The organism is Actinomadura sp. RB99, from assembly GCF_014706005.1.
In the GTDB taxonomy this organism is placed as follows: Bacteria; Actinomycetota; Actinomycetes; order Streptosporangiales; family Streptosporangiaceae; genus Spirillospora.
Map to the genome: position 1 here is coordinate 111,889 of NZ_JABMCA010000013.1, position 52,695 is coordinate 164,583.

Here is a 52,695-nt window from a genome sequence, read left to right on the forward strand (position 1 = left end):
AAACCGTCATCGCCGCGAACGACCGCGGACAAGCCGCGGGCCACGGCGTCCCCCGCCGACGGAGCCGCCGACGCGGCGGCCGCGGCGGCCCGCCCCGTCCAAGGGCCGGCGACGCCGCCGGCGCCCGCCGCTCCGGGAGCCACGCCCTCCGATGTCCAGTCCAGGCCGACGCCGGCCGCGATCCCACCGTCCGCCGCCCGGGTGCGCCGCAGGCTCGCCAGGCTGGGCGCCCAGCGGGGGCCCGCTATGAACCCGGTACTCGAACCGCTCATCAAGACCGTCCGCAACACCCACCCCAAAGCGGACCTGCGGATGATCGAGCGCGCCTACGACGTCGCCGCGCACTACCACCGCGACCAGAAGCGCAAGAGCGGCGACCCGTACATCACCCACCCGCTCGCCGTCGCGACCATCCTCGCCGAGCTCGGCATGAACACCGAGACGCTGTGCGCGGCGCTGCTGCACGACACCGTCGAGGACACCGAGTACACCCTCGACGAGCTGCGCACCGACTTCGGCGACGAGATCGCCGCGCTCGTCGACGGCGTCACCAAGCTCGACAAGGTCAAGTACGGCGAGGCCGCCGAGGCCGAGACCGTCCGCAAGATGGTCGTCGCGATGTCCCGCGACATCCGCGTCCTGGTGATCAAGCTCGGCGACCGGCTGCACAACATGCGGACGCTGCGCTACATGCCGCGGCACAAGCAGGAGAAGAAGGCCCGCGAGACCCTCGAGGTGTTCGCGCCCCTCGCGCACCGCCTCGGGATGAACACGCTGAAGTGGGAGCTGGAGGACCTCGCGTTCGCCACGATGTACCCCAAGCGGTTCGACGAGATCGCCCGGCTGGTGTCCGAGCGCGCCCCGCGCCGCGACGTCTACCTGCAGGAAGTGATCGAGAACGTCTCCACCGACCTGCGCGAGGCCCGGATCAAGGCCACCGTGACCGGCCGGCCGAAGCACTACTACTCGATCTACCAGAAGATGATCGCCCGCGACGTCAGCTTCGACGACATCTACGACCTGGTCGGCATCCGGGTCCTCGTCGACAGCGTCCGCGACTGCTACGCCGCCCTCGGCTCGATCCACGCGCGATGGAACCCGGTCCCCGGCCGGTTCAAGGACTACATCGCGATGCCGAAGTTCAACATGTACCAGTCGCTGCACACCACGGTCATCGGCCCCGAGGGCAAGCCCGTGGAGCTGCAGATCCGCACGTGGGGCATGCACCGGCGCGCGGAGTACGGCGTCGCCGCGCACTGGAAGTACAAGGAGGAGACGGTCGGCGGCCGCAAGGCCGGCGACATGCAGTGGCTCCGCCAGCTGCTCGACTGGCAGAAGGAGACCGCCGACCCGGCCGAGTTCCTGGAGTCGCTCCGCTTCGACCTGTCGGTCTCCGAGGTGTTCGTGTTCACCCCGAAGGGCGACGTCATCGCGCTGCCGCAGGGCGCGACCCCCGTCGACTTCGCGTACGCGATCCACACCGAGGTGGGGCACCGATGTATCGGCGCCCGCGTCAACGGCCGCCTCGTCCCCCTCGAATCCACCCTCGACAACGGCGACACCGTCGAGGTCTTCACCTCCAAGTCGCCGGACGCCGGCCCGAGCCGCGACTGGCTCGGCTTCGTCAAGAGCGCCCGCGCCCGCAACAAGATCAAGCACTGGTTCTCCAAGGAGCGCCGCGACACCGCGATCGAGTCCGGCAAGGACTCCATCGCCCGCGCGATGCGCAAGCAGAACATGCCGCTGCAGCGGATGATGTCCGGTGAGGCGCTGCTCGCCCTCGCCCGCGACATGCGCTACACGGACGTGTCGTCGCTGTACGCGGCGGTCGGTGAGGGCCACGTGTCCGCGCAGACCGTCGTCCAGCGCCTCGTCGACGCCCTCGGCGGCGTGGAGAGCGCCGAGGAGGACCTCGCCGAGATCGCGCTCCCGACCCGCCGCAAGCGGGGTCGTCCCGCGGGCGACCCCGGCGTCGTCGTCGCCGACGACCCCGACGTGTGGGTCCGGCTGTCGCGCTGCTGCACCCCTGTCCCCGGCGACGACATCGTCGGCTTCGTCACCCGCGGCCACGGCGTCTCCGTCCACCGGGCCGACTGCGCGAACGTCGCCGCCCTGAAGGCGCAGCCCGACCGGCTGATCGACGTCAAGTGGTCCCCGGGCGAGGACTCGGTCTTCCTCGTCGCGATCCAGGTCGAGGCTCTCGACCGTCCGCGCCTGCTGTCGGACGTGACGCGCGTCCTGTCCGACCAGCACGTCAACATCCTGTCGGCGTCGGTCACCACCACCCGCGACCGCGTCGCCGTCTCCCGCTTCACCTTCGAGATGGGCGACCCGAAGCACCTCGGCCACGTCCTCAAGGCCGTCCGCTCCATCGACGGCGTCTACGACGTCTACCGCGTCACGAGCGGCGCCACCCGCTGAGAGACCCGAAAGGGGCGGTCACCGCGGAAGCGCGGTGGCCGCCCCTTCGGGGTCCTGTCCCGGTCAGCCCTCGGCGGGGGCGTCCTCCGGGATGACGTCGATGCCGGCCTCCTTGCGCTGCGCCGGCGTGATCGTCGTCGGTGCGGCGGTCAGCGGGTCGAGGCCTGACGCGGCCTTCGGGAAGGCGATCACGTCGCGGATGGTGTCCTGGCCGGCCAGCAGCATGACGGTGCGGTCCCAGCCGAACGCGATGCCGCCGTGCGGGGGCGGGCCGAACTTGAACGCCTCCAGCAGGAAGCCGAACTGCGACTCGGCCTCCTCCTTCGACAGCCCGAGCACGTCGAACACGCGCTGCTGCATCTCGGCGCGGTGGATACGGATGGAGCCGCCGCCGATCTCGTTGCCGTTCAGGACGAGGTCGTAGGCGTCGGCGAGCGCGGAGCCCGGGTCCTCGTGGAAGGTGTCGGCGAACTGCGGCTTCGGCGCGGTGAACGGGTGGTGCACCGACGTCCAGCCGATCTGCTCGCCCTTGTCGTTCTCGACCGGCTCGAAGATCGGCGCGTCGACGACCCAGACGAAGTTCCACGCCGACTCGTCGATCAGGCCGCGGCGGCGGCCGATCTCCAGCCGGGCCGCGCCGAGCAGCTCCTGCGTGGCGTGCCGCTTGCCCGCGCCGAAGAAGATCGCGTCACCGGGGGACGCGCCGGTCTTCGCGGCGAGCCCCTCCTTCTCGGTGTCGGACAGGTTCTTCGCGACGGGCCCGCCGAGCGTGCCGTCCTCCTGGACGAGGACGTACGCGAGGCCGCGGGCGCCGCGGGCCTTCGCCCAGTCCTGCCAGCCGTCCAGCTCCTTGCGGGTCTGGGACCCGCCGCCCGGCATCACGACCGCGCCAACGTACGGGGCCTGGAACACGCGGAACGACGTGCCGGCGAAGTACTCGGTCATGTCGGTCAGCTCGTTGCCGAACCGCAGGTCGGGCTTGTCGGAGCCGTAGCGGGCCATCGCGTCGGCGTAGGTGATGTGGGGGATCGGCCGGGGGATCTCGTACCCGGCGATGTCCTTCCACAGCCGCGCGATGAGGTCCTCGCCGACCTTCAGGACGTCGTCCTGCTCGACGAACGACATCTCGATGTCGATCTGCGTGAACTCCGGCTGCCGGTCGGCGCGGAAGTCCTCGTCGCGGTAGCAGCGGGCGATCTGGTAGTAGCGCTCCAGGCCGCCGACCATGAGCAGCTGCTTGAACAGCTGCGGCGACTGCGGCAGCGCGTACCAGTGGCCGGGCTTGAGCCGGACGGGGACGAGGAAGTCGCGGGCGCCCTCGGGGGTGGAGCGGGTCAGCGTCGGCGTCTCGACGTTGACGAAGCCGTGCTCGCGCATGACCTCGTGGGTGAGGAAGGACGCCTCGGAGCGGATCCGCATCGCCTGCGCGACGGCGTCGCGGCGCAGGTCGAGGTACCGGTACTTGAGCCGGATCTCCTCGTTGACGTTGACGTCGCCCTCGATCGGGAACGGCAGCGGCGCCGACTCCGACAGCACCTCGATGTCGGTGGCGGCGACCTCGATGTCGCCGGTCGGCAGCTCGGGGTTCTCGTTGCCGGCGGGCCGGACCCGCACCTCGCCGACGACCTTCACGCAGAACTCCGAGCGCAGGTCGTGCGCCGCCTCGTCCTCGCGGAAGACGACCTGCGCGGTGCCGGAGGCGTCGCGCAGGTCGATGAACGTGACGCCGCCGTGGTCGCGGCGGCGGCCGACCCAGCCGGCCAGCGTGACCTGCTGCCCGGCGTGCTCCTTGCGGAGCGTGCCCGCCTCGTGGGTGCGGATCATTTCTGAAGCCTTTCCTTCAACGTCGTGGTGAGGTCGGTGAGCGGGACGGCGTTCTGCTCGCCCTCGGCCAGATCCTTGACCTGGGCGACGCCGCCGGTGATATCTCGCTCACCGAGGATCACGGCGTACCGGGCGCCCGACCGGTCGGCGTCCTTCATGGCGCCCTTCAGCTTCTTGCCGCCGAACGACATGTCGGCGGCGATCCCCGCCCGCCGCAGCTCGGCGACCAAGGCGAACAGCCGGCGCTCGGCGGTGTCGCCGAGCGCGACCCCGAACACCTCGCAGCGCGGCTTGGGCGCGAACGCGGCGCCCTCGCCCTCCGCCGACCCGTCCTTCTCCGCCTCGGCGTCCAGCGCGAGGATCGTGCGGTCGAGGCCGAGGCCGAACCCGATGCCGGGCAGCGGCGGGCCGCCGATGTCCTCCGACAGGCCGTCGTAGCGTCCGCCGCCGCCGATGCCGGACTGCGCGCCGAGCAGCGGGTGGTCGAACTCGTAGGTGGTGCGGGTGTAGTAGTCCAGGCCGCGGACGAGGGTGGGGGTGTCCTCCCAGGCGATGCCGAGATCGGCCAGCAGCTCCCGGACCCGGTCGTGGTACGCCTTGCAGTCCGGGCACAGGTGGTCGGCCATCAGCGGCGCGCCCACGAGCTGCGCCTTCACCTGCGGGCGCTTGTCGTCCAGGACGCGCAGCGGGTTGATCTCGACGCGGGCGCGGGTGTCCTCGTCCAGGTCGAGCCCGCGCAGGAAGTCCTGCAGCAGCGCCCGGTAGGCGGGACGGCACTCCTTGCAGCCCAGCGAGTTCAGCAGCAGCCGTACCTGCGTGAGGCCGAGCGAGCGGTACCAGTTCGCGGCGATCGCGATGGTCTCCGCGTCGATCTGCGGGTCCTCGCTGCCGATCGCCTCCAGGTCGAGCTGGTAGAACTGCCGGTACCGGCCCTGCTGCGGGCGCTCGGCGCGGAACGCGGGCCCGCTCGTCCACACCTTCACCGGCAGCGCGCCCTTGTGCAGGTTGTTCTCCAGGACGGCCCGCAGCACCGTCGCGGTGAACTCCGGCCGCAGCGTCAGCGACCGGCCGCCCCGGTCCTCGAAGGTGTACATCTCCTTGGACACCACGTCGGTGGACTCCCCGACGCCCCGCCGGAACAGGTTGGTGTCCTCGAAGACGGCCAGCTCCAGGTAGCCGTAACCGGCCAGCCGCGCCTGCTCGGCGAACGCCTCGCGGATGGCGTAGAAGAGGTCCGCGCGCGGCGGAACGTACTCACTGACCCCCTTCGGGGCCCGGAAACTCGAACTCATGGTCTTTTCGGCTCAGAATCCCTTGTTGGGCCCGCCGGCGGGCTTCAGCTCCGCCAGGAACGGGTTGGTCGCGCGCTCGCGGCCGATTGTGGTCTGCGTGCCGTGCCCGGGCAGGACCGCCGTCTCGTCCGGCATGGACAGGCACACCCGGGACAGGCTCGCGAGGATGTCCTCGTAGGAGCCGCCGGGCAGGTCGGTGCGGCCGATCGACCCGGCGAACAGCAGGTCGCCGGTGAACATCACGTCCGGCAGCTCCTGCGTCTTCGGCGTCCGGAAGGTCACCGACCCGGGCGTGTGGCCGGGCGCGTGGTCGACGGTGAAGCTCAGCCCCGCCAGCTCCAGAACCGCGCCGTCCGCCAGCTCCTTCACGTCGTCCGGCTCCGTCAGCTCCAGGCCCCCGAACAGCTGCTGGCCGGGGCCCAGGGACAGCCCCTTGGCCGGATCGGTGAGCAGGTCGCGGTCGTCCGGATGGATGTAGGCCGGGACGTCCTTGGCGCCGCACACCGGCGCCACCGACCACACGTGGTCGATATGGCCGTGCGTCAGCAGCACCGCGACCGGCTTCAGCCGGTGCTCGCGCAGGATCTCCTCGATCCCGGCCTCGGCGTCCTGGCCCGGATCGACGATGACGCACTCCTCGCCCGCGGCGGGCGCCACGACATAGCAGTTCGCGGCGAACGATCCAGCGGGGAACCCGGCGACGAGCACGGTCGTCCTTCCTTAGAACCATCTCGGGTGGGCTTGTCCGAGCGTACCGGCGCGGCCACGGCCATCGCGAACGAGATAGGCCGATCGCCGTGTCGCGGCACCGTCCCCGGCGGGGGCGGCGGAGCGGCACGGGCCGCCGCGGCTTCCTCCACGTTCGTTCAGGCTGGAGTCCGTCGGGGGCGCGGGTGCCGCTACTATGCGCTGCACGTTCACCTGATCACAGCGGAAGGGCAGGCACGTGGCGGGGAAGGACCGCAAGAAGCAGCTCGCTCGGCAGCGCTACGAGCGGCAGCAGCAGGCGCTGGCGGAAGCGGCCGCCAAGGCCCGCCGCGTCAAGATCATCAGCTCCGCGGTGGCGGTGGCGGTCGTCGTGGTGGGCGGCGCGGCGGTCGTCGTGTACACCGGCAAGGACGACAAGTCCAAGGCCGACGGCCTCCACTGCTCCTACAACGCCGCGGGCCAGCCCGCCGGCAAGGTCAAGGACCTCGGCACGCCGCCGAAGAAGCCCGCCTACAAGGGCACCGTCCAGGCCACGGTGAAGACGAACCAGGGCGACGTCGTGATGGCCCTGGACGCCAAGGCCGCGCCGTGCACCGTGGGATCGTTCGTCCACCTCGCCCAGAAGGGCTTCTACGACGACACCCCGTGCCACCGGCTGACCAGTGGCGGCCTGAACGTCCTGCAGTGCGGCGACCCGTCCGGCAAGGGCACCGGCGGCCCCGGCTACGAGTACGCCAACGAGAACACGGCGAACGCCAAGTACACGGCCGGGACGCTCGCCATGGCGAACTCGGGCCCGGACACCAACGGCAGCCAGTTCTTCCTGGTCTACAAGGACTCGCAGCTCCAGCCCGACTACTCGGTGTTCGGCAAGATCACCAAGGGGCTGGACGTCCTGCAGAAGATCGCCAAGGCGGGCTCCGACCCCGCGGGCGACGGCGCGCCCAAGAAGAAGGTCACGATCCAGGACGTCACGATCGCCCCGGTTTAGGCGATCGGGATACTAAGGTGTGAGGGTCCGGAGGCCGTGAGCCCGATCGGACCTGCGATTCAGGAGGCAAGGGTGTCCAGCGCGACCGATCCCTGGGGCCGGGTGGACGAGGACGGCACCGTCTACGTCAGGACCTCCGACGGCGAACGCGTCGTCGGGTCCTGGCAGGCCGGCGCGCCCGAAGAGGCCCTGGCCTATTTCAAGCGCAAGTACGACGCGCTCGCCACCGAGATCGGCCTGCTCGAACAGCGCGTCCGCACCACCGACCTGCAGCCCGCGCAGGCCCAGCACAGTATCGCCCGGCTGCGCGAGGCCGTCGGCGAGGCGCACGCCGTCGGCGACCTCGACGCGCTCGCCCGCCGGCTCGACGGCCTGACCGAGCAGGTCGGCCGCCGCCGCGAGGAGGTCAAGGCCCAGCGCGAGCAGCACCGGCACGAGGCCCGCGAGATCAAGGAGCGGATCGTCGCCGAGGCGGAGCGGATCGCCGCCGAGGAGACGCACTGGAAGAACGGCGGCGAGCGGCTCCGCCAGCTCGTCGAGGAGTGGAAGGCCGCCGACCGCATCGACCGGCCCACCGAGACCGCGCTGTGGAAGCGGCTCTCCTCGGCCCGCAACGCCTTCACCAAGCGCCGCAAGGTCTACTTCGCGACCCTCGACGACCAGCGCGAGGAGGCCCGCCGGGAGAAGGAGCGCCTCGTCGCCGAGGCCGAGGCGATACAGGACTCGACCGACTGGGGCGAGACCGCCGCCGCCTACCGCGACCTCATGCGCCGCTGGAAGCTCGCCGGCCGCGCCTCCCGCGACGCCGAAGAGGACCTCTGGGCCCGCTTCAAGGGCGCCCAGGACACCTTCTTCCAGGCCCGCAGCGCCGCGTTCGCCGAACGCGACGCCGAGTTCCGCGGCAACGCCGAGGAGAAGGAGAAGATCCTCGCCGAGGCCGAGCGGCTGCTGCCCGTCCGGGACGTCCGGCAGGCCCGGCAGGCGCTGCGCGCGATCCAGGAGCGCTGGGAGGCCGCCGGCATGGTGCCCCGCGACCAGCGCGACCGCCTCGAAGGCCGGCTCCGCAAGATCGAGGAGGCCGTCCGGACCGCCGAGGAATCGGAGTGGCGCCGCACCAACCCCGAGGCCCGCGCCCGCGCCGAGGCCACCGTCAACCAGCTGCGCAGCTCCATCGACCAGCTGGAGAAGCGCCTGGACAAGGCCCGCGCCGCCGGCCGCGACAAGGACGTCAAGGACGCCGAGGAGGCGCTCGGCGCCCGCCGCGCCTGGCTCGAGGAGGCCGAGCGCACGCTCGCCGAGTTCTCTTGATTGCCCAGGGGGGCGACCCCCTGGAACCCCCGTCACGGTTGAGGGGCTGTTTCCCGCTCCGCTAGCGCTCCGCGCGAAACAGCCCCTCAACCGCCGGGCATGCCCGCTGCGCTCGCTGGCGCTCGCTCCGCGTGCCTGCCCGTGGCCGGGGCTGGGGTCTGGTCTTCCGTCGGGTGGTTCAGCCGGGTCTTCTCCGGGGGCGGCCGTTTCAGGTGACCGGGCGGCCGAGGAAGGCCAGGAGGCGGGTCTGCTCGTCGGCGCCCTGGGGGGCGGGGAGCTGCGGCGCCAGGCGGCCGGCCGTGCGCAGGTCGGCGGCGATCGTGTGCGCGGTCGCGAACGCGTGGTGCACCAGGTCCGGGTCCAGCCGGGACGGCTGCCCCGTGGCGCGGGCCAGGTCCCAGGCGTGCACCAGCGGCTCCAGGATGTAGCCCTGCAGGTAGTCGCCCAGCGGCAGCCACCCGAGCGCGCCGACCGGGACCGGGCGGCCCAGCCCCTCCGGGGTCAGCGCGGCGGCGGCCTCCTTGCGTGCCTCCCGCCACGCCGCCATCACGTCCCCGGGCACGAAGCGCGCCGGGTCGGTGCTGACGTCCGGCGCGGGCTCCCCGGTCGCCAGCGACCGGATCAGGTACTGCCCGCCGGTGACGTGCCCGGCGACGTCCCGCGCCGTCCAGCCGTCGCAGGGCGAGGGGGCGTCCCAGCCGTCCCCGGGGACGCCGGCCAGCAGACCTTCGAACAGGTCCAGTGCCCGGTGGTAACCGCTGAGGTTGTGAGCCATGGTGGTCAGTGACCCGCGATCGGACCCCGGTGTCAAGCGCTATCGCGAAGCTCGTCCGGACGCGGCGCCGGACGGCCCGGCGGGCGGCGCGGCCGCACCGCCCGCCGGACCGTCAGGTGGGCGCCGCGCCGCGCTCCCGGAGCATCGCGTTCATCTGCGTGATCTCCGAGAGCTGCCCGGCGACCATCGTCCGGGCCAGCCGCCGCACCTGGTCGCGGCCGGTCCGGTCGAGGACGGCGCGGGCCATGTCCACGCCGCCGCGGTGGTGCGCGATCATCAGCCGGAGGAACCGCACCTCGGCGTCCTTGCCGGACGCCTTGCGGAGCTCGGCGAGCTGCGCGTCGGTGGCCATCCCCGGCATGCGGGCGGCGCCGGGCGCGGTGGCCCGCGGCATGGCCATCCCGGCGTGGCCGGACATCCAGCGCATCGGGCCCGCCGGATCGGTCTTCGGCAGCCCCCACTGGTCGAGCCAGGCCGTCATCATGCCGATCTGCGCCGACTGGGTGTTGATGATGTCGTACGCCAGCAGCCGGACGGCGGGGTCGGACGTCCGGTCCCGGACGATGAACGACATCTCCACGGCCTGCGCGTGGTGGGCGCTCATGTCGCGGGCGAACCCGGCCTCGGGCCCGTCGGTGCCCGGCTCGCCGGACTTCCAGGCCGTCGTCCCGATCAGCGTCGCGGCGGCGAGCAGCACCAGGGCGGCGACGGCGATGGTGACGCGGCGGCCCCGGGACCGGGGGCCGTCGTTCTCGGTGCCGGTCACGGCGTGTCCTTGGCGCCGTCGCAGGCCGCGCCCGGCTCGGGGGTCTGCGGGCCCTTGACGTAGGCGCTCAGGAACCGGTCGACGCGCGCGTCCCCGGCGTCCTGGACCTTCAGCTGATGGCCCCACGCGGTGAGCGCCACCGGCGCGTCCAGCGACGGGTACGGGCTCAGGAACGTGTAGTCGGTGCGCTCGACCTTGGCCTTGAGCGCGTCCAGCTGGGCCGCCGCCAGACCGGGCCGGTAGGTGATCCAGACGGCGCCGTGCTCCAGGGAGTGGACGGCGTTCTCGTTGCGCAGCGGCTGGTCGTAGACGCGGCCGTCGCAGTTCTGCCAGACGGGGTCGTGGTCGCCGCCCATGGGCGGGTTCGCGTCGTACTTCACCGGGTCGCTGGTGTGGTCGCGGGTCAGGCCGTCCTTGACGACCACGCCCTTGATGGACGCGGTGTCGGCCGACGAGGGCCTCGACTGCAGGAAGGCGTAGCCGATGGCGGCGACCGCGATCACGCCGATCACGGTGAAGAAGGCGATGCCGCCCCACGGCACCTCACGTCGCGTCAGGGCGTTCTTCTTGCGGGCGTTCTTGTTCCGGGCGCTCTTGGACACGGAGCGGTCCTCTCAGGGGTCTCTGCGGGCATACGGACATGGCGGCATCGCGCGGGCGCGGGCATGCGCGCCGGGGCGGTGCCGGTGGGCCTTACGGCCGGTCCGTCACAGCCGGAGAACCTGGAGGGACGCCAGGGAAACGGGCGAGAGGAAGCCACCGGGCGGCGGTGCGGGCGCCCGGCCGCCGCGGGCGGGCAGGCGCAGCAGCGCCCGGCGGCCCGTGGCGAGCCCCAGCAGCATCAGGGCGAAGAGCACGGCCAGGCACAGGCACGCGTCCGCCGGAGCCAGCGGGGGCAGCCTCAGCGGCGCGCTGAGGGACGTCACGGAGGGTCCGGGATGTCCCGGTACCCCGTGCACGGGAGCGGTGTGGACGGCGGGCGCCTGCCCGGTGGGGGCGCGGCCGGCCGCCTCGGGCCCGCCGGGCTTCGCCGGGGCGTGGTGCAGCACGGCGGCGACCTCGGCGGGCACGCTCATCCCGTTCTCGATGCACACGCGGTCGGGCAGGCCGTGCCCGAGTCCGTAGCTGAAGACGAGCCCGGCCACGACGAACAGCGCCACGAGCAGGCCCGCCTGCCCATGGCGCCGGCGGTGGGCCGTTCCGGACACCGTCACGCTCCTGATTCCGTCTTCCGGCCGGTAACAACGCGGCGGCGGGACGGAGGGTTCCCGACCCCGTCCCGGTCCCCGGGTGGAGACCGATACGCTCCTGGCATATCAGGCATACCGCGGCGGGTGGCTGGAGGACGAACCCTATGCGGCGACCAGGGGGTACGGAGGCCATTCTGCGACGTGTTCTGACCGGGCGCCGCCTCGCGGCGGCGACCGCCCTGCAGGTCCTGGTGATGGGCGTGGTGATCGGGGCCTACGAGCTGGGCCGCCATTTCGCCGACGGCCGCCCGAGCGACGCGTTCGCGCACGCCCGGTGGCTGTGGGATCTGGAGCGCACGCTCCACCTGCCGGACGAGGCGGCGTTCCAGAAATGGGCGCTCGGCTGGGACGGCTGGGTGCGCGCGGCGAACGAGTACTACGTCCGCGTGCACTTCCCGGCGATCCTGCTGTTCATGGCGTGGATGTGGTTCCGGCACCGGGAGGGCTGGCCGCGCGTCCGCGCCGTGATCGCGATCACGGCGGCCGCGGCCCTGGCGCTGCATTTCGCCTTCCCGCTGGCACCGCCCCGGATGCTGCCCGGCCACGGGTTCATCGACCTGATGAACGTGTACGGCCCCAGCTCCTACAGCTCCAAGCCGGGGGAGGGGATGGCCAACCAGTTCGCGGCCATGCCGTCGCTGCACGTCGGGTGGGCGCTGCTGGTCGCCTGGGGCGCGATCCGCTACGGCGGGGGCCGCTGGCGTTACATCCTGGCCCTCCACCCCGTCCTCACGTTCCTCATCGTGGTCGTCACCGCCAACCACTACTGGACGGACGGGATCGTCGGCTGCACGATCGTCGTCGTCACGCTGTGGGCGACGTCCAGGGTCCCGGCGCTGGCGGACCGGCCGCCCGAGCGGACGGGAGCGTCGCTGCGGCGAGATAGTGTCGGAGCGTGACCAGCAGGGCGGAACCGGGGCAGCCGGAGGGGCTGTTCGACGATCCGGCGGCCGAGGCGGAGGGCCGCTCCCCGGAGCGTGACCGCGGCGCGGCCGCGGCGCCCGCGACGGCGGCGGAGGCCGGGCGGCAGCCGCTCGCGGTGCGGATGCGCCCCCGTGCGCTGGACGAGGTCGTCGGCCAGGCCCACCTGCTCGGCCCCGGCACCCCGATCCGGCAGCTCGTCGACCGCGACGTCCCGATGTCGCTGGTGCTGTGGGGCCCGCCCGGCACGGGCAAGACCACCCTCGCCACGGTCGTGAGCCACGTCACCTCCCGCCGGTTCGTGGAGATCTCCGCGGTCAGCGACGGCGTGAAGCGGGTCCGCGCGGAGATCGACCTCGCCCGCCGCGAGCTCGGCATGACCGGGCGGCAGACCGTCCTGTTCGTCGACGAGGTCCACCGCTTCAACAAGGCCCAGCAGGACGCGCTGCTCCCGGCCGTGGAGAACCGGTGGGTGTCGTTCATCGGCGCCACCACCGAGAACCCGTTCTTCTCCGTGATCAGCCCGCTGCTGTCGCGGTCGCTGCTGCTCACCCTGGAGCCGCTCGGCGAGGACGACCTGCGCGAGGTGATCCGCCGCGCCCTCGCCGACGAGCGCGGCCTGGCCGGGACGGTAGGCCTCGACCCCGCCGCCGAGGACCACCTGATCCGGCTGGCCGGCGGCGACGCCCGCCGCACCCTCACCTACCTGGAGGCCGCCGCCCTCGTCGTCGACGACGGCGCGGTGATCGACGCGGACGTGCTGGAGAAGGCCGTCGACCGGGCCGCCGTCCGCTACGACCGCGAGGGCGACCAGCACTACGACGTGATCAGCGCGTTCATCAAGAGCATCCGCGGCAGCGACGTCGACGCGGCGCTGCACTACCTCGCCCGGATGATCGAGGCCGGCGAGGACCCGCGGTTCATCGCGCGCCGCCTCATCGTGCACGCCAGCGAGGACGTCGGCATGGCCGACCCGACCGCGCTGCAGACGGCGGTCGCGGCGGCGCAGGCGGTGGAGTTCGTCGGGCTGCCCGAGGCCCGCATCAACCTCGCGCAGGCGGTGATCCACCTGTCCCTCGCGCCCAAGTCCAACGCGGTGATCATGGCGGTGGACGGCGCGCTCGGCGACGTCCGCAAGGGCCTGGCGGGGCCCGTCCCGGGCCATCTGCGGGACGCGCACTACAAGGGCGCCGCGAAGATCGGGCACGGGAAGGGCTACAAGTACGCCCACGACCACCCCGGCGGGGTCGTCCGGCAGCAGTACGCGCCCGACTCGGTGGACGGCCGCGAGTACTACCGGCCGACCCGGCACGGCGCCGAGTCCCGCTTCACCGAGGTCCTCGCCCGGATCCGCTCGGTGCTGCGCGGCGCCCCGGACCGATGAAGATCGATCTTTCCGGCGCCGTGCTCCCGGCATCGGCGGCGAAGGCCCGCTACTCTGCCGGAAACGGCCCCGGGCGCGGCCCCGGCGGGTCGGCCGGACGGCCGGCGTCCGCCGCCGCACGGCCGTGACCGGCGCCCATGGCCCACGCCCGGCCCGGTAAGGTCTGTCAGGCCGTGCCCGGCCCGGGCCGGAACGACAGCGAACGGAAGCCCTCATGCTCACTGGTGGACAGCTGGCAGGTCTCATCGTGGCCGTGTTCTGGGCTGTGCTCGTCGCGTTCGTCGCGCTGACGCTGCTGCGGCTCGCCCGGCTGCTCGGCGAGGCCAGCAAGCTCGTGCGTGACCTCGGCGACCAGGCGGCCCCGCTGCTGGACGACATGACGACGACGGTGAAGCGCGCCAACGAGCAGCTCGGCCGCACCGACGTCATCACCAAGCAGGTCGCCGGCGTCACGCAGAACGTCTCGGCCGTCACCACCGTGATGACCTCGGTGGTGGGCGGGCCGCTGGTGAAGGCGGCCGCCTTCTCCTACGGGGTGCGCAAGGCCCTGAGCAGCCGCGACGGGGAGGGCCGGTCCGGGGGGTCCGGCGCGTCCGGCCGCCCGCAGCTCCCGGCCCGCTCCTCGGGGAAGGGGCGCAGGTGAAGAGGCTCTTCTGGCTGTCGGTCGGCGCGGGCGCGGGCGTCTACGCGACCCACCGCGTCAAGCGCCGGGTCGAGCGGTTCGCGCGCAGCTGGTCCCCGGAGGGGGTCGCGGCGCGGGCGGTGTCGACCGGGCAGTCCGCCGGCGAGCGGCTGAGGCATTTCGCGGCGGACGTCCGTACCGAGATGCAGGCCCGCGAGGAGGAGCTGCGCGAGGCCGTCCGCATGGACCAGGCTCCGCCCGAGACCCCGGGGCCGCGGCCCCGCCGGGTGCTGCGGGCGCGTTACACGATCATCGACGACGAGAAGGATGGCCACTGATCATGGAGTCGGCAGAGGTGGCGCGCCGCTTCCTCAAGTTCTTCGAGGAGCGCGGGCACACGGTGGTGCCCTCCGCCAGCCTGGTCGCCGAGGACCCGACCCTGCTGCTGGTGAACGCCGGCATGGTCCCGTTCAAGCCGTACTTCCTCGGCCAGCGCACCCCGCCGTCGCAGCGGATGACCAGCGCGCAGAAGTGCGTCCGGACGCCCGACATCGACGAGGTCGGCAAGACCACCCGGCACGCCACGTTCTTCCAGATGCTGGGCAACTTCTCGATCGGGGACTACTTCAAGGAGCAGGCGATCCCGTTCGCCTGGGAGCTGCTGACCCGCTCCCGCGAGGACGGCGGGTTCGGCTTCCCCGAGGAGAAGCTCTGGGTCACCGTCTTCCACGACGACGACGAGGCCCGCGACCTGTGGCACAACAAGGTCGGCGTCCCCCTCGACCGCATCCAGAAGCGCGGCATGGAGGACAACTTCTGGTCGATGGGCGTCCCCGGCCCCTGCGGGCCCTGCTCGGAGATCTACTACGACCGCGGCCCCGAGTACGGGCGCGAGGGCGGCCCGGTCGCCGACGAGGACCGCTACCTCGAGGTGTGGAACCTCGTCTTCATGCAGTTCGAGCGGGGCCCCGGGGACAGCAAGACCGACTTCCCGATCCTCGGCGACCTGCCCGCCAAGAACATCGACACCGGCATGGGCCTGGAGCGCATGGCGGCGATCCTGCAGGGCGTCGACAACATCTACGAGACCGACACCCTGTGGCGGGTCCTGGACCGCGCCGCGAACCTGACCGACGCGACCTACGGCCGCGACCACCGCGCCGACGTGTCGCTGCGGGTCATCGCCGACCACGTCCGCAGCGGGACGATGATGGTCGCCGACGGCATCCGCCCCGGCAACGAGGGCCGCGGCTACGTGCTGCGCCGCATCCTGCGCCGCTCGATCCGCAACCTGCGGCTGCTCGGCGGCCAGGACGCCGGGCTGATGCACGAGCTGACCTCCGTCGCGATCGCCGCGATGGGCGAGCAGTACCCCGAGCTGGTCCGCACCGCCGCCAACATCCACACGGTCATCGACGCGGAGGAGGAGTCCTTCCTCCAGACGCTGCGCACCGGCACCGCGATCTTCGACACCGCGGTGGCGGAGACCCGGCGGTCGGGCGGCCGGACCCTGGCCGGCGACCAGGCGTTCAAGCTGCACGACACCTACGGCTTCCCGATCGACCTGACCCTCGAGATGGCCTCCGAGGCCGGGCTCCAGGTCGACGAGGAGGGCTTCCGCCGGCTGATGAAGGAGCAGCGGGACCGCGCCAAGCAGGACGCCCGCGACAAGAAGACCGGCAACCTCGACGTCTCGGTGCTCGACGAGCTGCTCACCGGCGCGGGCGGCAAGGTCGACTTCATCGGCTACCACGACGTCACCGGCGACGCCCGGCTCGTCGGGCTGCTGGTCAACGGCGCGAACGCGCCCGCGGCGGGCGAGGGCACCGAGGTCGAGGTCGTCCTCGACCGCACCCCGTTCTATGCCGAGGGCGGCGGCCAGCTCGCCGACCAGGGCGTGATCCGGCTCGGCAACGGCGCGGTCATCGACGTGCACGACGTGCAGTCGCCGCTGGCCGGGCTGATCGTGCACCGGGGCCGGGTCCGCAGCGGCGAGGCGCAGGCCGGCGACTCCGCGCACGCCGAGATCGACCTGACCCGGCGCGCCGCGATCTCCCGCTCGCACACCGCGACCCACCTCGTGCACGCCGGGTTCCGCCGGGCGCTCGGCGAGTCCGCCGCGCAGGCCGGCTCGGAGAACTCGCCCGGCCGGTTCCGGTTCGACTTCACCGCCTCCGGCGCCGTCCCGCCGAGCGTGCTGCGCGACGTCGAGGACGAGGTCAACGAGGTCCTCATCGGCGACCTGGACGTGCGGGCGTTCCACACCTCGATCGACGAGGCCCGCGCCATGGGCGCGCTCGCGCTGTTCGGCGAGAAGTACGGCGACGAGGTCCGGGTCGTCGAGGTCGGCGACTACTCCCGCGAGCTGTGCGGCGGCACGCACGTCGCCCGGTCCGGGCAGCTCGGGCTGGTGAAGGTGCTGGGCGAGTCGTCCATCGGCGCGGGCGTCCGCCGTGTCGAGGCGCTCGTCGGCATCGACGCGTTCCGGTTCCTGGCCCGCGAGAGCGTGCTGGTGGCGCAGCTCGCCGAGCAGATGAAGGCGCGCAAGGAGGAGCTGCCCGAGCGCATCTCCGGCGTCGTCGGCCGCCTCCGCGAGGCGGAGAAGGAGCTGGAGAGGCTGCGCTCGCAGCAGATCCTCGCGGCCGCCGGGTCCCTCGCCGACGGCGCGAAGGACGTGAACGGCACCGCGTTCGTGGGGCACCGCGCCCCCGACGGCACCGGCGCCGACGACCTGCGCAAGCTCGCCGTGGACGTCCGCGGCCGACTGCAGGCCAGGCCCGCCGTCGTGATGGTCACGGGCGTCCCGAAGGACCGTCCCGTCGTGGTCGTCGCCGTCACCGAGGGCGCGCGCGGGCGCGGCCTGAAGGCGGGCGCGCTCGTCGGTCTCGCGGCCAAGGCGCTCGGCGGCGGCGGAGGCGGCAAGGACGACCTCGCGCAGGGCGGCGGTGCGAACCCCGCCGCGATCGACGACGCGCTCGCCGCGGTCGAACGAGCCGTAGGGGCCGCGTGAGCCCCGCGGGCGGATTAAGGGACGGCGCGTCATGAGGTCCGTGAGGGACGCGGCGTCCCCCGTGGAGCGCCCCGCACCGCAGAGCGGAGCGGGGCGATGAGGCAGGGCGTGCGGCTCGGGGTGGACGTGGGCAGCGTCCGGGTCGGCGTCGCCCGGTGCGATCCGGGCGGGATCCTCGCCACGCCCCTGGAGACCGTGAAGAGCGGCAGGGGCGACGTCGACCGGCTCGTCGAGCTGGTGGCCGAGTACGAGGCGATCGAGGTGGTCGTCGGGCTGCCGACGTCGCTGTCGGGCCGCGAGGGCCCGGCGGCGCAGTCGGCGCGCAGGTTCGCCGCGCGGCTGGCGGACCGCCTTCCCCCGGAGGCGGTCCGGCTGTACGACGAGCGGCTCACCACCGTCACGGCCGAGAGCGGGCTGCGGGCGGGGGGAGTGCGCGGTCAGGCCCGCCGCAAGGTCGTCGATCAGGCCGCCGCAGCGGTCCTGCTTCAAGCGGCCCTGGACGGGGAACGGTTGACCGGGCGCCCCCCAGGCGAGATCGTCCGGGGGAGCTCATGAACGATTTGGACCTTTTCTCCGATCCGTACGGTGATCCGTACGAGGAGGGGCAGCCGCAGGAGCCGCCGAGCCGGCGGGACCAGCGGCGCGCCCGCAAGCGGCAGAAGCGGCGGCGCCGCAGCGGCCGCGCGGCGTTCCTGTTCGCGCTGGCCTTCATCGTCGCGGTGTTCGGCACCGCGGGGGTGTTCGGCGTCGCGATCCTGGACAACCGGCTCCACCCGCCGGACTACTCCGGTGCCGGTACCGGCAATGTCACGGTCCAGGTGAAGGACGGCGCGAGCGGCGCGGTGATCGCCACGACGCTCCAGGAGCACCGCGTGGTGAAGAGCACCCGCGCGTTCGTGAAGGTCTACAACGCCGAGTCGCGCGCCTCCAGCATCCAGCCGGGCTTCTACCAGATGCGCCTCCAGATGTCGTCGAAGGCGGCGATGGCGCTGCTGCTGGACCCGAAGTCGCGGTCCGGGAACCAGATCTCCATCCCGGAGGGCAAGCGCGCGATCGAGGTCTTCCAGCTGCTGTCGAAGAAGACCGGCATCCCCGTCCGGGACTTCCAGGCGGTCGCGAAGAACACCAACGGCCTCGGGCTGCCGTCGTACGCCGGCGGGAACCTCGAGGGCTTCCTGTACCCGGGCCGCTACGACCTCGACCCGAACGGGTCGGCGCGGAAGATCGTCCAGCAGATGGTCGACGCGTTCAACAAGGAGGCGAGCAGCTCCGACCTGGAGGGCAAGGCGAAGGAGGCGGGGCTCAGCCCGCTGAAGCTGCTGACGCTGGCCAGCCTCGCGCAGGCGGAGGGCGGCAAGCCGAGCGACCTGCCGAAGATCTCCCGGGTGATCTACAACCGGGTGAAGAACGGCATGGCGCTCCAGTTCGACACCACCGTCCTGTACGCGCTGAACAAGCGGACGCTGGACGTGCGGAACAGGGACCTCCAGGTCGATTCGCCGTACAACACCTACAAGCACAAGGGCCTGCCGCCGGGACCGATCTGCAACCCCGGCCCGGACGCGATCGAGGCCGCGCTGGCTCCCGCGCCCGGGGACTGGCTGTACTTCGTGGCCACCGACCCCACCCACAAGGTCACGAAGTTCGCCAGCACCGACGCGGAGCGCCAGAGGCTGGAGCAGGAGTTCCGCGAGTGGCAGAAGAAACACCCGAACGGCTGACGCGTGACGGATCGGAGCGGGCAGGTGGGTGACGTGCGGCGCGCCGCCGTGCTGGGATCGCCGATCGCGCATTCGCTGTCGCCGGTGCTGCACCGGGCGGCGTACGCGGCGATGGGCCTGGACGGCTGGCGCTACGACGCCGTCGAGTGCGGCGAGGACGGCCTCGCGCGGCTGCTGGACGGCCTCGGGCCGGAGTGGGCGGGCCTGTCGCTGACCATGCCGCTGAAGCGGGTCGCGCTGAAGCTCGCCGACTCGGTGTCGGAGCTGGCCGAGCGCGTCGGCGGCGCCAACACGCTCGTCTTCCGGGACGGGCGCCGGCACGCCGACAACACCGACGTGTACGGCATCGTCACCGCGCTCGGCGAGGCGGGCCTCGGTTCGCCCGGGCCCGCCGTGGTGCTGGGCGGCGGCGCGACCGCCGCGTCGGCGCTGGCCGCGCTCGCCGAGCTGGGCCTGGACGCGGCCGTCCTCGCGGTCCGCGACCCGGGCCGGGCCTCGGAGGCGGCCGAGGCCGGCGAGCGCTGCGGGCTGGCGGTGCGGGTCGTCACCCTCGACCGGGTCGCCGACCACCTGCCCGCCGGGCTGGTGGTGTCGACCCTGCCGGGACGGGCCGCCGACACGTTCGCCGGGCCGGTCGCCGCGTCCGGCGCCGCGCTGTTCGACGTGGTGTACGCGCCGTGGCCCACGGCGCTCGCCGCGGCCGTGGAGCGCGCGGGCGGCACGGTCGTCGGCGGCTTCGAGATGCTGCTGCACCAGGCCGTCCGGCAGGTCGAGCTGATGACCGGCCGCGACGGCGTTCCGGTGGCGGCGATGCGCGCGGCCGGCGAGGCGGAGCTGGCCCGCCGCGCCGCGGCCTCCGCGGGCTGACGCCCCACCGGCCGAGACGAAGGGCGGGTCAGGCCGCGCGGGTCGGGGCGCGCAGGTCAGGGGGCCGCCGGGGGCGGGCCGCGCGGCGTCCGCCGCCGCTTGAGCGACTCGTCCACGCTGGCGAGCACGATCGGCACGATCACGCTCAGCCAGAAGTCGCGCCACCCCCAGGCGCCCAGCGCGACGCCGAACGCGCTGGACACGCAGACGAAGCCGAGCACCAGCCTCGACCAGTGCCGCCGCACCAGCGCCACCGGCTCGGCGAACCGGCGGTGCGGGAGCAGCGCCGCCACCGGGCGCTCGCGCGCGTGGGCGCGCTGCACGACCGTCGCGTCCGGGAACCAGTGCAGCACGTCCGCGCCTCCGGCGAGCGGGACGCGGGTGAGCGCGATCAGCGTCTCCAGCCGCCACCACAGCGTCCACAGCGACGTGCGGCCGCCGCCCGGCGGCCCGTAGCGGCGGGGGTCGGTGACCTCGCCGCGCGCCAGCGTCCGGAACGCGCGGGCGACCGTCGGCCCGTGCGGGCCGCGCGGGTCCCGCAGCAGCGCCGTCAGCGCGATCGGCAGGCCGTAGTGCCACAGGGCCAGCCGCCACACCGGCCGCGACCCGAGGCCGTGCGGGGACACCTCGTAGGTCTCGATCCAGGTGTGGTCGTCGTCGGGGTCGAGGTGGGCGAGCAGCCAGTCGTAGGCGTCGAGCAGCCGCTCGGTCCGCAGGCCCGGCCGCGCCTCCGCCAGCGTCACCAGGACGAACGCGGTGTGCGTCACGGTCGGCGCGGCCGCCGGCACCGGTCCCCACGCGGGCCGGTACGCGGTCCGATCGGCCGTCAGCCACTCCACGCCCCGGTCCACCGCCGCGTCGTACGGGTTGAGCTGGGAGAGCGCGCGCAGCGCCAGGCACGTCTGCCACACCCGGGACGCGGAGCCGTACAGCGAGCCCCAGCCTCCGTCGGGGTTCTGGTTGCGCAGCAGCCACCGGTAGGCGCGCCGCAGATCCGGGGCGTCCTCGCGCAGGTCGCAGCGGGCGCGGGCGAGGAACCGGGCGATCCACCCGGTCGCCTCGACCACGGGCATGCCGAGGCTCGTGCCGGTCGCCCACCCGCCGTCGCGCAGCGCGTCGGAGGAGGCGGCCTGCCGTTCGGCGAGGAACGCCAGACCCTCGTCGAAGTGCTCGAACGGGCGGCCCGCCTCCACGAACGCCAGCAGCCCGAGCGCCGTCGCGGTCGTCCCGGGCTCGGGCCGGGCCAGCTCGTGGTACCAGCCGCCGCCGCTGCCGGGGGCGGGCGCGTAGGTGTCGCGCAGGACGTCCAGGGACTCGTCGAGGCGGGCTTCGAGCACCGCCATGTCGATGACGGGAGCGGCGCGGGCGCCGGAGGACGCGGTGGCGGGAGGGGCGGCGCGGGGCGCGGGTGCGGGGGGCTGTGGGGTCTGGTTCACGGTGTTGCCTTCTCTCCCCGTATGTGCCCGTTCGGCCATGTTTTGTACCCCTCGGGTGCCGGGTCTGTGGCCGTGGCCGCACAGATCGCCGGCGCGGCCCCGCGGGCACGCTGGAAGCGCCCGCCCGTGCGTCCCGTGTGCTTGGAGGAGGCGTTGGCCGAGCCGTCGGCCCAGCCCGGCCGCGAGTGCGTGCTGTGCCCGCCCCTCCGGTTCCGGATCAACGCCATGGCCGACCTGCCCGGCGAGGCGTCCGTCCTCGCCGGGGACCGCGACTTCCTGCTGATGCCGGACGTCGCGCCGCTCGCCGACGGGCACCTCCTCCTCGTCACGCGCGAGCACCGCCAGTGCGCGGGCGACTTCGACGAGCGGCTGTGGGACGGCGCCCTGCGCTGGCGCGACCGCGTCGCCCGCCTCTACCTGCACGCCTACGGGGCGGGCGACCTGCTGCTCTTCGAGCACGGGCCCGCGCGGTCACAGGGCGGCGGCGCGTGCATCGACCACGCGCACTGGCACTTCCTGCCGGGGACGCCCGGCGTCCGCGCCGTGGTGGAAGAGCAGGGCCTGCCGGGCGCCCCCGCCGGACACGCGGCGCTCTGGGCCCGCTTCCGCACCGGGCGCTCCTACCTGCTCATCGACGAGCGCGGCACGGCGACCGTCCATTCCGGCGACGGAGTGCGCGGCCAGTTCCTGCGCTGGGCCGTCGCTGCCGCTCTGGAAGGCGGACCCGCGCATGAGACGGCCCTCGCGGGCGGGACGTGGCGCTGGCAGCAGACGTTCGGGCTCCCCGAAAGCCGGCGGCGCTTCCTGCGGACCCTGCGGACGTTGCGGCCCGCGGCCTCCGCCCTCGACGGCCCGCCCCCGCGCGATCACCGCGACGACAGCCACCAGTAGAGCTCGCACGCCGCCAGCCGATCACCGAACCCCGCGCGCGCGTCCCCGTCGCGGTACCCGGTCCCGTACTCCATCGACAGCCCTTCCCGCTGGTAGGCCAGCACCCGCTCCAGCAGCGTCGGGCCGAAGCGCAGCAACCACAGAGGCCGCCCCGCGACCGCGCCGTCGAGCGCGCGCGCCAGCGCCCGCACCTCGTCCGCCCCGGCGGGGACACCACGACCGAGCAGCCGCGCCAGTGTCGGTGCCTCCGCGAACACCACGTCCGCCGCCGACAGGACCGGCAGCACGTCCGCCGCCGCAAGCCGCGCGTCGATGTCATGCGGGACCAGATCGAACGCCACCGCGGTGCCCGCCGTGCGCGCCGCCTCCGCAGCCGCGCGCAGCGCCGCCCGCGACACCGGCGACAGCAGCGAGTACCCGTCCAGGACCAGCACGTCCGCCCGGCGGATCGCGCCCGCGGCCGAGCGGACCTCCGACTCGGTCAGCCGGCGGCCCGGCGCGTCCTGCTCGGCGACCAGCAGCCGCACCCCCGGCCCGCCGCCGGCCGGCCGGTCGCGCACCATCACCGTCACCCCGTTCGGCGCACCCGGCTCGACGCGCAGCCGATCCCGGGCGCCGATCCGGCGCAGCTCCCGCCGGATCACCGGCGTGAACTCGTCGTCGCCGACCTTCGCCAGCACGCTCACCCGGCGGAAGCGGGCCACCGCGCACCGGGCCAGGTTCACCGCCGTCCCCGCGACCAGAGCGCGCGCGGGCCCGTAGCAGAGCCGGTCGGCGGTCACCTCGCCGAAGCGGACGTCGAGCGCCGCCCGCACCTCGATCCGCACGTCGCCGATGACGAACAGGGAGAAGCGGCGCCTGCCCGTCCCGTCCAGGCGGGGCGGGCGCATGGGGGAGCGGCCAGCGCCGCCCGCGTCCATCCCCGTGTCCATCCGACCGTCAGCGGGCGAGCGGCAGGAACGCCCGCACCACCGGGCGCAGGCTCGGGATCAGCGGGTAGGAGCACACCTCGTCCAGCGGCACCCAGGCGCATCCGTCCAGGTGGTCGCTCTCGTCCTGGTTGCCGAACGCGACGTCGAGCGTCAGCGGGCGGCAGCGGCGGGCCGCCGCGACCACCCGGACCCTCCCGCCCGCCCCGTCCGGGGACCGGTCCTCCATGAACCACTGCCACAGGTGGAACGGCGGCCCCGGCTCGATCTTCAGGCCGACCTCCTCCCACACCTCCCGCCGGATGTGGTCGTCGAGGTCCAGGTCGCCCCCGACGTCCAGCCGGCCGCCGGGCACCTCCCAGCGGCCGGGCTGGAACGGGTCGGACGCCGCCTTGCGCACCATCAGCAGCCGCCCCCCGGCCGTGATGAACGCCTTCTGCGCGAACTGCAGGCGGACCGGCGGCGACGCGGTGCGGGGGCCGGGGGAACCGGTCTCGACGGAGGGCATCACGGGAATACCTCTCTGGCACCGGCCCCACCGGGCCGTCCTGGCACCACGGTAACAACGCGGACGTCCCGGGCGAGGGGCCCGCCCGGCCAGATGACCCTCACCTCCACGTGGGAAAAGGCGGCCGGAGGGGGACCGGCGACCGGTCCGCGCGCGGAGGGCGTCCCGCCCCCGGGAATGCGGAGGCGGCCCGCCGGGTTACTACGAGCGGCGTACCCCGCGGTGGACGCGGATCCCGCGGGGCGCGCACGCGCCTCGCAGGTGGTAGTGTTGGTGGCCGACCGGCCCTGTGCACGCGACCGACGAGGTCGTGCGCGCCGGGCGCTCAAGCGGAGGCCACCTCCCACCTGACCGGCCGTGCGGCCGGTGGGTATCGGTCCGGCGAACGGGCGCGGCGCGCTCGTCCCGCCGTCGTCCCCGGACGGTTCCACCGTCCAGGGCGACCGAAGGTGGCCCCGCACGTGAGTCGTGCGGGGCTTTTCGCGTGAGAGCCTCGGGGTACGACCGGTCCCAGAACTTGAGAACGGCCCCAAGGAGGTCCCATCAGCGCCGAACCGCGTATCAACGACCGCATTCGCGTGCCCGAGGTCCGGCTCGTCGGCCCGAACGGCGAACAGGTGGGCATCGTGCCCATCGCCAAGGCCCTTGAACTCGCGCGTGAGTCGGACCTCGACCTGGTCGAGGTGGCGCCCACCGCGCGCCCGCCCGTCGCCAAGCTCATGGACTACGGCAAGTTCAAGTACGAGTCCGCGATGAAGGCGCGTGAGGCGCGGAAGAACCAGGCGCACACGATCATCAAGGAGATCAAGCTCCGCCCGAAGATCGACCCGCACGACTACGAGACCAAGAAGGGTCACGTGGTGCGGTTCCTGAAGGCCGGGGACAAGGTGAAGGTCACGATCATGTTCCGTGGTCGTGAGCAGTCCCGCCCGGAGCTCGGTTTCCGGCTGCTGCAGCGGCTGGCCGACGACGTCGAGGAGCTCGGCTTCGTCGAGTCGCGGCCCAAGCAGGACGGCCGAAACATGATCATGGTGCTCGGTCCGCACAAGAAGAAGGCGGAGGCCAAGGCGGAGCGCGCCGCGAGCCGCGAGCAGGACGCGGCGACCGGCCCGGCCTGACCGGCCGCCGACCGCGCGAGCGAGACGCCGGCCGCGAAGGCGGTCACGGCGCCCGGTCGTGAACGCTCGACCGCGGCGCCCCGCTCGGTGCTGCCCGCCGCACGGCAGGGCGCACCGGGGGCGGTGCCCGAACGACCAAGGTGCCGGACCGGCCGGGACGCCGGTCCGGCCGCAACGCCCGCGGCCCGCGAGGGCCGCCTGGCCCCCGCCGCGGCGGGGGCCCGTCCGCGGCCTCGTGGCTTCCGCGGGGTCGTTACGCACGTACATTGAAGCCTGACCTGGCGCGTCGCACGCGTCCGAACGCGGCGTGCCGATCAGGTGCGCTCCCGTGCCGCCGCACGGGGGCCCGGGAACGAGGGAGACGACGGCGACCATGCCGAAGACCAAGACCCACAGCGGTGCCAAGAAGCGCTTCAAGCTGACCGGCTCCGGCAAGGTGATGCGCCGCCGCGCCAACAAGAACCACCTGCTCGAGCACAAGCCCACCAAGCGGACGCGCCGCCTGTCCGGCCCGGCCGTGGTGGCCGACGCCGACGCCAAGAACATCAAGAAGCTGCTGCGCAAGTAGCACCGACCGGCAACATCGACGACCGGCCGGCGCCAGGACGGCTCCGGCCCCCACGAAGGAGTTCAGCACGTGGCACGCGTGAAGCGGGCGGTCAACGCCGCCAAGAAGCGTCGGGTCGTTCTGGAGCGGTCGAGCGGCTACCGCGGCCAGCGTTCGCGGCTGTACCGCAAGGCCAAGGAGCAGCAGCTCCACTCGATGACCTACGCCTTCCGGGACCGCAAGGACCGCAAGGGCCAGTTCCGCCGCCTGTGGATCCAGCGGATCAACGCCGCGGCCCGCGCCAACGGCATCACCTACAACCGGTTCATCCAGGGCCTGAAGGCCGCCGAGGTCGAGGTCGACCGGCGCATGCTGGCCGAGCTCGCCGTGAACGACGCCCCCGCGTTCGCCGCCCTGGTCAAGGTGGCCAAGGACGCGCTCCCGGCGGAGGCCGCCTGAGCCGGGCGACCTGGCGACGGGCGAGTACGGCGACATGGCGGGCCGCGAGCTGACCTCTATCCGATCACCACGGGTGAAGGCCGCTCGCCGGCTCGCCAAACGCGCCTTCCGGCGCCGTGAGGGGCGGTTCCTCGCCGAGGGGCCGCAGGCGGTGCGGGAGGCGCTGGAGATCCCCGGCGGGCTGGCCGAGCTGTTCACCACGGCCGAGGCCGAGACCCGCCATCCCGAGCTGGTCGGCGCCGCCGAGCGCGCCGGGGTCCCGGTGCTGCGGGTCAGCGGCGAGATCATGGCCGAGCTGGCGCAGACCGTCACCCCGCAGGGGCTGCTGGCGGTCTGCGAGTTCGTGGACGTCCCGCTGGCCGGCGCGCTGGAGGCCGGACCGCGGCTGGTGACCGTCCTCGCGCACGTCCGCGACCCCGGCAACGCCGGGACGGTGCTGCGCACCGCCGACGCGGCGGGGTCGGAGACGGTGGTGTTCACCGACGCGTCCGTCGACCCCTACAACGGCAAGTGCGTGCGCGCCTCGGCGGGCAGCCTGTTCCATCTGCCGGTCGTGGTCGGCCCGCGCTTCGACACCCTCATCCCCGAGCTGAAGCGGGCGGGGCTGACGGTGCTGGCCGCCGACGGCGCGGGCGACCGGACCCTGGACGACGCCATCGACCAGGGGCTGCTGGCACGGCCCACCGCCTGGGTGTTCGGCAACGAGGCGTGGGGCCTGCCCGAGGAGATCCTCCGGCACGTGGACGAGGTCGTCCGGGTGCCGATCTACGGCCGGGCCGAGAGCCTCAACCTGGCGACGGCCGCGGCCGTCTGCCTGTACGCCTCGGCCCGGGCGCAGCGCCGAGGCTGAGACGGCCGCCCGGGCGCAGCGCCGAGGCTGAGACGGCCGCGCGCCCGGTACGGCGCGGCACCCGGCAAGCCCGTGACGTTTCTCGGGCCCGGGCGAACGGGCGGTCACGTGGGAGCGGCCGCGAAGGTTCAATGCGTTCCGTGGCCGGTTGGCCGCAAGCGGTCGTATTCGAGGCCGTTTCGTGGCATGTGAGCTGCGAAGATGGTCTTCCCGCGGACGGAGGGGCAGGGGGCCCGCCGACGCGGGGAACTCATTCCCAGGTAGGAGCGGGATACCGGTCCGGCGGTGGATTCCACCGCTCCGACCCGCTGCCTACGGTGTTGACCAGGGGCGTTGACCAGGGCGGCAAGGGAGCCGCACGAAGTGGGGGCGAACGTGATGACCGAGGAGACCAGGCCGGCGAGACGGCCGGGCCGTCGCGCGCCGGAGATCCGGTGCCGGACGGGCGCCGGCCAGGCCGTGCCCCGCGCCTCCGCGGCGCCCGGCACGTTCTCGCCGGGGGCCGGGACCCTTGGCGCGGCGCCCGACGTGGCCGCCGCGTGGACGTCCGGCCCGGTGGCCGGCCTGGAGATCGAGGTGGCCGAGCGGCGGCCGGGGACCGCCGTCGTCACGGTGACCGGCGAGATCGACCTGCACACCGCGGACGGCCTGCGGGCCCGGCTGGTCAAGGCGCACGGCGCGGGGGCGCGCCGGCTGGTGCTGGACTTCGCCGCCGTCCCGTTCTGCGACGCGGCGGGCCTCGGCGCGCTGGTCGGCGCGCACAACGAGATCTCCGCCACCGGCGGCGAGATCGTGCTGGCCGGTGTCCGGCCCGCCCAGCTGCGGCTGCTGCGGATCACCGGCCTGCACCGGCTGTTCACCGTCCACGCGGACGTGGCGGGCGCGCTCGCGGGCCAGGGCTCGCCGACCGGCTCCCGCTGAGCACCGGCACGAACGAGACCGTCGAAGCACGTCGGAGCGGACCGGGCACGCCCGGTCACGAGCATGATCGGGCGCGGCCCGAGACGGTCTCGCGGCCCCGGTCGCGCAGGTCAGGGTCGGGGCCGTGTCGATCATGCTCTCCGCGGCGCGTGCCGCCCCGCCCGGAGCCGGTCCGGGGACGCCCGCCCGGGACCTGCCCGGCGGCTACAAATGCCTTGCCGCTAGGCGTTCTCCGGGTCCCGCAAGGGCCCCGACTGCGGATAGAGTCTCTTCTCGACAGGCCGCGCTCTACCGGTGTTCTGGAGGCCGCTGTGGGCGGAGAGGAACCCCCCGGCGTGGCCGCGCGCGCTCTCTTCGAGCCCGGCCAGGTGGACGACCTGCCGGACGGGCTGCTGGTCGCCGACCGCGACGCCCGCGTCGTGGTGTTCAACGCCGCCGCCGAGCGGATGACCGGGATCGCCGCCGCGGCCGCGCTGGGCCGCGACTTCCGCGACGTCCTGCCGCTGCACGACGCCGAAGGCCGCGACTGGTGGAAGTGCCTGTCGCCCTACGACGGCCTCGCGACCCGCACCCGGCACCCCGAGCGGGCGCTGTTCCTGGCCGGCGGCACCGAGCTGCTGGTGACCGCCGGATACCGGCGCGGCGAGGGCGGCCGCGTCGAGCGGTTCACCGTCTGCCTGCGCGACGCGCAGCACCGCGCCCGCCAGGAGCGCGACCGCGCCGACCTCGTGTCGACCGTCGCGCACGAGCTGCGCTCCCCGCTGACCAGCGTCAAGGGCTTCACCGCGACGCTGCTGGCCAAGTGGCACCGCTTCAACGACGACCAGAAGCGGGTCATGCTGGAGACCGTCAACGCCGACGCCGACCGCGTCACCCGGCTGATCACCGAGCTGCTGGACGTGTCCCGGATCGAGGCGGGCCGGCTGGAGATGCGCCGCCAGGTCGTCGACCTGCCCGAGGAGGTCCGCAAGGTCATCGCGGGCCGGGTCGCCGCCGGCGACGCCGAGGACCGGTTCCGGTTCGAGGTCCGCGGGGAACTGCCCGAAATGTGGCTCGATCCCGACAAGATGGACCAGATCCTGGGCAACCTGGTGGAAAACGCGGTGCGGCACGGCGCTGGGACCGTCACCATCGTGGTAGAGCCGGACGCGCATAAGGAGGGGGCCGCCGTGTCGGTGCGCGACGAGGGCGAGGGCATACCGCCCGAGGCCGTCCAGCGCGTCTTCCGGCAGTTCTGGCGCGGCCCGGGCGGCAACCGGCGCGGCGGCACCGGCCTCGGCCTGTACATCGTGAAGGGCCTGGTCGAGGCGCACGGCGGCGCGATCACCGTGCGGCGGGCGCCCGGCGGCGGCGCCGAGTTCCGATTTACCGTGCCCGCAGGGGCCCCCGACCACGCGAGCTGAGCCCGTCCCGGGCGCGGCCCGCGGCAGCGGAAGGGCTCCGGGCGGGCCGCGCGTCACGCGCACGCTTTCCGGATCCTCACCGCCCGCGCACTAGACTGCGGGCGTCCCACGCCGACCGGAGTCGATCACACCACCATGTCTGCACCCAACAAGTCCTATGACCCCGTCGAGGTCTCCGCGCTGCAGCCCGAGCAGCTGGACCGGGCCCGCGACGAGGCGCTCGCGGCGATCGCCGCGGCCGCCGACCTCGACGCACTCAAGCAGGTCCGCCTGGCGCACGCCGGCGACCGTTCCCCGCTGGCCCTCGCCAACCGCGAGATAGGCGCGCTGCCGCCGGCGGCGCGCGCCGACGCGGGCAAGCGCATCGGCGCCGCCCGCGGCGCGGTGTCCAAGGCGCTGAAGGAGCGCCAGGCCGTCCTGGAGGAGGAGCGCGACCAGCGGGTCCTCGTCGAGGAGACCGTCGACGTCACGCTGCCCTGGGACCGCGCGCCGCGCGGCGCCCGGCACCCGCTGACCACCATGCAGGAGCGGATGGCCGACGTCTTCGTCGCGATGGGCTTCGAGGTCTCCGAGGGCCCCGAGGTCGAGGCGGAGTGGTTCAACTTCGACGCCCTGAACTTCCTGCCCGACCACCCGGCCCGCACCATGCAGGACACCTTCTTCGTGGAGTCGGAGGAGTCCGGGCTGGTGATGCGCACGCACACCTCGCCGATGCAGATCAGGTCGCTGCTGTCGCGGCCGCTGCCGGTGTACGTGGTCGCGCCGGGCCGCACGTTCCGCACCGACGAGCTGGACGCCACGCACAGCCCGGTGTTCCACCAGCTGGAGGGCCTCGCCGTCGACGAGGGCCTGACGATGGCGGACCTGCGCGGCGGCATCGACGCGTTCGTCACCGGCATGTTCGGCGCGGGGCTGAAGACCCGGTTCCGGCCGTCCTACTTCCCGTTCACCGAGCCGTCGGCGGAGGTGGACATGCAGTGCTTCGTGTGCCGCGGCGCGTCCGCCGAGCCGGGCGGCGAACCGTGCCGCACCTGCGGCTCGGAGGGCTGGATCGAGCTGGGCGGCTGCGGCATGGTCAACCCGCGGGTGCTGGTGGCCTGCGGCGTCGACCCGGACCGCTACAGCGGCTGGGCGTTCGGGCTGGGCGTCGAGCGGACGCTGATGTTCCGGCACGGCGTGGAGGACATGTACGACATGGTGGAGGGCGACGTCCGGTTCACCCTCCCGTTCGGGATGGAGATCTGATGCGGGCCCCGCTTTCCTGGGTGCGCGAGCACGTCGAGCTGCCGGCCGGCGTGACCGGCCGGGACCTGGCCGCCCGGCTGATCGCGGCGGGCCTGGAGGTCGAGACGGTCGAGCAGGCCGGCGCCGACATCTCCGGCACGCTCGTGGTCGGCGAGGTCCTCGAGTTCGAGGAGCTGACCGGCTTCAAGAAGCCGATCCGCTACTGCCGGGTCGACGTCGGCGACGCCAACGGCACCGGTGAGCCGCAGAACATCATCTGCGGCGCGACGAACTTCGAGGCCGGCGACCGGGTCGTGGTGATCCTGCCCGGCGGCGTGCTGCCCGGCGGCTTCCAGATCGGCGCCCGCAAGACCTACGGCAAGATGTCCGAGGGCATGATCTGCTCGGTCACCGAGCTCGGCATCGGCGACGACCACAGCGGCATCCTCGTGCTGCCGCCGGACGCGCCCGTCGGCGCCGACGCCGTCGAGCTGCTCGGCATCCGCGACGAGGTCCTCGACATCGCCGTCACCCCGGACCGCAGCTACGCGCTGTCCATCCGCGGCATCGCCCGGGAGGCCGCGATCGCCTACGACGTCCCGTTCAAGGACCCGGCGGACGTGGAGCTGCCCGCCAAGAACGGCGAGGCGTACCCGGCGACGATCGGCGACCCGACCGCGTGCGACCGGATCGTCCTGCGGGAGGTGCGCGGCTTCGACCCGGACGCGCGGACCCCGATGTGGATGCAGGTCCGCCTGCACCGCGCGGGGATGCGGCCGGTGTCGCTGGCGGTCGACATCGTGAACTACCTGATGCTGGAGCTCGGGCAGCCGCTGCACACGTTCGACCGCGTGAAGCTCACCGGCCCGATCGTGGTGCGGCGCGCCGAGAAGGGCGAGAGCCTGGAGACCCTCGACCACGTCAAGCGCAAGCTGGACCCCGAGGACATCCTCATCACCGACGAGTCGGGCCCGATCTCGATGGCCGGGACGATGGGCGGTCTCGCGACGGAGATCGACGACCGGTCGACCGACATCGTCATCGAGGCCGCGCACTTCGACGCGATCGGCACCGCCCGGATGAGCCGCCGCCACAAGCTGCACAGCGAGGCGTCGTACCGGTTCGAGCGCGGCGTCGACCGCGAGCTGCCGCTGTACGCCTCGTACCGCGCGGCGCGGATGCTGGCGGAGCTGGGCGGCGCGGAGATCGCGCCGGGCGTCACGCACGCCGAGGCCCCGGTCGAGCGGGTCACGATCACGATGCCGGCGGGGCACCCCGACCGGGTCGCGGGCGTGACCTACGGGCGGGACACGGTCGTGCGGCGGCTGGAGCAGGTCGGCTGCGCCGTCGAGGGCTCCGGCCCCGGCGAGGGCCACGTCCTCATGGTGGCGCCGCCGTCGTGGCGGCCCGACCTGACCGACCCGAACGACCTCGCCGAGGAGGTCATCCGCCTCGAGGGCTACGAGGACATCCCGGCGCGCGCGCCGCGCCCGTCGGCCGGGCGCGGCCTGACGATCCAGCAGCGGCTGCGCCGCCGGGTCGGCCGCGTGCTCGCCGGCGCGGGTTACGTCGAGGTGCTGGCGTTCCCGTTCGTCTCCGCGAAGGACTGGGACGACCTGCAGCTGCCCGCCGACGACGCGCGCCGGCGCGCGCTGCGGCTGGCGAACCCGCTGTCGGAGCAGGAGCCACTGCTGCGCACCACGCTGCTGCCGGGCCTGCTGCGGACGCTGGCGCACAACGTGGGGCGCGGGTTCCCCGACACGGCGCTGTTCGAGCTGGGCGTGGTGTTCCGGCCGCGCCCGGACGCGCCGGAGCGGGCGCCGCGCCTCGCGGTGGACCGCGGCCCGACGGCCGAGGAGGTCGCGTCCGTCGAGGCGGCGCTGCCCGACCAGCCGCACCGGGTGGCGGTCGTGCTGTCCGGCGACCGCGAGCCCTCGGGCTGGTGGGGCGGCGGGCGCCCGGCGATCTGGGCGGACGCGGTGCAGGCCGCGCGGCTGGTGGCGGCCGAGGTCGGCGTGGAGCTGACGGTGAAGGCCGACCGGCACGCGCCCTGGCACCCGGGCCGCTGCGCCGCGCTGTACGCGGGGGACGCGCTCGTCGGGCACGCCGGTGAGCTGCACCCGCGCGTCACCAAGGCGTACGGCCTGCCGGAGCGCTCCTGCGCGATGGAGCTGGAGCTGCGCCGCCTCGGCGAGCCGGTGGAGGTGCGCGCGCCGCACGTGTCGACCTACCCGGTCGCCACGCAGGACGTCGCGCTCGTGGTCGACTCCGCCGTGCCCGCCGCGGAGGTGGAGGCGGCGCTGCGCGACGGCGCGGGCGAGCTGCTGGAGGCGATCCGGCTGTTCGACGTCTACACCGGCGAGCAGGTGGGGGAGGGCCGCAAGTCCCTGGCCTACTCGCTGCGGTTCCGCGCGCCGGACCGCACCCTCACCGCCGAGGAGGCGTCGCAGGCCCGGGACGCCGCGGTCGCCGTCGCGGCCGACCGCACCGGCGCCGTGCTGCGCGGCGCCTGATCCGAGGCGCCTGATCCGAGGCGCCTGATCCGCGGCGCCTGATCTGCTGGGACGTGCCCCGGGCCTGCCGCAGGCCCGGGGCACGCCTGTGTTCAGCCGGCGTGGCCGAGGCTTCCGTCGCGGCGGCCCGCGGAGACGAGCCGCTCCATCGACAGCGCCGCCACCGCGTACCAGCTGGCCCCGACGAGCGCTTCGGCGCCGAGCAGCCGCAGGACGTGCCCGGGCGGCGCGCCGTCCAGGATCCCGCGCACCGCCTGGAGCCCGTGCACGACCGGCAGCGCGTTCACCGCGATCCGCAGCGGCGCGGGCCAGACGGTGACGGGGACGTTCACGCCGCCGAACGTCATGACGATCCCGTAGGCGAGGTTCAGCACGAGCCACTCGACGCCGCGCGTCCGCAGCGCGACGCCCGCCAGCGCGCAGCCGTAGCCATAGCTGCTGGCGAGGATGAGCACGATGACCGGTGCCGCGTAGGCGGCGCGCGGCCACGGCAGCGGCGCGCCCAGCAGCGGGGGCAGCGCGCACCAGGCGACGAGCGAGCTGGTCAGGCCGGTGGCCGTCCACTGCAGGCCGCGTCCCAGGTACACCGGCAGGTGCCCGGACGGCGTGATGGCCAGCAGCGGCAGGGTCCCGATCCGGCGCTCGCCCGCCAGCGAGATCACGACGATGGTGGCCTCCATGCAGGCCAGCACCACGATGTTGCCGACGAGCACGTACCGCATGGTGGCGTCGTCGCCGACGTAGCGGCCGAGCAGGGCGTAGAAGGCGGCCTGGCACAGCAGCCGGACGAGCCAGCCGAACGTCCACGTCCGCCACGTGTAGACGGCCCTCATCTCGGCGAATCCGAGGATCAGCGATTCGCGCACGATGCGGAGCGTGGCCCTCATGAGAAATCCACCGTCCCCTCGCGCCGCATACGGTCGACGTACCGCCGCGTCAGCCACAGGCCGGCGGCCATCGACGCCGCGCTCAGGCCGAGGACCGCCAGGACCGCCAGGACCACCCAGGGCCGGTCGCGGGTGTCGCCGCGGACCGCGCCGCGCAGCAGGTCCGCGCTCCACGACAGGAACACGACCCGGCTGAACGGGTGCAGCCAGCCCGGCAGCGCCGCGACCGGCACGAGGATCCCGCCCAGGATGTAGAAGGGATAGCCCAAGGAGTTCTGCAAGACCTCCCGTGCGCGCGACACGACGAACACGGCGGACAGCAGCGTCGCCGTTCCGATCGTCGCGAGGCAGGTGACCGCGACCGCGACCGCGAACGTCCCGGGCTCGGCGACCGTCAGCCGGCGGCCGAACCCGAGGGCGGCGACCAGCCAGGACTCGGCGAACGCGGCGCTGCCCACCAGCACCACCGTCGCGACCCGCCCGGCGACCACCAGGCCCAACGGGACCGGCGCCGCGACCAGCGCGGGGAACCGGCCGGCCCAGCGGTCCTCGGTGACGATGCGGCCGGCGTAGTCGAGGGAGGCGACCCACAGCCCGATGAGCCCGGGCGCCAGGACGGCGTTCGCGACGACGTCCGCGCGGTGCGCGGTCAGCGTCAGCGCGAGCATCGTCGTCGTCTGCATCGGGGCGATGAGCAGCACGAGCGCGTGCTCCGGGCTGCGCCGCGACAGCGCGGCCTGCAGCCGCACCGCGTGCCAGACCAGCCGCGCCGCGGGCCACATGGCACGGACCGCGCTCATACCCGCATCCCCCGGTCGCCGACCGCCCGCAGGTACACCTCTTCGAGGGTCGGCCGGCCACGCCGCGCGGTGAGGACGTCGCGGTCGATGAGCCAGGCGAGGACGCGGCGGGTGGCGTCCCGGTCGGCGGTGTGGACGCGCCGCGCCCCGCCGTCCCGCCGCTCGACCCCGGTCACCCCGGGCAGCAGTTCCAGCGGCCCGGTGAGGGCGGGGTCGGGGTCGTCGAAGTCGACGCACTCGCCGTCGCCGAGGAACCGCCCGGCGCAGGCCGGGTCGCCGGTCAGCAGCATCCGGCCGCGGTCGATGAGCGTCACCCGGTCGCAGAGCGCCGCCGCCTCGTCCATGTCGTGGGTGGCCAGCAGGAACGTGCGGCCCTCCGCGCGCAGGTCGAGGACGAGCCCGCGGAACGCGGCGGCCGCGGCGGGGTCGAGGCCGGACGTCGGCTCGTCCAGGAACAGCAGGCGCGGCTCGTGCAGCAGCCCGCGGGCGAGGTGCAGCCGCTGCCGCATGCCGCGCGAGAAGCCCTCGACGGGGTCGCCGGCCCGGTCAGCGAGCCCGACGCGTTCCAGCAGCGCGTCCGCGCGGGCGCGGGCCGTCCGGTCGTCGAGCCGGTACAGCGCGCCCCAGAACAGCAGGTTCCGGCGGGCGGTCAGCCGGTCGTACAGGCCGCGGTCGCCGCCGAGGACGAGCCCGACGAGCGACCGGACGGCCCCGGCGTCGGCGACGACGTCCCGGCCGAGGACGCGGGCCGTCCCGGCGGACGGCAGCAGCACGGTGGAGAGGATCTTGACGAGGGTGGTCTTGCCGGCGCCGTTCGGCCCGAGCAGCCCGTGGATCTCGTTCTGCGCGACGGTGAGGGTCAGCTCGTCCAGGGCGACCACGGTGGTGCGGCGTCTGCGCGTGTAGGTGCGGCGCAGCCCGCGGGTGTGCACGGCGGGTTCCATGGCTTCGACCGTCGCCGTAAGGCACGGCCCCGGGCCATAAGGGCGCGGCTCAGATCCGGCGGGCGCCGTCCTAGGCGTCCCGCTCGGGGTCAGGCCAGGCCGCGGTCGCGGGCGGCCGCCGCGGCCTCCCCGCGCGACCCGACGCCGAGCTTGGCGAGGATGTTGGACACGTGCACGCTGGCGGTCTTGGGGGAGATGACGAGCTCCTCGGCGATCTCCCGGTTGGAGCGTCCCCGCGCCAGCAGCCGCACCACCTCCGACTCGCGGGCGGTGAGCGGGCCTCCCGCCGTCCCGGCGAGCCCGGCGCGGCGGGCGCGTTCGGAGATCCGCCTGGCCAGCGGCGCGGCGCCGAGGCGGTCGGCGATCCGCGCGGCGCGCTGGAGCCGCGCCGCGGCGCGGGTGCGGTCGCCACGGGCCAGGTCGGCGCAGGCCGCGTCGAACAGGGCCCGCGCGAGCGGGTAGGGCAGGTCCAGCCGCTCCCACGTGCGGATCACCGCGTCCGCGTCGGCGGGGCCGCCGGTCAACGCGGTCACGGTCGCCTTGTACGCCGCCGCGACGGGCGTCGCGGTGGGGGTGCGCGCGGCGAGAGCGGCGATCTCGGACGATCGCGGCCCGCCGGCGCGGGCGGCGGCCTCCAGCAGCGGCCAGAGGTGGCAGGGCTGGACGGTGAGGCGCGGATGGCGCAGCACGGCGTCCGCCGCGGCCCATGCCGCCGGCCGGTCCTCCTCCGCCAGCCGCCACTCGATGATCATCTGGGCGAGGGGCAGCACGGTCTGCGGCGACCCGGCGCCGAGGGGGACGGCGAGCGCCTCCGGATCGGGCGCCGGCCCGGTACCGCGCGCGGCCAGCAGCGCGATCCGCCAGATCATCATCTGGAGGCGGAAGGCCGGGCCGTGGTGGCGGTCCAGGCGCCGCGCGAGGATCTCGGCGGCCTCGTCCCAGCGGCCGAGCCGGTACAGCGCCTCCACCTGGTTGACGGCCGGCGCGAGCCCCGCGCTGTGGACGAGCCCCGCGTCCTCCGCCGCGTCGATCCCTTCGCCCGCGAGCGCCAGCGCCTCGGCGGCGCGGCCGGTGTTCAACCGCGCGTGCGCCAGCGTGTTCAGCACCCGGACGCGCTCCGAGACGTCGAGACCGCTGGAGCGGAGCCGCTCCAGCGGCGCGGTGTCGCCGTCGCCGTCGCGCGCCGTGGCGGCGGCCACGATGAACTCCAGGCCCCCGTTCCGCGGCGCGAGGCCGGCGGCGTCGGCGAGTTCCAGGGCCTCGCGGCCGAGCCGTTCGCCCTCGTCCATCGCCCCGTGGACGAGGAGCCGGGAGGCGAGGTGCGCGAGCGTCCGGACGCGGTCGGGGGGCGAGGCGGCGGCGAGGCGCACGGCCTCCCGGAGGTCGTCCAGCTCGCCGTCATGCCCCTGATACGCGCGGAGCGTCGCCCGGAGCGCGTGGAGCCGGGCGGCCTCGGCGGGGGAGCGGGCCGGGTCGGCGGCGTCCAGTGCCCGCTGCACGAGGGGCAGCCCGCGCCGCGGGTCGCCGGCCGTGCACGCGGTCTCCGCCGCCGTCTCCAGCACCCGCGAACGGGTGAGCCCGGTCAGCCCGGCGGCGCCGGGGACCTCGTCCCACAGGGCGAGGACGCGTTCCAGCAGGGTGAGCTGCTCGGCGTAGGCGGTCGCCGCCCGCCGCTCCCCGGCGGCGCGCCAGGCGGCGGCCAGCGCCTTGGCCGGGTCGCCGCACCACTCCCAGTGGACGGCGAGGGCGCCGGACGGGGCGTCGCTGAGCTCGGGTGCCCGCTCGATGGTCTCGGCGTAGCGACGGTGCAGGGCGGCCCGTTCGCCCGGCAGCAGGTCGCCGTGGACGGCCTCGCGGATGAGCGCGTGCCGGAACGCGTAGCCGTCCCCGTCGGCGGCCAGCAGGCCGTGCTCGACGGCGGGACGCAGCGCCTCGCTCAGCTCGGCGTCCGTGCGGCCGGTCACCGCGGCCAGCAGGGCGTGGCCCACCCGGTCCCCGGCGGCGCTCGCCGCGCGCAGCACCGCGCGGGCGGCCTCCGGGAGCCGGGCGACGCGGGCGAGCAGCAGGTCGCGCAGCGTCCCGGGCAGGGCCTCGCCGGGGTCGGCGACGAGCGTCTCGACGAACAGCGGGTTGCCGCCGCCGCGCGCGTGGACGTCGCGGACCGTCGCGTGGTCGGCGGCGCCGAGGATGCCGCGCACCTGGTCGGCGACCTCGGCGACGGTCAGGGGCGGCAGGTCGAGCCGGGCGACGTGGGGGAGCCGGCCGAGTTCGGCGAACAGCGCGCGGGCCGCCGGCTCCTCGGGCCGGAACGTCACGACCAGCAGCACCCCGGGACGCGGCGGGTTGCGGAACAGGAAGGACAGCAGGTCGCGCGTCGAGCCGTCGGCCCAGTGCGCGTCCTCCACGACGAGGACGGCCGGTTCGCGGGCGCCGAGCCGTTCGGCGAGCGTGAGCACGTGCTCGAACAGCCGCATCCGGCCGGCGCCCTCGTCGGGCGGCGGGGCGCCGGCGCTCAGCGCGGGCATCAGCCGGGCCAGCTCCGGCAGGGCCGCCGCGGGCATCAGCGCGGTGACCGCGTCCCGGCCGAGCCGCCGCAGGATCGCGGTGAACGGGGCGTAGGGCAGGTTCGCGGCGCCGAGGTCGAGGCAGCCGCCGGTGACGGCGCGCACGTCCCGGGTGAACTCCTCGACCAGGCGCGTCTTGCCGCCGCCCGCCTCGGCGGCGATCAGCACGGCCGCGGCCTCGCCGGCGCGGGCGCGGTCATGGGCGGCGCGCAGCGCGGCCAGTTCGGCGGCGCGCCCGGCGAAGACCGGGCTGACGGGTCCCATGCCTTCAGCATGGCGGTGCGCGTCCCGGCGTTCCACCGGAATTCCCGCTTAAAGATACTTGTGTCGCGATAAGAGTCCGGGTAGCCTGGACGCGTCACATCGTCGCCCGGCAGGGGAGTCCGTTGGAGTTCTGAGGTCCGACACCGCGCAGCGGCCGTCCACCGGCCCGCGCACGACCTCAGCGGCCCCACGTCCCGCCGGGCTTCCTCATGCCCGCCCGCGCGTCGCGCGCCCTTCGCGGTGTCTCCATGTGTCAGCAGTCCGCGTGTCAGCAGTCCGCTCACCCGCCATGGAGGCCGCTCATGTCATTCGCCATCGTCTGCTCGGACCTGTCGTTCGCGTGGCCGGACGGCACCGCCGTCCTCGACGGCCTGGACGCCGCGTTCGGCGCCGGCCGGACCGGCCTGATCGGGGCCAACGGGTCCGGCAAGTCCACCCTGCTCAAGTTGATCGCGGGGGAGCTGCGTCCCGGTTCCGGGACCGTCGCCGTCGAGGGCGAGGTCGGCCGTCTGCCGCAGAACCTCGCCCTGGACGGCTCCGCCACCGTCGCGGACCTGCTCGGCATCAGCGCGGCCCGCGCCGCGCTGCACGCCATCGAGCGCGGCGAGGCCACCGAGGAGAACTTCGCCGCCGTCGGCGACGGCTGGGACGTCGAGGAACGCGCGCTCGCCGAGCTGGGCCGGCTCGGCCTCGGCCACCTCGGCCTGGACCGGCCCGTCGCCACCCTGTCGGGCGGCGAGACGGTGATGACCGGGCTGGCCGCGCTGTTCCTGGCACGCCCGGACGTGCTGCTCCTCGACGAGCCGACCAACAACCTCGACCTCGACGCGCGGCGCCGCCTGTACGACGCGGTCGAGTCCTGGACGGGCGTACTGCTCGTCGTCAGCCATGACCGGGAGCTGCTGGACCGGGTCGACGCCATCGCCGACCTTCGCGACGGCGCCGTCCGGTCGTTCGGCGGCGACCTGTCCGCCTACGAGGAGCTGCTCGCCGTCGAGAAGGAGGCCGCGGAACGGATGGTCCGGGTCGCCGGGACCGACCTGCGCCGGCAGAAGCGCGAACTGGAGGAGGCCCACGTCAAGCTCGCCCGCCGCAAGCGGTACGCGAACAAGATGTACGAGAACAAGCGGGAACCGAGGGCCGTCATGAAACTGCGGAAACGCGAGGCGCAGGTCTCGGCGGGCAAGCACCGCATCATGCACGAGGAACGCCTCGCCGGGGCGCGGACGCGGCTCGCCGAGGCGGAGGACGCGGTGCGCGAGGACGCCGCGATCCGGATCGAGCTGCCCGCCACCCGCGTCCCGGCCGGGCGGACGGTCGCCGCGGTCACCGGGCTCCGCGCGCCCGACCCGGCGCCGGGCACGCTGGCCGAGCTGATCGTCCGGGGCCCGGAGCGGATCGCGCTCACCGGGCCGAACGGCTCGGGGAAGACGACCCTGCTGCGCGCGCTCACCGGCGAGCGCGTCCCGGACGGGGTGTCGGTGCGGATCGGCGTGGACGGCGTGCGGTACCTGCCGCAGCGGCTCGACGTCCTCGACGGGGACCGCAGCGTCGTCGACAACGTGCGCGCGGCCGCGCCGTCGGCGACGCCCGCCGAGATCCGGCAGGGGCTGGCGCGGTTCCTGTTCCGCGGCGCGAGCGCCGACCGGCCCGCCGGGACCCTGTCGGGCGGCGAGCGGCTGCGCGCGGTGCTGGCGTCGCTGCTGCTCGCCGACCCCGCGCCGCGGCTCCTGCTGCTGGACGAGCCGACCAACGACCTCGACATGGACAGCGCCGCGCGGCTCGGCGAGGCCCTCGCCGCCTACGAGGGCGCGCTGATCGTGGTCAGCCACGACCTGCCGTTCCTGCGGACGCTGCGCCTCACCCGGTGGCTGCGCATGGACCGCCGCACCGGCCTGGCCGAGGCGGGGCCCATGTGACGCGCAAGGCCCCGCGCGGAACGTCCGCGCGGGGCCTTCTGGTCCGCCGGTCAGGTCAGGACGCGGCGGGTGAACGTGCGGGTCGCGGCCCACGTGAGCAGGATCGTCCCGCCGACGATGGCCAGCAGGAACGCCCACACCGGCATGTGCGGGATGGCGGGCGTCAGGGTGCTGCGCAGCCCCTCGCTGACGTACACGAGCGGGTTGAACAGGCTGAGGATCTGCAGCCACCGGATGTGGTCCAGCGCCGACCACGGGTAGTACACGCAGCCGAGCATCGTCATCGGCAGCAGCACCATCGCGAACAGCACCTGGACCTTCTGCGGGTTCAGCAGCGTGCCGAGCAGCAGCCCGCCGGACGCGGCCAGCAGCGACCCGGCCACCATCACCACGACCAGCACGGCCCAGTTCCCGACGTGCACGTGCGGGGACTGGCCCTCGGCGTGGATCAGCAGCACGGCGGGGAACACCAGCAGCCCGCCGATCAGCCCCTGCACGGCCGCCGCGACGATCTTCTGCACCGCCAGCAGCGGGATCGGCACCGGCGCCAGCGCCCGGTCGGTGATGGACTTCTGCCAGTTCAGCTCCATCATCAGCGGGAAGATCACCGCCATCATCGCCTGCATGATGATGGACGAGCCGACCAGCCCGGGCACCAGGATCGTGGAGAACGTCGGCCCGCCGGGCCCGCCCGCCATCGCGCCGCCGCCGAGCTTGGGCAGCACGTAGGAGAAGACGAACACGAACATCACCGGCTGCACCAGCACCCGGACGAACGTCGACAGGAAGTTCTTGCGCATCACCCGCGCCTCGCGCGCCATCATCGCGGCGAACGTGCGGGGGATCGTCGCCCGCGCCGGCGGCGGGGGCGTCAGGACGGTCGCGGCCGGGGCGGTCATTCGCGGTATTCCCTTCCGGTGAGGGTGAGGAAGACGGTCTCCAGGCTGGGGCGCAGCTGCGTGGCGTCGGTGACGCCGACGCCGGCGGCCGACCCGATCGCGACCAGCTCGCCGAGGATGCCCTCGGGCTCGGTGGCGAACACCCGGACCTGCCCGTCGGTGACCTCGACCTTGCTGATGCCGTCGCGGGCGGACAGCTTGTGGATCTGGTCGGGGGCGGGCGCGTCGTAGGCGACGGTGATGACGGTGTCGGCGCCCGCCGCGTCCTTCAGCTCGTCCACGGTGCCCGCGGCGAGGATCCTGCCGTGGTCGACGACCGCGACGCGGTCGCAGAGCGCCTCGGCCTCCTCCATGTAGTGGGTCGTGAGCAGGATGGTCTGCCCGCCCGCCTGCAGGCCGCGCAGCACCTCCCACAGGTTGGTGCGGGTCTGCGGGTCGAGGCCGGCCGTCGGCTCGTCCAGGAACAGCACCTCGGGCCCGTGCATCAGGGCCCGGCAGATCATCACCCGCTTGGCCTGGCCGCCCGACATCTCGAACGGGTTGCCCTTGCGGTGCTCGGTGAGCCCGAACAGCTCCATCAGCTCGTCGGCGCGGCGCCGGGCGTCGCGCGCGCTGAGCCCGAAGAACCGGCCGCGGAACTCCAGGTTCTCGGCGGCGGTCAGGTCGCTGTCGAGGGTGTTGTTCTGCGACACCACGCCGATGCGGCGCTTGATCTCGACGGCGTCCCGCACCACGTCCAGCCCGGTCACCCGCGCGGTGCCGCCGGTCGGGACGACCAGGGTGGTGAGCATGCCGATGGTCGTGGACTTGCCCGCGCCGTTCGGGCCGAGCAGCCCGAAGAACTCGCCGCGGGGCACGTCCAGGTCGATGCCGCGGACGGCGGGCACCTCGGGCCGCGGTCCGGCGGCCGGGTAGGTCTTCTTCAGCTCCACCGTCTGGACGGCGGGCTCGGGGGGTGCGCTCACGCGCGGTCTCCCTTCCCTTGCGTGCCCTCGGAGTAGGTCTCGAACTGCTTGATCAGGTTGAGCAGGAACCGGCGGACGGCCGGCTCGTCGCCCTCGTCGACGACGTCGTAGAGCTCCTGCATGTCCGCGCCGATCGGCCCGGACTTCTCGGCGACGAGCCGGCGGCCCGAGTCGGTGATCCGCAGCATCACCCCTCGCCGGTCGCGGTGCGAGCGCTCCCGGACGACGTGGCCGTTGCGCTCGAGCGTGTCGACCACCGAGGTCACCGTGGCCGGGGTGACCAGCAGCCGCTTGGCGCACTCGCCGGGCCGCAGGCCGTCCTCGACGACGAGGAGGCGGAGCAGGAAGAACCCCGCGGGGCTGATGCCGTGCCGCTCGACGATCCGCCAGACGACGGGCCCTGCCAGCCGCGTGGCGGCGGCGAAGAGCCGGCCGACGGGCCACTCCTCGATGGGGCCGAGGGCCTTGAGGTCGCCGAAGGCGGGGTTCTCCATGGTGGCGATGTTAGGCCGCTGATGGTTCGAGGGCAAATCTTTAGGTGCCTAATTACTCTTCGAGCCATGGATGTCAATGTAAGTTGACATCGGGGAGGTGTCAACCCATGTTGACGTTCTGGCGCGTCTCGCGGCCGCGGCACACCTGTGTCGCTCGTCTCAGAACCCGCTGACCGCACATTCGACGTTGAATAGGTTTCCAGTTGCGTGCATACTCTTACCTGCTTGCTTCCGAAGGAGTGGACATGGGAATCCGGACGGCGGTCGCCGGCGCCAGCGGTTACGCGGGCGGCGAGCTGCTGCGCATCCTCGCGGGACATCCAGAGTTCGAGATCGGCGCGCTCACCGCCGGCGCCAACGCCGGCACCGAGCTCGGCGCGCACCAGCCGCATCTGCGATCCCTGGCCGGGCGCGTCCTGGAGGAGACCACCCCGGACACCCTGGCCGGCCACGACGTGGTGTTCCTCGCCCTGCCGCACGGCCGGTCGGGGCCGCTCGCCGCGGAGCTCGGCGACGACGTGCTCGTCGTCGACTGCGGCGCCGACCACCGGCTCACCGACCCCGCCGCCTGGGAGGCCTTCTACGGCACCCCCCACGCCGGCACCTGGCCGTACGGGCTGCCGGAGCTGCCGGGACAGCGGGACGCGCTCCGCACCACCAAGCGGATCGCCGTCCCCGGCTGCTACCCGACCGCCGTCACCCTCGCGCTCTTCCCGGCGTTCGCCGCCGGGCTCGCCGAACCCGACGTCGTCGTGGTCGCCGCGTCCGGCACCTCCGGCGCCGGCCGCGCCCTCAAACCGCACCTGCTCGGCAGCGAGGTCATGGGCTCCGTCAGCGCCTACGCGGCCGGCGGCGTCCACCGCCACACCCCCGAGATGACGCAGAACCTCGGCGCCGTCGCCGGCGGGCCCGTCACCGTGTCGTTCACGCCGACGCTCGCCCCGATGAGCCGCGGCATCCTCGCGACCTGCACGGCCAAGGCCCGGCCCGGCGTCACCGCCGCGACCCTCCGCGCCGCCTACGGCGACGCCTACGCCGGCGAGCCGTTCCTCGGCCTGCTCCCCGAGGGGCAGTGGCCCGCCACCTCCATGACGCTCGGCGCGAACACCGCGCTCGTCCAGGTCGCCCTGGATGAGGCGGCCGGCCGCATCATCGCGGTCGCCGCCATCGACAACCTCGCCAAGGGCACCGCGGGCGGCGCCGTCCAGAGCGCCAACCTCGCCCTCGGCCTCCCGGAAGAACTCGGGCTGACCACGATCGGAGTGTCCCCTTGAGCGTCACCGCCCCCCGGGGTTTCCGCGCCGCCGGCGTCGTCGCCGGGCTGAAGAACAGCGGCACCCGCGACCTGGCCCTCGTCGTCAACGACGGGCCGTCCCGCGCCGCCGCCGCCGTCTTCACCCGCAACCGCGTCAAGGCCGCGCCCGTCCTGTGGTCGGAGCAGGTCCTCAAGGGCGGCCGCGTCCGCGCGGTCGTGCTGAACTCCGGCGGCGCCAACGCCTGCACCGGGGCCGCCGGCTTCCAGGACGCCCACGCCACCGCGGAGAAGGCCGCCGAGCTGCTCGCCGACTCCGCCGGCGAGATCGCCGTCTGCTCCACTGGCCTCATCGGCGAGCGGCTGCCGATGGACGCGCTGCTGCCCGGCGTGGACAAGGCCGTCGCCGAGCTGTCGCGCGGCGACGGCGGCCTCGCCGCCGCCGACGCCATCCGCACCACCGACACCGTCGCCAAGATCTCCTTCCGGCAGGGCGAGGGCGGCTACATGATCGGCGCGATGGCGAAGGGCGCGGGCATGCTCGCCCCGTCCCTCGCCACCATGCTGTGCGTGGTCACCACTGACGCCGACCTGCCCGCCGAGGCGCTGGACCGGGCGCTGCGCGCCGCGACCCGCGTCACCTTCGACCGGCTCGACTCCGACGGCTGCACGTCGACCAACGACACCGTCCTGCTGATGGCGTCCGGCGCGACCGGCGCCGTCCCCGCCGAGGAGGAGTTCACCGCGCTGCTCACCGAGGTGTGCGCCGACCTGACCCGGCAGCTCCTCGTGGACGCCGAAGGCGCGTCCAAGGCCATCGCGATCGAGGTCGTCGGCGCCGCGTCCGAGGACGACGCCGTCACGGTCGGCCGGTCCGTCGCCCGCAACAACCTGCTCAAGTGCGCCATCCACGGCGAGGACCCCAACTGGGGCCGGGTGCTGTCGGCGATCGGCACCACCGACGCCGTGTTCGAGCCCGACCAGCTCAACGTCGCGATCAACGGCGTGTGGGTGTGCCGGAACGGCTCGTTCGGCGACGACCGCGACAAGGTCGACATGCGCCCCCGCGACGTGACGATCACCGCCGACCTGTCGGCCGGCCCGCACAGCGCGACCGTCTGGACGAGCGACCTCACCGCCGACTACGTCCACGAGAACTCGGCGTACTCCACATGAGCGCGATCACCAGCGGCGCGCAGATGCGCAAGAACCGCGCCGGGGTCATGGGCAAGGCGGAGACGCTGATCAAGGCGCTGCCGTGGCTGGAGCGCTTCCACGGCACCACCGTCGTGATCAAGTACGGCGGGCACGCGATGACCGACGAGGCGCTGCGGCACCAGTTCGCCGAGGACATCGTGTTCCTGCGCTACGCCGGGCTGAAGCCGGTCATCGTGCACGGCGGCGGCCCGCAGATCAACGCCGCGCTCGAGCGCAACGGCATCGACTCGACGTTCACCGCCGGGCTCCGCGTCACCACCCCGGAGGCCATGGAGGTCGTCCGGATGGTGCTGACCGGGCAGGTGCAGCGGGACGTCGTCGGGCTGATCAACCGGCACGGCCCGTTCGCCGTCGGCATGTCCGGCGAGGACGCCAACCTGTTCACCGCCGAGCGCAAGCACGCGCTCGTGGACGGCGAGCGGGTCGACATCGGCCAGGTCGGCGAGATCGTCGAGGTGCAGGTCGGCGCCGTCCGCGCGCTGCTCGACGACGGGCGCGTCCCCGTCGTGTCGAGCGTCGCGCGCGGCGACGACGGCGAGGTGTACAACGTCAACGCCGACACGGCCGCCGCGGCGCTCGCCGTCGCGCTGGACGCGGTGAAGCTCGTCGTGCTCACCGACGTCGAGGGCCTGTACTCCGACTGGCCCGACAGCGACGACGTGATCGACCGGCTGACCACCGACGAGCTGGCGGCGCTGCTGCCGGACCTGTCGGCCGGCATGGTGCCGAAGATGGAGGCGTGCCTGGCCGCCGTGCGCGGCGGCGTCCCGCAGGCGCACGTCCTGGACGGCCGCGTCCCGCACTCGCTGCTGCTGGAGATCTTCACCGACGAAGGGATCGGAACGATGGTGCTGCCGAGCCTCCCCGGCGGACCCGTGAGGGAGGACCTGAAATGAGTGCCGGCGACCTGCGGAAGCGGTTCGAGGCCGCGTTCATGCCGAACTACGGCGTCCCCCCGGTCGCGCTGGCGCGCGGCGAGGGCTGCACCGTGTGGGACGCCGACGGGCGCGCCTACCTCGACCTGATCGCCGGCATCGCGGTCAGCTCCCTCGGGCACGCCCACCCCGCCCTCGTCGAGGCGGTGTCCGCGCAGGTCGCGTCCATCGCCCACACCTCCAACCTGTTCCTGAACGAACCCGAGGTGCGGCTCGCCGAGCGGCTGCGGGACCTGCTCGGCGGCGACGGGCGGGTGTTCCTCGCCAACAGCGGCACCGAGGCCAACGAGGCCGCGCTGAAGCTCGCGATCAAGTACGGCAAGACCAACGGCCGGACGTACTTCGTCGCGACGGAGAACGGGTTCCACGGCCGCAGCATGGGCGCCCTGTCGCTCACCGGGAAGAAGGCGATCCGCGAGCCGTTCGGCCCGTTCGCCATCGACGTCCGGTTCGTCCCCTACGGCGACGCGGACGCCCTCAAGGCCGCGGTCGGCGAGCGGTGCGCCGCGGTGTTCCTCGAACCCACGCAGGGCGAGGCCGGCGTCGTCCCCCCGCCCGACGGCTACTTCACCGCCGCCCGGGAGATCTGCGACGCCACCGGCGCGCTGTTCGTCGCCGACGAGATCCAGTCCGCGATCGGCCGGACCGGCGCCTGGTTCGCGTTCCAGCACGAGAACGCCCGCCCGGACGTCCTCACGCTCGCCAAGGGACTCGGGGGCGGCCTCCCGATCGGCGCCTGCGTCGCGTTCGGCGAGCACGGCGGGACCTTCGCCAAGGGCGACCACGGCAGCACGTTCGGCGGCAACCCGGTCAGCGCCGCCGCCGCCCTCGCCGTCCTCGACACCATAGAGAAGGACGGCCTGCTCGCCAACGCCGCCGCCGTCGGGGAGGTCCTCGCGTCCGGGATCGCGGCGATCGACCACCCGCTGCTCAAGGGCGTCCGGGGCCGGGGCCTGTGGCGCGCCGCCGTCCTCACCGGCCCGCACGCGCCCGCCGTCGAGGCCGCCGCCCGCGACGCCGGCTTCCTCGTCAATGCGCTCCAGCCCGACGCCCTGCGGATGGCCCCGCCCCTCATCCTCACCGAGGAGCAGGCCCGCTCGTTCACCACCGCGTTCCCCTCGATCCTCGACGCCGCCGCGTCCGCCGTGAAGGAGAGCTGACCCCCATGACCGTCAGGCACTTCCTGCGCGACGACGACCTCGCGCCCGCCGAGCAGGCCGAAGTCCTCGACCTCGCCGCCAAGGCCAAGAAGGACCGGTTCGCCTACCGGCCGCTCGAAGGCCCGCAGTCCGTCGCGGTGCTGTTCGACAAGCCCTCCACCCGGACCCGGCTGTCGTTCGCGACCGGCATCGCCGAACTCGGCGGTCACCCCCTCGTCATGGACGCCGGCAGCAGCCAGCTCGGCCGCGGCGAGACCATCGCCGACACCGCCCGCGTGCTCGAACGCCAGGTCGCCGCGATCGTCTGGCGGACGGCCGGGCAGGCGCGCGTCGAGGAGATGGCCGCCGGCACCGCCGTCCCCGTCGTCAACGCCCTCACCGACGAGTACCACCCCTGCCAGATCCTCGCCGACCTGCAGACCGTCCGGGAGGCCAAGGGCGGCCTCACCGGCGCCTCCCTCGCCTACTTCGGCGACGGCGCCAACAACATGGCCCACTCCTACCTGCTCGGCTGCGCCACCGCCGGGATGCACGTCCGCGTCGCCGCGCCGGCGTCCCTGCCGCCCGACCCCGCCGTCGTCGCGCGCGCCACCGAGATCGCCGCCGCCACCGGCGGCTCGGTGACCGTCACCGACGACGCCGCCCGCGCCGCCGCCGGCGCCGACGTCCTCGCCACCGACACCTGGGTGTCGATGGGGGAGGAGGGCAAGGACACCTCGCTCTACGAGCCGTACCAGGTCAACGAGGACCTCCTCGCCCTCGCCGACCCCGAGGCGATCGTCCTGCACTGCCTGCCCGCCTACCGTGGCAAGGAGATCACCGCCGGTGTCATCGACGGCCCCCGCAGCCGCGTGTGGGACGAGGCCGAGAACCGGCTGCACGCCCAGAAGGCACTGCTGATCTGGCTCTTGGAGCGATCCCGTTGACCACCCCGATGACCAAGACCGCCCGCCAGTCCCGGGTGATCGACCTGCTGACCCGCCACCCCGTCCACTCGCAGGGCGAGCTCGCCAAGCTCCTGCAGGACGACGGCGTCGACGTCACCCAGGCCACCCTCTCCCGCGACCTCGTCGAGATCGGCGCCGTCAAGCTCCGCGCCGACGACGGCAGCCTCATCTACGCCGTCCCCGGCGAGGGCGGCGAGCGGATCCGCCGCGCCCGCACCGGCGCCGCCGAGACCTTCGCCGGACGGCTCTCCCGGATCGCCGCCGAACTGCTCGTGTCGGCGGAGGCGTCGGCGAACCTGGTCATCGTCCGCACCCCGCCGGGCGCGGCGCAGTACCTGGCCTCGGCGATCGACCACGCCGAGTGGCCGACGATCCTCGGCACGGTCGCGGGCGACGACTCCATCCTCGTCATCGCCCGCGACCCGGACGGCGGCGACGAGGTCGCCGAGGCGCTCCTCAGGCTGACCGCCGGCCGGGAACGACGAGGTTAGCGCCGTCCTCCGCCCCGGGCGCCGCCGCGGCCCGCCGGGCGGGGCGCCTGACGCGCGCCCCGGCCCCGGGGCATGGTGGGATGGCGAGTACACGAACGCACAGCGCGAGAAACAGCGCCGAGAAGAAGAGGAATTCCGTGACCAAGGCACCGACGCGACTGTGGGGCGGCCGGTTCGAGGGCGGCCCGTCGGACGCGCTCGCGCGGCTCTCGGTGAGCGTCCAGTTCGACTGGCGGCTCGCCCCGTACGACCTGATGGGCTCCCGCGCCCACGCCCGCGTCCTCAACCGGGCCGGGCTGCTCACCGGCGACGAGCTCGAGCGCATGATCGGCGCCCTCGACGACCTTGAGGCCGCCTGCCGGTCCGGGGAGTTCCGGCCCGCCGTCGCCGACGAGGACGTCCACACCGCCCTCGAACGCGGCCTGCTGGAGCGGCTCGGCGCCCTCGGCGGCAAGCTGCGCGCCGGCCGCAGCCGCAACGACCAGGTCGCCACCGACCTGCGCCTGTACCTGCGCGACCACGCCCGGCAGATCGTGTCCCGGCTCGTCGAGCTGGAGACCGCGCTGATCGCGCAGGCCGAGCACAACCTCGGCGTCGCCGCGCCCGGCATGACCCACCTGCAGCACGCGCAGCCGGTCCTGTTCTCCCACCAGCTGCTCGCGCACGTCCAGCCGCTCACCCGCGACATCGACCGGCTCCGCGACTGGGACCGGCGCGCCGCCGTCTCCCCGCTCGGCTCCGGCGCCCTCGCCGGCTCGTCGCTGCCGCTCGACCCGCAGGCCACCGCCGCCGAACTCGGCTTCGACGCCGCCGCGCCCAACTCCATGGACGCCGTCGCCGACCGCGACTTCGTCGCCGAGTTCCTCTTCACCGCCGCGCTGATCGGCGTGCACCTGTCCCGCCTCGGCGAGGAGGTCTGCCTCTGGGCGTCGCAGGAGTTCCGCTGGATCGAGATGGACGACACCTACGCCACCGGGTCGTCGATCATGCCGCAGAAGAAGAACCCCGACGTCGCCGAGCTGGCCCGCGGCAAGGCCGGCCGGCTCATCGGCCACCTCGTCGGCCTCCTCACCACCCTCAAGGGCCTGCCGCTCACCTACAACCGCGACCTCCAGGAGGACAAGGAGGGCGCGTTCGACGCCGTCGAGACGCTCCTGCTCGTCCTGCCCGCGATGGCCGGCCTGATCGCCACCATGCGGGTCAACACCGAGCGGCTGGAGACCTCCGCGCCCGACGGGTTCGCCCTCGCCACCGACCTCGCCGAGCTGCTGGTCCGGCGCGGCGTCGCGTTCCGCGACGCCCACGAGGTCGTCGGGCACCTCGTCGTCTGGTGCCAGGTCAACGACAAGGACTTCGACGACCTCACCGACGACGAGCTGGCCAAGGTGTCGCCGCACCTCACGCCGGACGTCCGCGAGGTCCTCAACGTCCAGGGCGCCCTGGCGTCCCGCAAGGCCTACGGCGGCACCGCGCCCGACCGCGTCCGCGAGCAGATCGCCGCGCTGCGCGCCCAGGTCAACGACCACGCCTCCTGGGCCGCCGACTCCGACGCCTGACCGGGCGCCCGGCCGGGGCGGTCCGCGGCGCCCTCTAGGCTGGTCGACCGGCGGACCACCCCCTAGACCACGGTGAGGCGATGGACGGAGCGCTACTGCCACGGGACTTCTTCGACCGGCCGGTGGACGAGGTGGCGCCCTCGCTGCTCGGGCACGTGATCACGCATCGCACGCCCGAGGGCGAGGTCGCCGCGCGGCTCACCGAGGTCGAGGCGTACGCCGGTCCCCTCGACCCCGCGTCGCACGCTTACCGCGGCAGGACGGAGCGCAACGCCGTCATGTTCGGGCCGCCCGGGCACGTCTACGTGTACTTCACCTACGGCATGCACTTCTGCATGAACCTGGTCTGCGGCCCCGAGGGGGCGTCGTCGGCGGTGCTCCTGCGCGCCGGCGAGATCATCGCGGGGGAGGACCTCGCGCGGGCCCGCCGCCCGAAGTCCACCGTCCGCGACCTGGCCCGCGGCCCGGCCCGGCTGTGCCAGGCCCTCGGCGTCGTCCGGGACCAGAACGGCCTGGACGTGTGCACGCCCGGCGGCGAGATGACGATCCTGCGCGGCGAGCCCGCCGACCCAGCGCTGATCCGCAGCGGGCCGCGGACCGGCGTCAACGGCGCCAAGGAGGTGCCGTGGCGGTTCTACATCGACGGAGACCCGACCGTGTCGCCGTACCGGGCGCACGTCACGCGCGTCCGCCGGAAGGCCGCCTGGCGGGCCTGACCTCCGAATATCGTTGGCGTGGGCTCAGGCCCATCGGGCAGTCTGGTGAAAGAGCCGGACGGCAAGGCTGAGACGAGGGAGAACGTGACCGACATCCTGGATGACCTCGCGTGGCGCGACCTGATCGCGCAGTCCACCGATCTGGACGAGATGCGGGCGCTGCTCGCCGCGGGGCCGGTCACGCTGTATTGCGGGTTCGACCCGACGGCGCCCTCGCTGCACCTCGGCAACCTCATCCAGATCCTCATCCTGCGGCGCTTCCAGAAGGCGGGCCACCGACCCCTCGGCCTCGTCGGCGGCGCCACCGGCCTGATCGGCGACCCGAGCGGCAAGAGCGCCGAACGCGTCCTGAACTCCGAGGAGACCGTCGCCGGCTGGGTCGAGCGGATCCGCGGCCAGGTGTCGCGGTTCCTGGACTTCGACGAAGGCCCCACCGGCGCCACCATGGTCAGCAACCTCGACTGGACCGGCCCCATGTCGGCCATCGAGTTCCTGCGCGACATCGGCAAGCACTTCCCGGTCAACCGGATGCTCGCCCGGGAGACCGTCAAGGCCCGCCTCGACACCACCGGGATGAGCTACACCGAGTTCAGCTACGTGCTCCTGCAGTCCATGGACTTCCTGGAGCTGTACCGCCGGTACGGGTGCGTCCTGCAGACGGGTGGCAGCGACCAGTGGGGCAACCTCACCGCCGGCGTCGACCTCATCCGCCGCGTCGAGGGCGGAAGCGCCCACGCGCTGACGACGCCGCTGCTCACCAAGGCGGACGGCACGAAGTTCGGCAAGACCGCCGGGGGCGAGACGTACTGGCTCGACCCCGAGCTGACCTCGCCGTACGCGTTCTACCAGTTCTGGATCAACGCCGACGACCGCGACGTGGAGAAGTTCCTCAAGGTCTTCAGCTTCCGCTCCCGCGAGGAGATCGAGGACCTGGTCAAGCAGGGCGCCGAGCGGCCCGCCGCACGCCTGCCGCAGCGCGCCCTCGCCGAGGAGATGACCACGCTCGTCCACGGCGCGGACGAGACGGCCGCGGTCATCGCCGCGTCCAAGGCCCTGTTCGGCCAGGGCGCGCTGGAGGAGCTGGACGAGCGGACCCTCAGGTCCGCGCTCGCCGAGGTGCCCCGCACGGAGATCCCACCGGGGGAGCTCCCGCCCGTCGTGGATCTCCTGGCGGCCTCAGGGCTCTGCAAGAGCAAGTCGGAGGCCCGGCGGACGATCACCCAGGGCGGCGTGTACCTGAACAACGCCAAGGTCGAGTCGGAGGACGCCGCGCCGGCGTCCGGCGACCTGCTGCACGGCCGCTTCCTCGTCCTGCGGCGGGGCAAGCGGAACGTCGGCGGCGTCGAGGTGACCGGCTCCTGAACCGCGCGTGACGAGCGCCCGTCCGGACCTCTCCGGGCGGGCGCTCGGCCTACCCGGGGGAAAACTTCGGTAGATCCACGTCACAGTGAGGTCACGAGCGGCCTCAACTGGGCCGTTCTGAGACCACGAAACCCCCTCTGACCTGCTTAAACGTGCCGCAGGCGATCGATTTGACGGTCCCCTCGCAGGGACCTAATGTTCTACACGCCCCACGGGGGAGCGGGACGCCGACAAGGCGGCCGGCCCCGGGGGAACCTCCAACAGATCAGCTGGGACGGACCTGTCCACGCCCAAATGGGACGTTGGAGGCCGAACCGCCCAGAGTTTGACAAAGCGGGCGGATCGGGTAGGCTTGAAGGGTTGCCCCGGGGTGGGGCTCGCGGGAGCGGGTCCGGCGCGGTGGGTGTCCGTTTCTTGAGAACTCAACAGCGTGTTAAAAGCCAGTGCCTTTATCGACCTGGCCGGTTCGGCCGGGTCGCCCCGTGCCATCTCTTCGGGGGTGGTGGGGATTTCTTTGAGGCAATACGGTCCTGTTTTCGGATGGGATTGTTTGCTGGGATTTTCTTCTGAGGTTTGGCTGCTTCGGGGTTCGCCCCCTGGGGTGGTCGTTGGGACCTTGATGGAGAGTTTGATCCTGGCTCAGGACGAACGCTGGCGGCGTGC

47 protein-coding genes are annotated in these 52,695 nt (G+C 73.7%); 30 read left to right on the forward strand and 17 right to left on the reverse strand.

Annotated elements, in window-relative coordinates:
- Window positions 1-246: 246 nt before the first annotated feature.
- Entirely contained in the window at window positions 247-2,421 is a 2,175-nt protein-coding gene (locus amrb99_RS14995; protein ID WP_190856610.1) for a bifunctional (p)ppGpp synthetase/guanosine-3',5'-bis(diphosphate) 3'-pyrophosphohydrolase, read from the forward strand.
- Window positions 2,422-2,484: 63 nt separating this feature from the next.
- On the opposite strand, the gene aspS is transcribed toward amrb99_RS14995, so the two are convergent.
- Genes aspS through amrb99_RS15010 form a run of 3 tightly spaced genes read right to left on the reverse strand, consistent with a single transcriptional unit; the run spans window position 2,485 to window position 6,245 of the window.
- Entirely contained in the window at window positions 2,485-4,245 is a 1,761-nt protein-coding gene (gene aspS, locus amrb99_RS15000; RefSeq protein WP_190856556.1) for an aspartate--tRNA ligase, read from the reverse strand.
- A complete protein-coding gene (hisS, locus tag amrb99_RS15005) occupies window positions 4,242-5,537 on the reverse strand; it encodes a histidine--tRNA ligase (RefSeq protein ID WP_190856557.1) in 1,296 nt (431 codons plus the stop codon). The genes aspS and hisS overlap by 4 nt, the downstream gene beginning before the upstream one ends.
- Before the next feature lie 12 nt (window positions 5,538-5,549).
- Complete coding sequence (locus amrb99_RS15010) at window positions 5,550-6,245, reverse strand: MBL fold metallo-hydrolase (protein WP_190856558.1); 696 nt, start codon at window positions 6,243-6,245, stop codon at window positions 5,550-5,552.
- A 238-nt stretch (window positions 6,246-6,483) separates the two neighbouring features.
- On the opposite strand from amrb99_RS15010, the gene amrb99_RS15015 reads away from it, so the two are divergent.
- Together amrb99_RS15015 and amrb99_RS15020 are read left to right on the forward strand one after the other, a co-directional pair.
- The gene (locus tag amrb99_RS15015; protein WP_190856559.1) at window positions 6,484-7,236 is read left to right on the forward strand and encodes a peptidylprolyl isomerase; all 753 of its coding nucleotides are present in this window, start codon (window positions 6,484-6,486) and stop codon (window positions 7,234-7,236) included.
- Between the two features lie 72 nt (window positions 7,237-7,308).
- Complete coding sequence (locus amrb99_RS15020) at window positions 7,309-8,544, forward strand: DUF349 domain-containing protein (RefSeq protein WP_190856560.1); 1,236 nt, start codon at window positions 7,309-7,311, stop codon at window positions 8,542-8,544.
- A 208-nt stretch (window positions 8,545-8,752) separates the two neighbouring features.
- On the opposite strand, the gene amrb99_RS15025 is transcribed toward amrb99_RS15020, so the two are convergent.
- The 4 genes from amrb99_RS15025 to amrb99_RS15040 form a co-directional block, all read right to left on the reverse strand.
- On the reverse strand, window positions 8,753-9,319 hold the full coding sequence (locus amrb99_RS15025; RefSeq protein WP_190856561.1) for a TIGR03086 family metal-binding protein: 567 nt from the start codon (window positions 9,317-9,319) through the stop codon (window positions 8,753-8,755).
- Window positions 9,320-9,431: 112 nt separating this feature from the next.
- Window positions 9,432-10,085, reverse strand: a complete 654-nt coding sequence (locus tag amrb99_RS15030; RefSeq protein ID WP_190856562.1) for a DUF305 domain-containing protein — start codon at window positions 10,083-10,085, stop codon at window positions 9,432-9,434.
- The gene (locus amrb99_RS15035; RefSeq protein WP_190856563.1) at window positions 10,082-10,687 is read right to left on the reverse strand and encodes a DUF3105 domain-containing protein; all 606 of its coding nucleotides are present in this window, start codon (window positions 10,685-10,687) and stop codon (window positions 10,082-10,084) included. Before amrb99_RS15035 ends, amrb99_RS15030 begins: the two co-directional genes overlap by 4 nt.
- Window positions 10,688-10,792: 105 nt before the next feature.
- Entirely contained in the window at window positions 10,793-11,293 is a 501-nt protein-coding gene (locus amrb99_RS15040; protein WP_190856564.1) for a hypothetical protein, read from the reverse strand.
- Window positions 11,294-11,439: 146 nt separating this feature from the next.
- Between amrb99_RS15040 and amrb99_RS15045 the strand changes: the two genes are divergently transcribed.
- The 8 genes from amrb99_RS15045 (at window position 11,440) to amrb99_RS15080 (ending at window position 19,860) form a co-directional block, all read left to right on the forward strand.
- Window positions 11,440-12,234, forward strand: a complete 795-nt coding sequence (locus amrb99_RS15045; RefSeq protein ID WP_190856565.1) for a phosphatase PAP2 family protein — start codon at window positions 11,440-11,442, stop codon at window positions 12,232-12,234.
- Between the two features lie 146 nt (window positions 12,235-12,380).
- Complete coding sequence (locus amrb99_RS15050) at window positions 12,381-13,640, forward strand: replication-associated recombination protein A (protein ID WP_241755579.1); 1,260 nt, start codon at window positions 12,381-12,383, stop codon at window positions 13,638-13,640.
- A 214-nt stretch (window positions 13,641-13,854) separates the two neighbouring features.
- On the forward strand, window positions 13,855-14,283 hold the full coding sequence (locus amrb99_RS15055) for a DUF948 domain-containing protein (protein ID WP_190856567.1): 429 nt from the start codon (window positions 13,855-13,857) through the stop codon (window positions 14,281-14,283).
- Complete coding sequence (locus amrb99_RS15060; protein ID WP_190856568.1) at window positions 14,280-14,600, forward strand: hypothetical protein; 321 nt, start codon at window positions 14,280-14,282, stop codon at window positions 14,598-14,600. Before amrb99_RS15055 ends, amrb99_RS15060 begins: the two co-directional genes overlap by 4 nt.
- A 2-nt stretch (window positions 14,601-14,602) precedes the next feature.
- Window positions 14,603-17,272, forward strand: a complete 2,670-nt coding sequence (gene alaS, locus amrb99_RS15065) for an alanine--tRNA ligase (RefSeq protein WP_190856569.1) — start codon at window positions 14,603-14,605, stop codon at window positions 17,270-17,272.
- Between the two features lie 96 nt (window positions 17,273-17,368).
- On the forward strand, window positions 17,369-17,827 hold the full coding sequence (gene ruvX / locus amrb99_RS15070) for a Holliday junction resolvase RuvX (protein ID WP_190856570.1): 459 nt from the start codon (window positions 17,369-17,371) through the stop codon (window positions 17,825-17,827).
- Window positions 17,824-18,993 carry an endolytic transglycosylase MltG gene (gene mltG, locus amrb99_RS15075; RefSeq protein ID WP_190856571.1) on the forward strand — a complete coding sequence of 390 codons (1,170 nt, stop codon included), beginning with the start codon at window positions 17,824-17,826 and terminating at the stop codon, window positions 18,991-18,993. Before ruvX ends, mltG begins: the two co-directional genes overlap by 4 nt.
- A gap of 24 nt (window positions 18,994-19,017) precedes the next feature.
- Window positions 19,018-19,860, forward strand: a complete 843-nt coding sequence (locus tag amrb99_RS15080; RefSeq protein WP_190856572.1) for a shikimate dehydrogenase — start codon at window positions 19,018-19,020, stop codon at window positions 19,858-19,860.
- Between the two features lie 56 nt (window positions 19,861-19,916).
- Here the strand turns inward: amrb99_RS15080 and amrb99_RS15085 are convergent, their stop codons facing one another.
- Window positions 19,917-21,296 carry a prenyltransferase/squalene oxidase repeat-containing protein gene (locus tag amrb99_RS15085; protein ID WP_190856573.1) on the reverse strand — a complete coding sequence of 460 codons (1,380 nt, stop codon included), beginning with the start codon at window positions 21,294-21,296 and terminating at the stop codon, window positions 19,917-19,919.
- A 153-nt stretch (window positions 21,297-21,449) separates the two neighbouring features.
- Here amrb99_RS15085 and amrb99_RS15090 point away from each other — a divergent pair, with 153 nt between their 5' ends.
- Complete coding sequence (locus tag amrb99_RS15090; protein ID WP_190856574.1) at window positions 21,450-22,187, forward strand: hypothetical protein; 738 nt, start codon at window positions 21,450-21,452, stop codon at window positions 22,185-22,187.
- Here the strand turns inward: amrb99_RS15090 and amrb99_RS15095 are convergent.
- Window positions 22,163-23,119, reverse strand: coding sequence for a carbohydrate kinase family protein (locus tag amrb99_RS15095; protein WP_190856575.1), 957 nt, complete (start codon window positions 23,117-23,119; stop codon window positions 22,163-22,165). The genes amrb99_RS15090 and amrb99_RS15095 overlap by 25 nt on opposite strands.
- Window positions 23,120-23,126: 7 nt before the next feature.
- Window positions 23,127-23,624 carry an NUDIX hydrolase gene (locus tag amrb99_RS15100; protein WP_190856576.1) on the reverse strand — a complete coding sequence of 166 codons (498 nt, stop codon included), beginning with the start codon at window positions 23,622-23,624 and terminating at the stop codon, window positions 23,127-23,129.
- A gap of 560 nt (window positions 23,625-24,184) precedes the next feature.
- On the opposite strand from amrb99_RS15100, the gene infC reads away from it, so the two are divergent.
- From infC to pheT, 8 genes are all read left to right on the forward strand, one after another.
- Window positions 24,185-24,742 (forward strand): translation initiation factor IF-3, encoded by a 558-nt coding sequence (gene infC / locus amrb99_RS15105; RefSeq protein WP_281382898.1) that lies wholly within the window; start codon window positions 24,185-24,187, stop codon window positions 24,740-24,742.
- Window positions 24,743-25,115: 373 nt separating this feature from the next.
- Window positions 25,116-25,310, forward strand: a complete 195-nt coding sequence (gene rpmI / locus amrb99_RS15110; RefSeq protein ID WP_067468638.1) for a 50S ribosomal protein L35 — start codon at window positions 25,116-25,118, stop codon at window positions 25,308-25,310.
- A gap of 69 nt (window positions 25,311-25,379) precedes the next feature.
- Window positions 25,380-25,748, forward strand: a complete 369-nt coding sequence (gene rplT / locus amrb99_RS15115; protein WP_151544049.1) for a 50S ribosomal protein L20 — start codon at window positions 25,380-25,382, stop codon at window positions 25,746-25,748.
- Between the two features lie 34 nt (window positions 25,749-25,782).
- The gene (locus amrb99_RS15120; protein ID WP_190856577.1) at window positions 25,783-26,598 is read left to right on the forward strand and encodes an RNA methyltransferase; all 816 of its coding nucleotides are present in this window, start codon (window positions 25,783-25,785) and stop codon (window positions 26,596-26,598) included.
- Window positions 26,599-26,961: 363 nt separating this feature from the next.
- A complete protein-coding gene (locus amrb99_RS15125) occupies window positions 26,962-27,519 on the forward strand; it encodes an STAS domain-containing protein (protein WP_347256681.1) in 558 nt (185 codons plus the stop codon).
- Window positions 27,520-27,854: 335 nt separating this feature from the next.
- Window positions 27,855-28,922, forward strand: a complete 1,068-nt coding sequence (locus amrb99_RS15130; RefSeq protein WP_347256682.1) for an ATP-binding protein — start codon at window positions 27,855-27,857, stop codon at window positions 28,920-28,922.
- Window positions 28,923-29,057: 135 nt separating this feature from the next.
- Window positions 29,058-30,167, forward strand: a complete 1,110-nt coding sequence (gene pheS, locus amrb99_RS15135) for a phenylalanine--tRNA ligase subunit alpha (protein ID WP_190856579.1) — start codon at window positions 29,058-29,060, stop codon at window positions 30,165-30,167.
- Window positions 30,167-32,659 (forward strand): phenylalanine--tRNA ligase subunit beta, encoded by a 2,493-nt coding sequence (pheT, locus tag amrb99_RS15140; protein WP_190856580.1) that lies wholly within the window; start codon window positions 30,167-30,169, stop codon window positions 32,657-32,659. The genes pheS and pheT overlap by 1 nt, the downstream gene beginning before the upstream one ends.
- Window positions 32,660-32,751: 92 nt before the next feature.
- On the opposite strand, the gene amrb99_RS15145 is transcribed toward pheT, so the two are convergent.
- The 4 genes from amrb99_RS15145 to amrb99_RS52385 form a co-directional block, all read right to left on the reverse strand.
- Complete coding sequence (locus amrb99_RS15145; RefSeq protein ID WP_190856581.1) at window positions 32,752-33,546, reverse strand: ABC transporter permease; 795 nt, start codon at window positions 33,544-33,546, stop codon at window positions 32,752-32,754.
- Window positions 33,543-34,346, reverse strand: coding sequence for an ABC transporter permease (locus tag amrb99_RS15150; protein WP_190856582.1), 804 nt, complete (start codon window positions 34,344-34,346; stop codon window positions 33,543-33,545). Before amrb99_RS15150 ends, amrb99_RS15145 begins: the two co-directional genes overlap by 4 nt.
- Window positions 34,343-35,290, reverse strand: coding sequence for an ABC transporter ATP-binding protein (locus tag amrb99_RS15155; protein WP_190856583.1), 948 nt, complete (start codon window positions 35,288-35,290; stop codon window positions 34,343-34,345). Before amrb99_RS15155 ends, amrb99_RS15150 begins: the two co-directional genes overlap by 4 nt.
- 89 nt (window positions 35,291-35,379) lie before the next feature.
- Window positions 35,380-38,118, reverse strand: coding sequence for a helix-turn-helix transcriptional regulator (locus tag amrb99_RS52385; protein ID WP_190856584.1), 2,739 nt, complete (start codon window positions 38,116-38,118; stop codon window positions 35,380-35,382).
- A 302-nt stretch (window positions 38,119-38,420) separates the two neighbouring features.
- On the opposite strand from amrb99_RS52385, the gene amrb99_RS15165 reads away from it, so the two are divergent.
- On the forward strand, window positions 38,421-40,037 hold the full coding sequence (locus amrb99_RS15165; RefSeq protein WP_190856585.1) for an ABC-F family ATP-binding cassette domain-containing protein: 1,617 nt from the start codon (window positions 38,421-38,423) through the stop codon (window positions 40,035-40,037).
- Between the two features lie 50 nt (window positions 40,038-40,087).
- On the opposite strand, the gene amrb99_RS15170 is transcribed toward amrb99_RS15165, so the two are convergent.
- Genes amrb99_RS15170 through amrb99_RS15180 form a run of 3 tightly spaced genes read right to left on the reverse strand, consistent with a single transcriptional unit; the run spans window position 40,088 to window position 42,395 of the window.
- The gene (locus amrb99_RS15170) at window positions 40,088-40,936 is read right to left on the reverse strand and encodes an ABC transporter permease (protein ID WP_190856586.1); all 849 of its coding nucleotides are present in this window, start codon (window positions 40,934-40,936) and stop codon (window positions 40,088-40,090) included.
- Window positions 40,933-41,901, reverse strand: a complete 969-nt coding sequence (locus amrb99_RS15175) for an ATP-binding cassette domain-containing protein (protein ID WP_190856587.1) — start codon at window positions 41,899-41,901, stop codon at window positions 40,933-40,935. The genes amrb99_RS15170 and amrb99_RS15175 overlap by 4 nt, the downstream gene beginning before the upstream one ends.
- Window positions 41,898-42,395 carry a MarR family transcriptional regulator gene (locus amrb99_RS15180; RefSeq protein ID WP_190856588.1) on the reverse strand — a complete coding sequence of 166 codons (498 nt, stop codon included), beginning with the start codon at window positions 42,393-42,395 and terminating at the stop codon, window positions 41,898-41,900. The genes amrb99_RS15175 and amrb99_RS15180 overlap by 4 nt, the downstream gene beginning before the upstream one ends.
- Window positions 42,396-42,640: 245 nt before the next feature.
- Between amrb99_RS15180 and argC the strand changes: the two genes are divergently transcribed.
- The 9 genes from argC to tyrS all read left to right on the forward strand — a co-directional run bounded on the left by argC (window position 42,641) and on the right by tyrS (window position 52,032).
- The gene (gene argC / locus amrb99_RS15185) at window positions 42,641-43,669 is read left to right on the forward strand and encodes an N-acetyl-gamma-glutamyl-phosphate reductase (protein WP_190856589.1); all 1,029 of its coding nucleotides are present in this window, start codon (window positions 42,641-42,643) and stop codon (window positions 43,667-43,669) included.
- Window positions 43,666-44,823, forward strand: a complete 1,158-nt coding sequence (argJ, locus tag amrb99_RS15190; protein ID WP_190856590.1) for a bifunctional glutamate N-acetyltransferase/amino-acid acetyltransferase ArgJ — start codon at window positions 43,666-43,668, stop codon at window positions 44,821-44,823. Before argC ends, argJ begins: the two co-directional genes overlap by 4 nt.
- A 23-nt stretch (window positions 44,824-44,846) precedes the next feature.
- Window positions 44,847-45,761 carry an acetylglutamate kinase gene (argB, locus tag amrb99_RS15195; protein ID WP_190856612.1) on the forward strand — a complete coding sequence of 305 codons (915 nt, stop codon included), beginning with the start codon at window positions 44,847-44,849 and terminating at the stop codon, window positions 45,759-45,761.
- Window positions 45,758-46,960 carry an acetylornithine transaminase gene (locus tag amrb99_RS15200; protein ID WP_190856591.1) on the forward strand — a complete coding sequence of 401 codons (1,203 nt, stop codon included), beginning with the start codon at window positions 45,758-45,760 and terminating at the stop codon, window positions 46,958-46,960. The genes argB and amrb99_RS15200 overlap by 4 nt, the downstream gene beginning before the upstream one ends.
- A 5-nt stretch (window positions 46,961-46,965) precedes the next feature.
- Complete coding sequence (argF, locus tag amrb99_RS15205) at window positions 46,966-47,886, forward strand: ornithine carbamoyltransferase (RefSeq protein WP_190856592.1); 921 nt, start codon at window positions 46,966-46,968, stop codon at window positions 47,884-47,886.
- Between the two features lie 8 nt (window positions 47,887-47,894).
- Window positions 47,895-48,398, forward strand: a complete 504-nt coding sequence (locus amrb99_RS15210; protein ID WP_173101892.1) for an arginine repressor — start codon at window positions 47,895-47,897, stop codon at window positions 48,396-48,398.
- A gap of 137 nt (window positions 48,399-48,535) precedes the next feature.
- Complete coding sequence (gene argH, locus amrb99_RS15215) at window positions 48,536-49,954, forward strand: argininosuccinate lyase (protein ID WP_190856593.1); 1,419 nt, start codon at window positions 48,536-48,538, stop codon at window positions 49,952-49,954.
- Window positions 49,955-50,034: 80 nt separating this feature from the next.
- Window positions 50,035-50,670 (forward strand): DNA-3-methyladenine glycosylase, encoded by a 636-nt coding sequence (locus tag amrb99_RS15220; protein WP_190856594.1) that lies wholly within the window; start codon window positions 50,035-50,037, stop codon window positions 50,668-50,670.
- Between the two features lie 84 nt (window positions 50,671-50,754).
- A complete protein-coding gene (gene tyrS / locus amrb99_RS15225) occupies window positions 50,755-52,032 on the forward strand; it encodes a tyrosine--tRNA ligase (RefSeq protein WP_190856595.1) in 1,278 nt (425 codons plus the stop codon).
- The last annotated feature ends 663 nt before the right edge of the window (window positions 52,033-52,695 follow it).

What these genes read in the sequence shown, in the direction of transcription:
- amrb99_RS14995 (WP_190856610.1), top strand. Translation starts at nt 247, where the DNA reads ATGAACCCGGTACTCGAACCGCTCATCAAGACCGTCCGCAACACCCAC.
- aspS (WP_190856556.1), bottom strand. Translation starts at nt 4,245, where the DNA reads ATGATCCGCACCCACGAGGCGGGCACGCTCCGCAAGGAGCACGCCGGG.
- hisS (WP_190856557.1), bottom strand. Translation starts at nt 5,537, where the DNA reads ATGAGTTCGAGTTTCCGGGCCCCGAAGGGGGTCAGTGAGTACGTTCCG.
- amrb99_RS15025 (WP_190856561.1), bottom strand. Translation starts at nt 9,319, where the DNA reads ATGGCTCACAACCTCAGCGGTTACCACCGGGCACTGGACCTGTTCGAA.
- amrb99_RS15045 (WP_190856565.1), top strand. Translation starts at nt 11,440, where the DNA reads ATGCGGCGACCAGGGGGTACGGAGGCCATTCTGCGACGTGTTCTGACC.
- amrb99_RS15050 (WP_241755579.1), top strand. Translation starts at nt 12,381, where the DNA reads ATGCGCCCCCGTGCGCTGGACGAGGTCGTCGGCCAGGCCCACCTGCTC.
- amrb99_RS15055 (WP_190856567.1), top strand. Translation starts at nt 13,855, where the DNA reads ATGCTCACTGGTGGACAGCTGGCAGGTCTCATCGTGGCCGTGTTCTGG.
- alaS (WP_190856569.1), top strand. Translation starts at nt 14,603, where the DNA reads ATGGAGTCGGCAGAGGTGGCGCGCCGCTTCCTCAAGTTCTTCGAGGAG.
- ruvX (WP_190856570.1), top strand. Translation starts at nt 17,369, where the DNA reads ATGAGGCAGGGCGTGCGGCTCGGGGTGGACGTGGGCAGCGTCCGGGTC.
- mltG (WP_190856571.1), top strand. Translation starts at nt 17,824, where the DNA reads ATGAACGATTTGGACCTTTTCTCCGATCCGTACGGTGATCCGTACGAG.
- amrb99_RS15095 (WP_190856575.1), bottom strand. Translation starts at nt 23,119, where the DNA reads ATGGACACGGGGATGGACGCGGGCGGCGCTGGCCGCTCCCCCATGCGC.
- amrb99_RS15100 (WP_190856576.1), bottom strand. Translation starts at nt 23,624, where the DNA reads ATGCCCTCCGTCGAGACCGGTTCCCCCGGCCCCCGCACCGCGTCGCCG.
- rpmI (WP_067468638.1), top strand. Translation starts at nt 25,116, where the DNA reads ATGCCGAAGACCAAGACCCACAGCGGTGCCAAGAAGCGCTTCAAGCTG.
- amrb99_RS15120 (WP_190856577.1), top strand. Translation starts at nt 25,783, where the DNA reads ATGGCGGGCCGCGAGCTGACCTCTATCCGATCACCACGGGTGAAGGCC.
- pheS (WP_190856579.1), top strand. Translation starts at nt 29,058, where the DNA reads ATGTCTGCACCCAACAAGTCCTATGACCCCGTCGAGGTCTCCGCGCTG.
- pheT (WP_190856580.1), top strand. Translation starts at nt 30,167, where the DNA reads ATGCGGGCCCCGCTTTCCTGGGTGCGCGAGCACGTCGAGCTGCCGGCC.
- amrb99_RS15145 (WP_190856581.1), bottom strand. Translation starts at nt 33,546, where the DNA reads ATGAGGGCCACGCTCCGCATCGTGCGCGAATCGCTGATCCTCGGATTC.
- amrb99_RS15150 (WP_190856582.1), bottom strand. Translation starts at nt 34,346, where the DNA reads ATGAGCGCGGTCCGTGCCATGTGGCCCGCGGCGCGGCTGGTCTGGCAC.
- amrb99_RS15155 (WP_190856583.1), bottom strand. Translation starts at nt 35,290, where the DNA reads ATGGAACCCGCCGTGCACACCCGCGGGCTGCGCCGCACCTACACGCGC.
- amrb99_RS52385 (WP_190856584.1), bottom strand. Translation starts at nt 38,118, where the DNA reads ATGGGACCCGTCAGCCCGGTCTTCGCCGGGCGCGCCGCCGAACTGGCC.
- amrb99_RS15165 (WP_190856585.1), top strand. Translation starts at nt 38,421, where the DNA reads ATGTCATTCGCCATCGTCTGCTCGGACCTGTCGTTCGCGTGGCCGGAC.
- amrb99_RS15170 (WP_190856586.1), bottom strand. Translation starts at nt 40,936, where the DNA reads ATGACCGCCCCGGCCGCGACCGTCCTGACGCCCCCGCCGCCGGCGCGG.
- amrb99_RS15180 (WP_190856588.1), bottom strand. Translation starts at nt 42,395, where the DNA reads ATGGAGAACCCCGCCTTCGGCGACCTCAAGGCCCTCGGCCCCATCGAG.
- argC (WP_190856589.1), top strand. Translation starts at nt 42,641, where the DNA reads ATGGGAATCCGGACGGCGGTCGCCGGCGCCAGCGGTTACGCGGGCGGC.
- argB (WP_190856612.1), top strand. Translation starts at nt 44,847, where the DNA reads ATGCGCAAGAACCGCGCCGGGGTCATGGGCAAGGCGGAGACGCTGATC.
- amrb99_RS15200 (WP_190856591.1), top strand. Translation starts at nt 45,758, where the DNA reads ATGAGTGCCGGCGACCTGCGGAAGCGGTTCGAGGCCGCGTTCATGCCG.
- argF (WP_190856592.1), top strand. Translation starts at nt 46,966, where the DNA reads ATGACCGTCAGGCACTTCCTGCGCGACGACGACCTCGCGCCCGCCGAG.
- amrb99_RS15210 (WP_173101892.1), top strand. Translation starts at nt 47,895, where the DNA reads ATGACCAAGACCGCCCGCCAGTCCCGGGTGATCGACCTGCTGACCCGC.
- amrb99_RS15220 (WP_190856594.1), top strand. Translation starts at nt 50,035, where the DNA reads ATGGACGGAGCGCTACTGCCACGGGACTTCTTCGACCGGCCGGTGGAC.